44 protein-coding genes and 1 pseudogene (2 of these 45 running past the window's edge) are annotated in these 57,671 nt (G+C 66.7%); 19 read left to right on the top strand and 26 right to left on the bottom strand.

Features of this window, described 5'->3' with window-relative positions; translation table 11 throughout:
- Positions 1-364, bottom strand: partial view of an RNA 2'-phosphotransferase gene (locus tag K7G82_RS28585; protein ID WP_222993797.1) — the 5' portion only. The gene continues 182 nt to the left of window position 1, outside the view; the window shows 364 of its 546 coding nt (coding positions 1-364); its start codon is at positions 362-364; its stop codon lies beyond the left edge, outside the window.
- Between the two features lie 43 nt (positions 365-407).
- Complete coding sequence (locus K7G82_RS28580) at positions 408-2,651, bottom strand: TonB-dependent receptor (protein ID WP_222993796.1); 2,244 nt, start codon at positions 2,649-2,651, stop codon at positions 408-410.
- A 102-nt stretch (positions 2,652-2,753) separates the two neighbouring features.
- Between K7G82_RS28580 and K7G82_RS28575 the strand changes: the two genes are divergently transcribed.
- Complete coding sequence (locus tag K7G82_RS28575; protein WP_222993794.1) at positions 2,754-3,767, top strand: serine hydrolase domain-containing protein; 1,014 nt, start codon at positions 2,754-2,756, stop codon at positions 3,765-3,767.
- A gap of 55 nt (positions 3,768-3,822) precedes the next feature.
- Here the strand turns inward: K7G82_RS28575 and K7G82_RS28570 are convergent, their stop codons facing one another.
- Positions 3,823-4,437, bottom strand: a complete 615-nt coding sequence (locus K7G82_RS28570; RefSeq protein WP_246623956.1) for a TetR/AcrR family transcriptional regulator — start codon at positions 4,435-4,437, stop codon at positions 3,823-3,825.
- A gap of 120 nt (positions 4,438-4,557) precedes the next feature.
- On the opposite strand from K7G82_RS28570, the gene K7G82_RS28565 reads away from it, so the two are divergent.
- Positions 4,558-5,772, top strand: coding sequence for an MFS transporter (locus K7G82_RS28565; protein ID WP_222993792.1), 1,215 nt, complete (start codon positions 4,558-4,560; stop codon positions 5,770-5,772).
- Here K7G82_RS28565 and K7G82_RS28560 read toward each other — a convergent pair.
- The 5 genes from K7G82_RS28560 to K7G82_RS28540 all read right to left on the bottom strand — a co-directional run bounded on the left by K7G82_RS28560 (position 5,756) and on the right by K7G82_RS28540 (position 11,617).
- Positions 5,756-6,970 carry a serine hydrolase domain-containing protein gene (locus K7G82_RS28560; RefSeq protein WP_222993790.1) on the bottom strand — a complete coding sequence of 405 codons (1,215 nt, stop codon included), beginning with the start codon at positions 6,968-6,970 and terminating at the stop codon, positions 5,756-5,758. The two genes, K7G82_RS28565 and K7G82_RS28560, sit on opposite strands and share 17 nt — an antisense overlap.
- 82 nt (positions 6,971-7,052) lie before the next feature.
- A complete protein-coding gene (locus K7G82_RS28555; protein ID WP_222993788.1) occupies positions 7,053-7,817 on the bottom strand; it encodes an SDR family NAD(P)-dependent oxidoreductase in 765 nt (254 codons plus the stop codon).
- Positions 7,814-9,085, bottom strand: a complete 1,272-nt coding sequence (locus K7G82_RS28550; protein WP_222993786.1) for an MFS transporter — start codon at positions 9,083-9,085, stop codon at positions 7,814-7,816. Before K7G82_RS28550 ends, K7G82_RS28555 begins: the two co-directional genes overlap by 4 nt.
- Before the next feature lie 26 nt (positions 9,086-9,111).
- Positions 9,112-10,440, bottom strand: a complete 1,329-nt coding sequence (gene hisD, locus K7G82_RS28545) for a histidinol dehydrogenase (protein WP_222993784.1) — start codon at positions 10,438-10,440, stop codon at positions 9,112-9,114.
- Between the two features lie 19 nt (positions 10,441-10,459).
- The gene (locus K7G82_RS28540; protein ID WP_222993782.1) at positions 10,460-11,617 is read right to left on the bottom strand and encodes an ester cyclase; all 1,158 of its coding nucleotides are present in this window, start codon (positions 11,615-11,617) and stop codon (positions 10,460-10,462) included.
- A gap of 170 nt (positions 11,618-11,787) precedes the next feature.
- Here K7G82_RS28540 and K7G82_RS28535 point away from each other — a divergent pair, with 170 nt between their 5' ends.
- From K7G82_RS28535 to K7G82_RS28525, 3 genes are all read left to right on the top strand, one after another.
- The gene (locus K7G82_RS28535) at positions 11,788-12,813 is read left to right on the top strand and encodes a LacI family DNA-binding transcriptional regulator (protein ID WP_222993780.1); all 1,026 of its coding nucleotides are present in this window, start codon (positions 11,788-11,790) and stop codon (positions 12,811-12,813) included.
- A gap of 170 nt (positions 12,814-12,983) precedes the next feature.
- Positions 12,984-15,326, top strand: a complete 2,343-nt coding sequence (locus K7G82_RS28530; RefSeq protein ID WP_222993778.1) for a TonB-dependent receptor — start codon at positions 12,984-12,986, stop codon at positions 15,324-15,326.
- A 63-nt stretch (positions 15,327-15,389) separates the two neighbouring features.
- Positions 15,390-16,418: a cupin domain-containing protein gene (locus K7G82_RS28525; protein ID WP_222993777.1), complete on the top strand. Its 1,029-nt coding sequence runs from the start codon at positions 15,390-15,392 to the stop codon at positions 16,416-16,418.
- Positions 16,419-16,533: 115 nt separating this feature from the next.
- On the opposite strand, the gene K7G82_RS28520 is transcribed toward K7G82_RS28525, so the two are convergent.
- The 5 genes from K7G82_RS28520 to K7G82_RS28500 form a co-directional block, all read right to left on the bottom strand.
- Complete coding sequence (locus K7G82_RS28520; protein ID WP_222993776.1) at positions 16,534-16,941, bottom strand: hypothetical protein; 408 nt, start codon at positions 16,939-16,941, stop codon at positions 16,534-16,536.
- Positions 16,942-17,348: 407 nt separating this feature from the next.
- Positions 17,349-18,107: an HpcH/HpaI aldolase family protein gene (locus K7G82_RS28515; RefSeq protein WP_222993774.1), complete on the bottom strand. Its 759-nt coding sequence runs from the start codon at positions 18,105-18,107 to the stop codon at positions 17,349-17,351.
- The gene (locus tag K7G82_RS28510) at positions 18,100-18,831 is read right to left on the bottom strand and encodes an alpha/beta fold hydrolase (RefSeq protein WP_222993772.1); all 732 of its coding nucleotides are present in this window, start codon (positions 18,829-18,831) and stop codon (positions 18,100-18,102) included. Before K7G82_RS28510 ends, K7G82_RS28515 begins: the two co-directional genes overlap by 8 nt.
- Positions 18,828-19,865: a LacI family DNA-binding transcriptional regulator gene (locus K7G82_RS28505; RefSeq protein WP_222993770.1), complete on the bottom strand. Its 1,038-nt coding sequence runs from the start codon at positions 19,863-19,865 to the stop codon at positions 18,828-18,830. Before K7G82_RS28505 ends, K7G82_RS28510 begins: the two co-directional genes overlap by 4 nt.
- Positions 19,866-19,934: 69 nt before the next feature.
- Positions 19,935-20,309 (bottom strand): winged helix-turn-helix transcriptional regulator, encoded by a 375-nt coding sequence (locus K7G82_RS28500; protein WP_222993768.1) that lies wholly within the window; start codon positions 20,307-20,309, stop codon positions 19,935-19,937.
- 89 nt (positions 20,310-20,398) lie between these two features.
- Here K7G82_RS28500 and K7G82_RS28495 point away from each other — a divergent pair, with 89 nt between their 5' ends.
- From K7G82_RS28495 to K7G82_RS28480, 5 genes and pseudogenes are all read left to right on the top strand, one after another.
- Positions 20,399-20,974: an FMN-dependent NADH-azoreductase gene (locus K7G82_RS28495; protein WP_222993766.1), complete on the top strand. Its 576-nt coding sequence runs from the start codon at positions 20,399-20,401 to the stop codon at positions 20,972-20,974.
- A 454-nt stretch (positions 20,975-21,428) separates the two neighbouring features.
- Positions 21,429-21,692 (top strand): annotated as a pseudogene (locus K7G82_RS30350) (BapA prefix-like domain-containing protein); the annotation flags it as partial.
- 120 nt (positions 21,693-21,812) lie between these two features.
- Complete coding sequence (locus tag K7G82_RS28490) at positions 21,813-32,192, top strand: Ig-like domain-containing protein (protein ID WP_246623954.1); 10,380 nt, start codon at positions 21,813-21,815, stop codon at positions 32,190-32,192.
- Positions 32,193-32,367: 175 nt separating this feature from the next.
- Positions 32,368-33,432, top strand: a complete 1,065-nt coding sequence (locus K7G82_RS28485; RefSeq protein ID WP_222993762.1) for a bifunctional nicotinamide-nucleotide adenylyltransferase/Nudix hydroxylase — start codon at positions 32,368-32,370, stop codon at positions 33,430-33,432.
- Between the two features lie 53 nt (positions 33,433-33,485).
- Positions 33,486-34,874, top strand: a complete 1,389-nt coding sequence (locus K7G82_RS28480; protein ID WP_246623953.1) for a nicotinate phosphoribosyltransferase — start codon at positions 33,486-33,488, stop codon at positions 34,872-34,874.
- Positions 34,875-34,940: 66 nt separating this feature from the next.
- Here the strand turns inward: K7G82_RS28480 and K7G82_RS28475 are convergent, their stop codons facing one another.
- The 4 genes from K7G82_RS28475 to K7G82_RS28460 all read right to left on the bottom strand — a co-directional run bounded on the left by K7G82_RS28475 (position 34,941) and on the right by K7G82_RS28460 (position 39,334).
- Complete coding sequence (locus tag K7G82_RS28475; RefSeq protein ID WP_222993760.1) at positions 34,941-36,056, bottom strand: tetratricopeptide repeat protein; 1,116 nt, start codon at positions 36,054-36,056, stop codon at positions 34,941-34,943.
- A 146-nt stretch (positions 36,057-36,202) separates the two neighbouring features.
- Positions 36,203-37,942, bottom strand: coding sequence for a vWA domain-containing protein (locus K7G82_RS28470; RefSeq protein ID WP_246623952.1), 1,740 nt, complete (start codon positions 37,940-37,942; stop codon positions 36,203-36,205).
- A gap of 104 nt (positions 37,943-38,046) precedes the next feature.
- On the bottom strand, positions 38,047-38,592 hold the full coding sequence (locus tag K7G82_RS28465) for an RNA polymerase sigma factor (protein WP_222993755.1): 546 nt from the start codon (positions 38,590-38,592) through the stop codon (positions 38,047-38,049).
- A 208-nt stretch (positions 38,593-38,800) separates the two neighbouring features.
- Entirely contained in the window at positions 38,801-39,334 is a 534-nt protein-coding gene (locus tag K7G82_RS28460) for a Ros/MucR family transcriptional regulator (RefSeq protein ID WP_222993753.1), read from the bottom strand.
- A 465-nt stretch (positions 39,335-39,799) separates the two neighbouring features.
- Here K7G82_RS28460 and K7G82_RS28455 point away from each other — a divergent pair, with 465 nt between their 5' ends.
- Together K7G82_RS28455 and K7G82_RS28450 are read left to right on the top strand one after the other, a co-directional pair.
- Positions 39,800-40,561 carry a metallophosphoesterase gene (locus tag K7G82_RS28455; protein ID WP_222993751.1) on the top strand — a complete coding sequence of 254 codons (762 nt, stop codon included), beginning with the start codon at positions 39,800-39,802 and terminating at the stop codon, positions 40,559-40,561.
- Positions 40,562-40,641: 80 nt separating this feature from the next.
- The gene (locus K7G82_RS28450; protein WP_222993749.1) at positions 40,642-40,983 is read left to right on the top strand and encodes a PilZ domain-containing protein; all 342 of its coding nucleotides are present in this window, start codon (positions 40,642-40,644) and stop codon (positions 40,981-40,983) included.
- Positions 40,984-41,021: 38 nt separating this feature from the next.
- Here the strand turns inward: K7G82_RS28450 and K7G82_RS28445 are convergent, their stop codons facing one another.
- Both K7G82_RS28445 and K7G82_RS28440 read right to left on the bottom strand, forming a co-directional pair.
- Positions 41,022-41,282: a hypothetical protein gene (locus K7G82_RS28445; RefSeq protein ID WP_222993747.1), complete on the bottom strand. Its 261-nt coding sequence runs from the start codon at positions 41,280-41,282 to the stop codon at positions 41,022-41,024.
- A gap of 159 nt (positions 41,283-41,441) precedes the next feature.
- Positions 41,442-44,663 (bottom strand): amidohydrolase family protein, encoded by a 3,222-nt coding sequence (locus tag K7G82_RS28440; RefSeq protein ID WP_222993745.1) that lies wholly within the window; start codon positions 44,661-44,663, stop codon positions 41,442-41,444.
- A 159-nt stretch (positions 44,664-44,822) separates the two neighbouring features.
- On the opposite strand from K7G82_RS28440, the gene K7G82_RS28435 reads away from it, so the two are divergent.
- Together K7G82_RS28435 and K7G82_RS28430 are read left to right on the top strand one after the other, a co-directional pair.
- Positions 44,823-45,263 carry a MarR family winged helix-turn-helix transcriptional regulator gene (locus K7G82_RS28435; RefSeq protein ID WP_222993743.1) on the top strand — a complete coding sequence of 147 codons (441 nt, stop codon included), beginning with the start codon at positions 44,823-44,825 and terminating at the stop codon, positions 45,261-45,263.
- A 72-nt stretch (positions 45,264-45,335) separates the two neighbouring features.
- Positions 45,336-45,647, top strand: coding sequence for an EthD family reductase (locus K7G82_RS28430; protein WP_222993741.1), 312 nt, complete (start codon positions 45,336-45,338; stop codon positions 45,645-45,647).
- Between the two features lie 9 nt (positions 45,648-45,656).
- On the opposite strand, the gene K7G82_RS28425 is transcribed toward K7G82_RS28430, so the two are convergent.
- On the bottom strand, positions 45,657-46,424 hold the full coding sequence (locus tag K7G82_RS28425) for a hypothetical protein (protein WP_246623951.1): 768 nt from the start codon (positions 46,422-46,424) through the stop codon (positions 45,657-45,659).
- Between the two features lie 225 nt (positions 46,425-46,649).
- Between K7G82_RS28425 and K7G82_RS28420 the strand changes: the two genes are divergently transcribed.
- Together K7G82_RS28420 and K7G82_RS28415 are read left to right on the top strand one after the other, a co-directional pair.
- A complete protein-coding gene (locus K7G82_RS28420) occupies positions 46,650-47,696 on the top strand; it encodes a serine hydrolase (protein WP_222993736.1) in 1,047 nt (348 codons plus the stop codon).
- Positions 47,697-47,886: 190 nt separating this feature from the next.
- Positions 47,887-48,285: a nuclear transport factor 2 family protein gene (locus K7G82_RS28415; RefSeq protein ID WP_222993734.1), complete on the top strand. Its 399-nt coding sequence runs from the start codon at positions 47,887-47,889 to the stop codon at positions 48,283-48,285.
- Positions 48,286-48,288: 3 nt separating this feature from the next.
- On the opposite strand, the gene K7G82_RS28410 is transcribed toward K7G82_RS28415, so the two are convergent.
- Both K7G82_RS28410 and K7G82_RS30265 read right to left on the bottom strand, forming a co-directional pair.
- A complete protein-coding gene (locus K7G82_RS28410) occupies positions 48,289-49,959 on the bottom strand; it encodes a GMC family oxidoreductase (RefSeq protein ID WP_343228671.1) in 1,671 nt (556 codons plus the stop codon).
- Between the two features lie 2 nt (positions 49,960-49,961).
- Positions 49,962-50,900 carry an NAD(P)-dependent oxidoreductase gene (locus K7G82_RS30265; RefSeq protein ID WP_343228674.1) on the bottom strand — a complete coding sequence of 313 codons (939 nt, stop codon included), beginning with the start codon at positions 50,898-50,900 and terminating at the stop codon, positions 49,962-49,964.
- Between the two features lie 144 nt (positions 50,901-51,044).
- Between K7G82_RS30265 and K7G82_RS28400 the strand changes: the two genes are divergently transcribed.
- The 3 genes from K7G82_RS28400 to K7G82_RS28390 all read left to right on the top strand — a co-directional run bounded on the left by K7G82_RS28400 (position 51,045) and on the right by K7G82_RS28390 (position 53,968).
- Positions 51,045-52,280, top strand: coding sequence for an MFS transporter (locus tag K7G82_RS28400; RefSeq protein ID WP_222993730.1), 1,236 nt, complete (start codon positions 51,045-51,047; stop codon positions 52,278-52,280).
- A 79-nt stretch (positions 52,281-52,359) separates the two neighbouring features.
- On the top strand, positions 52,360-53,151 hold the full coding sequence (locus tag K7G82_RS28395) for a cupin domain-containing protein (RefSeq protein ID WP_222993728.1): 792 nt from the start codon (positions 52,360-52,362) through the stop codon (positions 53,149-53,151).
- Positions 53,152-53,182: 31 nt separating this feature from the next.
- Positions 53,183-53,968, top strand: a complete 786-nt coding sequence (locus K7G82_RS28390; protein WP_222993726.1) for a glutathione S-transferase family protein — start codon at positions 53,183-53,185, stop codon at positions 53,966-53,968.
- Between the two features lie 176 nt (positions 53,969-54,144).
- Here K7G82_RS28390 and K7G82_RS28385 read toward each other — a convergent pair whose 3' ends face one another.
- From K7G82_RS28385 to K7G82_RS28370, 4 genes are all read right to left on the bottom strand, one after another.
- Entirely contained in the window at positions 54,145-55,494 is a 1,350-nt protein-coding gene (locus K7G82_RS28385; protein WP_222993724.1) for an LLM class flavin-dependent oxidoreductase, read from the bottom strand.
- A 162-nt stretch (positions 55,495-55,656) separates the two neighbouring features.
- Positions 55,657-56,598, bottom strand: a complete 942-nt coding sequence (locus K7G82_RS28380; protein ID WP_222993722.1) for a LysR family transcriptional regulator — start codon at positions 56,596-56,598, stop codon at positions 55,657-55,659.
- A 71-nt stretch (positions 56,599-56,669) separates the two neighbouring features.
- On the bottom strand, positions 56,670-57,206 hold the full coding sequence (locus K7G82_RS28375; protein WP_222993720.1) for a carboxymuconolactone decarboxylase family protein: 537 nt from the start codon (positions 57,204-57,206) through the stop codon (positions 56,670-56,672).
- A gap of 101 nt (positions 57,207-57,307) precedes the next feature.
- A protein-coding gene (locus K7G82_RS28370; RefSeq protein ID WP_222993718.1) for a fumarylacetoacetate hydrolase family protein crosses the window boundary here: on the bottom strand, positions 57,308-57,671 show its 3' portion. The gene runs 599 nt beyond the window's last position; the window shows 364 of its 963 coding nt (coding positions 600-963); its start codon lies off the right edge, out of view; the stop codon is at positions 57,308-57,310.

Here is a 57,671-nt window from a genome sequence, read left to right as displayed (position 1 = left end):
CATGATGGCGACGCATCGGCTTCAGCCCATCGGTCAGGACGGCGGGCAGGGCGGACTCGACGGTGCCGTGATAGAGATATTCCGGCGGCGCGGTTTCGGGCCAGTCGAGTTCCACCTGCACCGAATGCCCCTGACGCGCACGGATCCGCGCGGCGTCCGCCGAGAGTTCGAAGCGCTGCTTGTCGCTTTCCTCCACGATCCGCAGCAGCCGCTGCCAGTCGCAGCCGGTACCGGCCTGCGCGAGCGCGCCGAGCACGGCGTCGACATCGGTCCAGCCCTGCGCGTCGAGCGTCAGGCCAGCCGCGTCGGGCTTGTGCCGCAGCCACAGCGACAGCATCTTCGATATGCGGACATCGTCGGTCATGGTGTCTGCCCGATACAGGGCGGGCGACGCCACGGGCAATGCCCTACCAGCGCAATCCCGCCTCGATCCCCAGCAGGCGCGGCTGGCTGTAGCGGCGGATCGTGGTGTCGCGCGCGAGATAATGGACCTCGTTGGTCACATTGTTGGCGATCGCCGCGATCGAGAAGCGATCGGTTTCGTAACCCAGCTTCAGGTTGAGCTGCTGGAAATCGTCGAGCGGCACCGAATTGACCCGCAGTTCCTGGAAGCCGCCCCATTGTGCGGTGTAGAAGGCGTTGGCGACGATCGCGCCCTTGCCGATAGGATACCGGTAATTGAGGCTGGCCGAGGCGAGATAATCGGGCACCTGGGGCAGATCGAGCCCGTCATAACGGCCGCTCGTCACCGTGCCGCCCTGCCATGATCCGCTCAATTGTGCGCGCAGCCTGCCCCCGCCCAGGTCGAAACTGGCGGTCAGCTCTCCCTCCACGCCATAGGATCTGGCGTTGCCGGCATTGGTGAGGAAGGTGACGGCCGCGACGGGGCAGGCGGGCAGGGTGATCGCGCAGCCATTGTCGAGCTGGGCGATGAGGTTGTCGAGCGTGTTGTAATAGCCGGCGATCGCGAAATAGAGATTGGACGCCGGATTGCCCTTGATGCCGGCTTCGTAGGACATCGCCTTTTCATTGCCATAGGCGGCGGGGATGACGACGGGCTGGCGCGGATCGCCGAGATTGGTGTTGAAGCCGCCTGCACGATAGCTGCTGCCGACCTTGGCATAGCCGAGCACGCCGAAACCCGTTTTGTAGGACAGGGTGGCGTTGTACGAGATGTTGTCGGGCTTGGTGCCGGCATCGACCATGCGCGCCGCGCCGCCGACATTGGCGCCGGTCACGCGATCGAGCAGCCGCGCCCAGAGCGAGCGGTCGTCCTTGGTGTAGCGGATCTCGCCCGTGGCGCTCAGCGCATCGGTGATGTCGAAACCGAGCGAACCATAGGCGGCATAGGACCGGTAATCGAGTTTGGCGGGCGCGCGCGTGCCGGTGGAGGCATTGGCGGGCGTCGGCGTGCGCGTGGTCGTCACCTGATAGTTGCTGTCGAGGATGACGATATCGGCGCCGGCCAGCCAGTGGAGTCGGCCGTTCGCGGCGGTGCCGTTCAGATAGAGATTCTGGTTGAAGGTCTTTGTGGTGTCGATGACATAGGATGCCGATCCGGTATCGGTATTGACGAGCGGGGAGACCAGGCCCGCCGCCTTGGCGCGTGCCAGTTCCTCCGCGCTGATCGCATCATTGTCGAGATCGTAGCGTGAATGGCGCGCGCGATAGAGCGACGCCCAGTTGAGCGATGTGCCGCCGCCCAGATCGAGCGATCCGAAGATCTGCAGACCCTCCACATTCTGTTCGGCGCGCGGGCGCGTGTTCCAGGGATAGCTGAATTTCTCCTGCGTATAGCCGCCGGGATAGCCCGGCGTGCCCGGCGCGATCGACACCTGATAATGGATGCTGGGGATGATCATCGCCTGGATCTCGGCGAGGAAGGTGACGTCGAGCGCGCCGCTGCGGATCCGCGCCTGGCCGCGCGCGGCGAAGCCGTTCGAACGGTCGAAATAGACGTCGTGATAGGGATTGTAGAAGAACCCCCCGGTCTGGTTGACCGCGTCGGCGGAGAAGCGCAGCGCGACGGTGTCGCTGACCGGGATGTTGGCGGCCGCCTGCAACTGGGTGCTGTCGTTCTCGAAGCTGTAGCGCGCCCGGGCATAGCCGCTGAAACCGAATTCGGGACGGGCGGAGACGATGTTGATCGCGCCGCCCACGGCGTTGCGGCCGTACAGCGCACCTTGGGTGCCGCGCAGCACTTCGACGCGGCCGATATCCATCATGTCCAGCCGCGTGAAATTGCGTCCGCCGATCGCGCCGCCGCCGATATAGCTGCCGTTGCGATAAAGGCCGACGCTGGGGTCGCCATTGGTCGCGCGCGCGGTGGAGGATGCGCGCATCGAGATTTCGGAGGTGACGGCGGAGTTGAGATTGTTGAAGCGGACGCTGGGTTGGTCGGCAAGCAGTTCGCCGCTCGAAAAGGCGCCACCGCGATCGACGAGCGACTGCGCGTCGATCACCGATGCGGCGGTGGGGACGTCGGCCAACCGCTCCTCGCGCCGTCGCGCGGTAACAACGATCTCGCCCTCATTGGCATATTGGCCTTGCGCGGATTCAGTACGTTCGGCGCCCGACTGGGCATGAGCGGGCAGGGTGAAGGCGAGCGCCCCGAACGCCGCGGATGTGAACAGACCCGTGCGGATCGCCATGATGCCCCTCCATATCTCTTTTGCCAATTATTGACATAATTATCGACAATCGGCGGCGGGTGCAATAGGGTCCGGATCGTCGGGTTCAAGGGATATGCCGCCATGGGTTCAACCGTCCTCGCCATATTGCTCGCCGCCGCCTCATCCGCGTCCGCGGAGGTACCCCAATCGGCCGATGCGGCCTGCAGCGCCGCCACCGCCTATTCAGATGCGCGGCGCGGTTTCGCCCTTCTCGTCATGCGCGACGGCAAGGCGATTTGCGATACGCGAACGACGCCGGCGGAGGCACCGCACGAACTCTGGTCGGGCACCAAGAGCTTTGTCGGGATCATGGCGGCGGCGGCGGTGCAGGATGGATTGCTTTCGCTCGACGAGCCGGTGGCGGCGACGATCACTGAATGGGCGGACGATCCGGTGCGGCGGACGATGACGATCCGGCAACTCTTGTCGATGACCAACGGGCAGGGCGGCACGATCGGCAAGCCGCCGACCTATGCCGAGGCGGTCGCCCAGAAACTGTCGGCGACGCCGGGCGAGAAATTCCAGTACGGGCCGGCGCCGATGCAATTGTTCGGCGAGGTGATGCGGCGCAAACTGGCCAAGGCCGGGCAGGACGCCGATTCCTATGCCTATCTCAAACGCCGCATCCTCGATCCGCTGGGCATTCGCGTGGCGGCATGGCGGCGCGGCGCCGACGGTTATGCGCTGCTGCCGCAAGGCGCGGTGCTGACCGCCGCCCAATGGGCGAAATTCGGCCGCTTCATCCTGGACGGCGGCAGGCATCAGGGCCGGATGCTCGTCGATCCCGTCGCCTTCGCCGAACAGTTCAGGGGTAGCACGGCGCATCCCGGCTATGGGCTCACCTGGTGGCTGCCGCATCCATCGGCCACGCCCGATCCGGTGACGGCGGGCAGCGATATCGGCCGCCGTGCGGCCGAATTGCCCAAGGATCTGGTGGTCGCGGCGGGCGCGGGCGACCAGCGGCTCTATGTGATCCCGTCGCGGCGCATGGTCATCGTCCGCCAGGCGCGGCTCGATCTGGCGTCGTTCGGCCCCAATGCCGATCCGGCCCGGCGCTGGTCCGATGCCGATTTCCTGAAGCTGCTGCTCGATTGAGACATGATGATCAGGCTACCGCTGACCGGAGGTTCGGGCCGATGCTTCGAAACCCTCAGGCCGAACGGTGCGGATGCGCGTCCGTCGCCAATAGCCCGTCGAGCAGTGCCCTGAACGCCTGCACCGCCCGTTTCGAGGTGGCAGCCGGATCGTCGGCATTGGCGATCCATTGGGCGGCGTACAGGCCGGCGCCCGTCAGCAGCCGCGCGATGCCTTCGGGATCGATATCGGTCACATAGCCTTCGTGGCGCAGCCGCTGGAGGCTGGCGGTCATCGAACGGACGCACTCGGTCTGCGACGGCCAGGTCGACGGATCGCCGAGCACCGCCGGGCCGTCACGCATGACGATGCGGCGGATCTCGGGCTCCACCGCCATTTCGATATAGGCGATATTCTCGTCGACGAAGCTCTGCCAGGGATCGCTCGCGGCGGCGGCGATCACGCTCAGCCGCGCCGACATTTCGGCGTCGATCTGCGCGATCACCGCCTGGAGCAACCCCTTCTTGTCGCCGAAATGATGATAGAGCGCGCCGCGCGTCAGCCCCGCCTCCGCGGTGAAATCGTCCATCGACGCATCGGCATAACCAACGGTGCCGAACGCGCGGCGCGCCGCGTCGATCAGCTTTGCCCTTGTTTCCGCGATCATTTCGCTGCGCGGCCTGCGCGCCATAGACCTTCCTCCGTCACATACGCGCCGTATATATATTGACATACGCGGCGTATGTCACTAGCTCGCATTTGCATACGCTGCGTATGTAAATGAGTCGGCGCGGCGTGAAGGAGTGTTCCAATGCCCAATCCGTACAGTACGATCTTCGCGGCGCCGGGCGCCAAGGGCTTCGCGGCTGCGGGTTTCGTCGCCCGTCTTCCCTTCGCCATGGCGACGATCGGCATCGTCGCGATGCTGTCGCAGGCGCGCGGCGCCTATGGGCTGGCCGGCGCTGTCGCCGCCACGTTCGCGCTCACCAACGCGCTTGTCGCGCCGCAGGTCTCGCGCCTGGTCGATCGATTGGGGCAGAGCCGCGTGCTGACCCCGGCGGCGGCGCTGTCGGTCGCGGGCTTCACCGGCCTGATCGCGGCGACGCGGTTCGGCGGGGCGGACTGGATGTTGTTCGCATTCGCGCTGCTCGCGGCCGCGATGCCGAGCATCCCGGCGATGGTGCGCGCGCGCTGGACCGCGCTGTATCGCGGCACGCCGAAGCTCCGCACGGCCTTCGCCTTCGAATCGGTCGCGGACGAACTCGTCTATATCTCGGGATCGGCGCTGGCCGTCGGCCTCAGCGTTTCCCTGTTTCCGGAAGCCGGGCCGCTCGCTTCCACGCTGTTCCTGGCCGTCGGCTCCGCCGCCTTCATCCTGCAGAAGCGCACCGAGCCGCCGGTGCAGCCCGTGGCAAGGGACGGTGGCGCGCCCGCGATCGCGCTGCGCCCCGTCCAGATCCTGGCCTTCGCGCTGGTCGCGGTCGGCGCGATCTTCGGCACGGCGGAGGTGACGGTGATCGCGCTCACCGCCGAGTTCGGCGATGCGGCGGCGGCCACGCTGGTGCTGGGCGGCTATGCCGTCGGCTCGCTGTTCGTCGGGCTGGTCTATGGCGCGCTCAGGATCGAGATGCCGCTTTCGCGCCAGTTCGCGATCGCCGTCGCGATCGCGGCGGCGACGACGGTGCCGCTGCTGTTCGTCGGCAATGTCCCGATGCTGGCGCTGGCGTTGTTCGCCAGCGGCGCGGCGGTTTCGCCCACCTTCATCACCGCTTTCGGCCTGGTCGAGCGGCTGGTGCCCGCCGCCAGGCTTACCGAGGGCATCACCTGGGTGACGGCAGGGATCGGCATCGGCATGGCCGTCGGTTCCTTCGCCTCGGGCTGGGTCATCGATGCCTTCGGCGCCGGCAGCGGTTTCTGGGTGTCGGTCGCGGCCGGTGCGGTCGCCGTGCTGACCGCGCTTGTCGGCCAGTGCAGCCTTTCGGCTGCGCGCAGGGCGCCGACGGAGGAGGTTACGGCTTGCGCGTGACCGTTACCAGCGCCTCGCACAGGGCATCGGTCGCCAGGGCGATGCGCGATTCCGCGGTGTCGCGATTGGCGGGGCTGTTCTGGACGCCGCGCGTTTCGGTGTTGAACGCCAGCAGGCTGCCGGCGCGCTGCTCGGGGCAGAAGCTCAGATAGGCGCGAAAGCCGTTCTGGTCGCCATTATGGCCGATCAGGCGCACGCCCTTGCCGCGATCGACGAAGAAGGAGAGCGCGCTCTCGGTGGTCGCCGCCATGCGGCCCTGCGTGAAATCCTCGCTCGCGGAAATCTGCGGCCGCCACATCTCCTCGAGCGAGGATCGCTTGAGGATCAGGTCGTAATCCGCCGTCCGGCGCGGATCGCCGATCAGGAAGGCCAGATATTTCGCCATGTCGGGCATCGGCGCGTTGAGCCCGCCATTGGAGACGGTCACGCCGGTATCGACATCGAAGGGCGCGGCGGCGCGCTTGCCGTCGCGGATGTAATAGCTGTGCGAACGGTGCGGCAGCAGATGGGGCGGGGTGCGATCGAAATAGCTGGCGAACATGCCCAGCGGCTTCAGGATGTTCTTGTCGACATAGACCTCGAAATCCTCGCCCGAAAGCCGCTCGATCACCTGGCCCAGATAGACGATGCCGGGATTGGAATAGCTGAAGCGCGTACCGGGGCGGAAGCCGACCCGGGTATAGGGCATCATCGCCACAAGCTGCGCCCAGCCCCGGGGTTCGAAGGGCTGCCAGTCATGATCGCGCCACGGCCAGGTGGCGCCGCCGAAACCGGCGCTGTGGCTCATCAACTGGCGCAGCGTGATCCTGTCGGTGTCGCCGAAGGGATTATGCACCGCCGCCAGTTCGGGCACGTAGCGGACGATCGGATCGTCGAGCGAGAGCAAGCCGCGATCGCGCAACTGCATGATCGCGATCCCCGTCATCGTCTTGGTGATCGATGCCCAGTGATAGATGGTCTGTGCATCGACGGGCACATGCGCGTCGGCATCCTGTTCGCCCAGATGATCGGCGACCACGGTCGCGCCGTCACGCACGACATAGACGCTGCTGCCCGCGATCCCCGCGCGTTGCACCTCGGTGCGGTGGAGCTTGCGGAAATCGGCGAGCGCCGCATCGAAATCGCCCGGCGTGGCCAGAGCCGGGCCGGCAGCCTGTGAGGCGGCAAGCAGGAGGCTGGCGACAATCCGGCGCGACATGGCGATCCTTTCCCGTATTTGTCCACGGGCTTAAGCGGAGTCGCCTCCTCCAGGCAATGCACCCGTTGGGTGACGATCCCGCCTATTCGGCGGTCCAGCCGCCGTCGACGACCAGGCTGGTGCCGGTGACGAGCGATGCGGCGTCGGAGGCGAGATAGAGCAGGGCGCCCATCAGGTCTTCGACCCGGCCGATGCGGCCGAGCTTGATCTTGCCGAGCACGCTTTGCCTGAACGCCGCATCCTCGAAGAATGGTCGCGTCAGCGGCGTCTCGATAAAGGTGGGGGCGATCACGTTAGAGCGGATGCCATGGGGGGCGAGGTCGAGCGCGAAGGCCTTGGACATGCCCTCCATGCCCCATTTGGACGCGCAGTAGAGCGACCGGTTGGGGCCGCCGACATGGCCCATCTGCGATCCGATATGGACGAGGCTGCCGGGAATGCCTTCCGCGATCATCCGCCGCGCGCAGGCCTGGGCGACGAAGAAGGCGCTGCGCAGGTTGAGGCCCAGCACCGCGTCGAAATCCTCTGGCTCGGCCTGCTGCATCGGCATCGGCCGGTTGGTGCCGGCATTGTTGACGAGGACGTGGAAGGTGTCGCGATCGTCGAAGAAGCCCCGCACCGCATCCACATCGGTCACGTCGAGCGCGACGCCGGTCGCATCACCCCCGGCGTCGCGGATGGCGTTGGCGGCGGCCGCGACCTCGTCGGCGGAGCGCGCGACCAGCACCGTTTGGGCTCCGGCCTCTGCAAGCGCGGCGGCCAGCGCCAGGCCGATGCCGCGCCCGGCGCCCGTGACGAGCGCGCGGCGGCCGTCGAGCCGGAAGCTGGGCGTGCGCGGCAGCGTCATGCCTGCACCGGCACGGCGGCATCGCCGCCATGACCATGGCCGGCCACCGCGCGCGCGGACCGGCGGATCGGGCCGCGCAGCGCGAACAGCAGCGCCGCGCCCGCCAGATAGCAGGGGGCAGAGATGGCGAGCGCGGTATCGTAGCTGCCATGCGCATCGAAGCTGCGGCCGAACCAGGCGACGCCGAACGCACCGGACAGGCCGAGGAAAACGACGCATACGCCGTAGGCGCTGGCATAATTCTTCATGCCGAACAGCCGGGCGAGCAGATAGCCGACGAGATCGATCTCCGCGCCCTGCTGGACGCCGATCAGGATCAATGCGACCGCCGCGAGCGCGACATTGGCCTGGCCCGCCAGCAGCAGCGCGCAGCCGATCGCGGGAACCGCCGCGACGCCCGCCGCGACGAGGTGCGGCGGAAACCGGTCGATCAGCCAGCCGCCGCCCAGACGCGAGGCGATCACCGAGATCGCGAACATCGAGACCAGCCCGGCGGCAAGCGCGGGGGACATGCCGCCATCGGTGAGGATCGGGGCCATCGCGCTCATGATGCCGGTGCCGGCCGCATTGATCGGCAGCAGCGCGAGCGCGAGCAGCCAGAAGCCGCTGCTGCGCCCGATCTCGCTCCAGTTCGCGCCGTCCTGTGCCGGGGGCGGGCCTTCTCCGGGGCCGGCGGTCTGGACATGGTCGCGTTCGCGCACGAGCAGGAAGACGCAGGGTATGCCGATGACGAGCGACAGCGCGGAAAGAAAGATGAAGCCGCTCTGCCAGCCCCAGCCGGCGATGACGAGATGGAGCGCCGGCGTGATGAGCGCGGCGGCGAGCGGCACGCCCGTCATGGTGAGCCCCAGCGCCAGCCCCCGGCTGCGATCGAACCAGCCGGCGACCGCGCGCGAGAAGATCGCGCCGCCGCACGCGATGCCGATCATCGTGTGCAGCATGATGATGACGGTATAGGCGGCGAGCGTGCCCGGCTGGAAGGCGAGCGCCAGGAACGCCCCGGCATAGCCGAGCAGCCCCAGCATCAGCACGCGCCGCGCGCCGAAGATATCGGCGACCTTGCCGATCACCGGCGCCGCGAGCGACCCGAAAAAGGCGGATGCGGATGCGCTGGCGAGCTGCCCGCGCGTCCACCCGAATTCGGCGGTCATCGGCGCCACGAACAGGCTGGAGACATAGTTCCAGACCGGCAGCGCGGTGCCGAGCGCGAGCGCCGCGCCGAACACGACCGGCCAGCCACTGCGCCATTCACTTGCGGTCGTGCTCATCGGCCCCTCCCTTCAGCGTGTTGCGGTCATACGGCGGCTTCGGCGGGGGCCGCGACGCCGGCATAGGGCACGTTGCGCCCGCCATAGCGGCGGACGCGGATATTGGCCTGTTCGCCATGGCCGGCAAAGCCCTCCAGCGCGCACAGCCGGCTGCAATATTCGCCGACCAGAGCGGAGGCTTCGTCGGTCAGCACGCGCTGATAAGTGCAGGTCTTGATGAACTTGCCGACCCACAGGCCGCCGGTATAGCGCGCTGCCTTCTTCGTCGGCAGCGTGTGATTGGTGCCGATCACCTTGTCGCCGAAGCTGACATTGGTGCGCGCGCCCAGGAACAGCGCGCCGTAATTGGTCATATGGGCCAGGAAATAGTCGGGATCGGCGGTCATCACCTGGACATGCTCGGACGCGATCTCGTCGGCGATGCGCACCATCTCCGCATCGTCCTCGGCAACGATCACCTCGCCGAATGCGTCCCAGGCGCGGCGCGCGATGTCGCGCGTCGGCAGGATCTCCAGCAGCCGATCGACCTCCGCCATGGTTTCGCGCGCCAGCTTCTCCGATGTGGTGAGCAGCACCGCCGGGCTGTCCGGTCCATGTTCGGCCTGGCCGAGCAGGTCGGTCGCGGCGAGTTCGGCGTCGCAGCCGATCTCGTCGGCGATCACCAGCGTCTCGGTGGGGCCCGCGAACAGGTCGATGCCGACGCGGCCGAACAACTGGCGCTTGGCCTCCGCGACAAAGGCGTTGCCGGGGCCGACCAATATGTCGACAGGGGCGATCGATCGGGTGCCGATGCCCATCGCCGCCACCGCCTGGATGCCGCCCAGGCAATAGATCTCGTCGGCGCCGGCCATCGCCTGCGCCGCGACGATCACGGGGGCGGGCTTGCCCTGGAAGGGCGGGGCGCAGGTGACGACGCGCGGCACGCCCGCCACCTTGGCGGTGATCACGGACATATGGGCGGAGGCGAGCAGCGGATATTTGCCGCCGGGCACGTAGCAGCCCGCCGCGTTCAGCGGCAGATGCTTGTGGCCGAGCACGACGCCGGGCAGCGTCTCCACCTCGACATCCTTCATGCTCTCGCGCTGGATCCGCGCGAAATTGCGCACCTGCGTCTGGGCGAATTCGATGTCGCGGATATCCTGCGGGTTCAGCGTGTCGATGCACGCCTGGATCTCGTCATCGGTCAGGCGATAGCTGTCGCGATCCCATCGATCGAAGCGGATCGAAAGCTCGCGCACAGCATCGTCGCCGCGCGCCTCGATATCGGCCAGGATCTGTTCGACGGTGTCGCGCACCTGCCGGTCGGCGCCGGCTTTCGCGTCCGCGGTCGCGCCGCGCTTCAGATAGAGTGCCATGGTTCGTCTCCGCTCCGGCTCAGTCGGCCGCGACCATCAGGGAATTGTGCGGCGAATGGATCTGCATCAGCACCGCGATCTCGTCCCACACCGTCCATTCCTGGGCGATCTTGCCGTTCTTGAAGCGGAAATGGCTCATGCCGAGGATGCTGACCGGCTTGCCGGAGGGCGGGCCGAACTGGCCATTGCCCAGATGCGTGCCGTTGAGGCTCCAGCGCACCGCGGCGATATAACCGTCGGTTTCGTGCGTGTCGCAGAAATGATCGAAATGCATCACCGCGTCGGGGAAGGCGGCGAGCATGCTGATCACCGTCCACATGATGCCCTGCACGCCATGCACCTCGCGGCCGGGCGCGGTCTGCACATTCACGTCGGCGGCGAAATAATCCTTGATCCGGTCGAAGCGGCGGCGGTTCCAGACATCGTGGAACATGTGGCGCAGATTGTCCTCCATCGAGGCCTGCGGGCCGGAGGGGAGGTCGAGCGGTTCGGGATGCTTCTGTCCGCTGCCGCGCTCCGGCAGGCCGGACACGATCGGCGGCACGCCCGATCGCGCGGCGGCGGCGGCCAGCTTCGTCGCGACCTCGACGGGATCGAGACCCAGTTGACGCACCAGCGCGCCATTGTCGCGCACCAGCCATTCGCGATAGATCAGGTTGCGGCGGATCATGCAGTCCGCGATGTGGCGGATGCGCACCTTCTTGCCCGTCGCGGGGCCATAGATGGAGGGGCCGAGATTGGTCATGCGGCTGGTGCCGAGATGCGAGGTGTAGAAGCCCTGCTTGTCGTCGCCCGTCCAGGCGACATTGCCCAGCCGGCTTTCGCGGTCGGGAAAGGCCTGCATCATCTGGATCGTGCCGGCCACCACTTCCTCGACCGAGGTCTGCGTGCCGTACGGCGTGTGGACGACGACGGCGTCGTCATAATGGCTGTAGATCAGTCCGACGCCCTTTTCGGCCCAGATCCGGTGCGTGCAATAGGCGATATAATGGACGATGTCGGAATAGACGTCCTCGAACCCGTCGAGCGACTGGGTACGTACGCTGCGCGGCGACAGCAGATCGTTGACCGGGCGCTGACGCACGCGGCTGACGGTTTCGCGCGGATCGGGCGTGGCGGGAATGCGCAGCGCGGTGACGTCCGCGCTTTCGGATTTGGCTTCGCCTGGCTTGCTCATCAACTGCTCCCTGACTGCGATGGGCGACGTCGAACAATGCCTTGGTGGATCATACCGGACAAAGGCGGATGCCTTTGCCCGGTATGATCCACTATGCGCAGGACGGCGCTCGATTCGGTCATGAGCGTAGAGTTGTTTGAATACGTATGCAACAACCGGAGGAAAATGGCGTGGCGGGACGCAAGGCTAGAGGTGCGGGCAGCGGGGCGGGGATCACCTCGCGCGATGTCGCGAAGGCGCTGAATATCTCGCAATCCACGGTGTCGCGCGCCTTCACGCCGGGGGCCTCGATCTCCCCCGCGTTGCGCGACCGGATCTTCGCGGCGGCGGAAAAGGTCGGGTATCGGCCCAATCTGCTCGCGCGCGGGCTGATCGCGGGCAAATCCAACCTGATCGGCGTCGTCCTGGCGCGGCAGACCAATCTTCTCTACCCCGAACTCCTCTACGAGCTGAGCGGCCGGCTGGCGGAGCGCGGCTATCAGGTGCTGCTGTTCCCGATCGGCGATGCCGCTTCGGTGCAGGATGCGATCAACCGCATCTGGTCGTTCCGCGTCGATGCGGTGCTTGCGACCGGCGTGCTCGACGAGGCGGCGGTTTCCGCCTTCGAGCAGCATGGCCTGCCACTGGTGATGTTCAACCGCGTGTTCGATCTGCCGATTTCGAGCGTGAGCTGCGATTTCGCGGCGGGTGCGCGCGATCTGGCGACGCGGCTGCTGAAGGCCGGCCATCGCGATATCGGCCTGGTCGGCGGGCCGGAAGGGTCGTTCGTCGGCGCCGAGGTGGAGCGCGGCGTGCGCGCGGCGCTGGCCGGATGGGCCGATGCGCGGCTGAGCGTGGCGCATGTCGATTATCGCTACGAAAGTGCGGCGGAGGCGTTGAAGCTGCTGCGCCGCGAGGATGGCGGGCTGCCGGGCGCGCTGCTGTGCGTCAACGATACCGTGGCGGCGGGCTGTCTCGATCAGTTGCGCGGCACGCTCGGGCGTACGGTGCCCGGCGATGTCTCGGTGGTTACATTCGGCGGTTTCGGGCCGGCGCGCTGGCAGAGCTACCGGCTGACCGGCATGCAGCAGCCCATGGACCAGATGACCGACGCGGCGATCGAACTGCTCGTCGGCCGCATCGCCGACTCGCAATCGGGCGTCGAGCGGCGGAGCTTCCTGCCCGTGTTCATGGAAGGCGATACGGCGGCGATCTGAGCATGTTTGTGCAATCGGAACCGATGGAGACTTCTGAATAAATATAATATGAATCAATGAATTATATTTGAATCCACCCCAAGAAATCACCGCATGATGGCAAATTTGTTGCATGCGTATGCAAATCGGATTAACTCTTGGTGCATAACAACGGCACAGGGAGACCCGTCATGCGTAAATCAGGCACGCGTAAATCAGGGCTGGCAATCGTCACCGCGCTCGCCACCGGCGTGATCCTCGCGATCGCGCCCGCCCATGCGCAGGATGCGGCTCCGGCTCCGGCGGAGGACGCCGCGACGGAGGAGCAGGGCGTCGCCGATATCGTCGTCACCGCGCAACGCCGCGACGAGCGTGTGCAGAATGTGCCGATCTCGATCACCGCGCTGTCCGGCGCCGATCTCGAGCGTGCCGGCGTCAGCGACGTCAGCCGCCTGGAACAGGTGACGCCGGGCTTCACCTTCGGCCGTTCCGGTTCGGACGCGCGCCCGTCGATCCGCGGCGTGCGCACCGAAACGGTGAACGCCACCAACGATCCCTCGATCGGCTTCTATCTCGACGGTGTGTATCAGAGCCGCGCGCAGCAGGCGCTGATCCCGCTTGTCGATATCGCGCGCGTCGAGGTGCAGCGCGGGCCGCAGGGCACGCTTTACGGGCGCAACACCTTTGGCGGCAATGTCAGCGTCGTCACCAACCTGCCGACCACCGATCGCGTGCTGGGCGGTGCTTCGATCCGCGCCTCCAATTTCGATACCCAGCAATATGAAGCCTATCTCAACCTGCCGGCGAGCGACACATTGGCCTTCCGCTTCGCGGGCGCGCGCAACCGGTCCGACGGGTTCGTGAAAAGCACCGCCAACCCCAGGATCAGCCTGTTCGATCGCAACGAATGGCTCGGCCGCGCGTCGGCGCGCTGGACGCCCACCGAGGATCTGGAGATCGTGCTGCGCGCCGGTTACTGGAAGAATAGCGGGCAGGGCGGCGGCGCCTATGGCTATCGCGTCAGCGGCACGCTGGTGAACACCGCGACCGGCCAGCGCTCGATCAACGGCACCCCCGTCCTCTATAACCCTACGGTGCGCGACGGCATCGCCGATATCGCGGGCGTCGATGTCGGCGTGCCCGTGGTCGGCGGCAAATACACCAACAACTGGGATTATGCGCCCTTCGAGCGGACGCACGAATATCTGACGAGCGCGCAGATCAGCTACACGCTCGGCAATGTCCTGCTGCGTTCGATCACCGGCTGGCAGAAATTCCGCACCGATCGCACCGCCGATCTCGACCAGACCGCCGTCGTCTTTCCCGCGCCGGGCGTGGCCGCCGGCTTCGCCGCCAGCGGCTATCAGGAGAACGACACCAATGCGAAGACGTTCAGCCAGGAATTCCAGGTGGCGTCGGTCGCGACCAATCCGCTGCAATGGATCGTCGGTTTCTACGGGCTGAAGGACAAGCTCGACGAGCGCTACAGCCAGTTCTACACCGCGCCGGCCGCGACGGCGGCCGATACGCGCGGCGTCACCAAGCTCGATATCACCGCCTATGCCGCCTATGCTCAGGCGTCCTATTACGTCCTTCCCGATACGCTGCGCGTGACCGGTGGCATCCGCTACACGCACGAGAAGAAGGAATTCGGGATCGTCAATTACAGCTACCCGCGCACGGGCGGCGAAGTGATCGGCACCTCCACCTCGGGCGGGCCGACCTATAACAAGACGATCTGGAAGGCCGGGCTCGATTATTTCGTGACGCCGCGCAACATGCTCTATGTCAGCGCGTCGACGGGTTTCCGCTCGGGCGGCATCAACAACAACACCGCCAACGCCGCGATCCCCGAATCCTTCGGCCCCGAAAACGTCATGGCGTGGGAAATCGGTTCGAAGAACCGCTTCGCCGGCGGCAAGGTGCAGCTCAATTTCTCGGCGTTCGATTATCGCTTCAAGGATCTCCAGATCACGATCCTCAACCAGGCGACCAATCTCAGCTACATCCAGAATGCGGGCAAGGCGCACAGCCGGGGCTTCGACGTGACGCTGGACCTGGCGCCGTCGCGCGGGCTGCATGTCAACGGCAGCGCCACCTATCTGGAGGCCGAGTTCGACGATTATACCCGGCCGAACGATTTCTACACCGCCACCAACGGCGATCCGCGCCTGCTGAGCTTCGCGGGCAAGCGCATCCCGATGTCGCCCAAATGGAAGTTCACCGGCAACATCTATTACGACGCAGAATTGCCGGACATCGGCACGCTGACGCCCTATCTGAGCTGGCTGCATTCGAGCAGCTATTTCACGCTCGACTACAACACCGTGCTCGACCGGCAGAAGCCGTACGACAAGTTCGACGCGCGGCTGATGTGGCGTTCGACCGACGAGCGGTTCGGGCTGGAGGCGTTCGTCGAGAACATCACCAATGTCGCGGTGCTCAACCGCAGCGTGCTCGGCAACAGCCAGCGCATCCAGCAGAGCTTCCAGCCGCCGCGCACATACGGCGTGAAGCTGTCGGTCGATTTCTGATCCTCCCCTGGCGGACGGCCTGCCCTGCGCCGTCCGCCTTTCTTTTCAGGTGTATGTTTTCCGATGGCGTCTTCCCCCCAGTCCCTTGCCGACCGGCTCGTCCGCTACGACGCGCTCGTGCCCTGCCTGAACGCGTTCATCGACACGCGCTCGCCGGGATCGGAGGCGAAGGAGAATTTCACGATCATCGGCCCCGGCGTTTCGGAAAATCCCGACCAGCATATCCACATCGCCGAACCGCACGGGTTCAATATCGGCGGCGCGCGCCAGCCGCCGCATTGCGTGAATTCGCAGCATAGCCACGAGACCGCCGAGGTATTCGTGGTGCTGAGCGGCATCTGGTCGTTCAAGCTGGGCGAAACCGGCGACGACGCGCGGATCGAGCTGCGCCCGGGCGACATCATCTCCCTGCCGACCAACTTGTTTCGCGGTTTCGAGAATATCGGCACCGATCCCGGCTTCATCTGGTCGGTGCTCGGTGGCGACGATCCGGGCCGGGTGCTCTGGGCGCCCTATGTGTTCGAGATGGCGAGCCGTTTCGGGCTGGTGCTGATGGAGAATGGCAGCCTGATCGACACCGTCAGGGGCGATGTGCCCCCGCCGGGGCTGAAGCCGATGCCGCCCACCGACGCCGCCGCCGTGGCGCGCGTCCAGCGCTTCGATGCCGCGGCGATCGCGGCCTGCGTCGTCCGCGCCGATGCGTTCGATGCCTTGCCCGCCGGCCCCTTGTCGCGCTTCGACGGCGTCGCCGAAGTCGCGGTGATCGGCCCCGCCAATGACGCCGAGCGGATCGAGGCGGGGCAGATGGCCTGGCCGCACGGCTTTCATGTGCGCCGCATCGCCTTCGATGCCGGTGGACATGTGCCCGATCACCGCCGCGCCGAGCCCGAAGTGCTGTTCGTGCAGCAGGGCGAACTGACGGTGCGGTCGGGCGACGATGTCGTGACGATGGCGCCGGGCGACACGCTCACCGTCCCCATCGGCCGGACCCGCAGCTTCGCGGCCGGGGAGGGGGCGGTGGTCTTCGCCGTGCATGGCGGCGACACGCCGGCCGCGCCCGAATGGATCGATCAGGCGGCGGTTGTCGCCTGATTTTCCGGGCGGCTATCTGGGGCGTTGGCCTCTGAGACCTGTCATTTCGTTCGCGCTTCGGTCGTAGATGCGCGCCGGTCCGTCAGGATAGGTATGGGGGATGCGCATCTAGCGGCTAGGCCCTGTTCCAGCGCTCCCGTTCTATCTCATGCGCTCGTTCCGCAACGGCCCAAATGGCATTGGCAAACTGACGCATCGAGGCTGCATCGGCGGACTCAGCCGGCGATGCTGGAGAAAAATCGTCGATGCCTTTAACCAACTCGCCGTACCAGGCCTGCAATCGCGCCCTGAGTGTTTCCGGCTCGTCAACGCCTTTAAAATACTGGTCGTCGCGAGAATATACGTAGGCGCATCCGCCATTCTCCACGACGCTGTAGATCGGGCCTGCTAGCCGGTCTTGCAGATCCTCCAAGTCAACCCATTTGGCTCGACCTCGCTTCGTTCGCCAATCATGGGTGGTGAACGGATAGTGGAACGCCGCTTCAAACTGCTCGTTCAGGTTGGGATGAAGACCTTTGCCCATGTCGAGGCGTTAGCCGTCAGGAGATCAGGCAACAAGTTGCGTCTGATCGTGTAGGCATCCCCGCCGGCGGACATTCAATTCCATCCGTTAAAAGCCACTTCGCCGATGCGCTTGGGCTTCCAGTAGGCAAGTTCGCTCCGTTCAGAATGGGTGAGATCTGTCAGCAGCTTGAACCGCCCCGGGATTGTCGGAGGCCCTAACTCCTGAGAGTGAGGGTCTACGATGAGCAAGACGACGAACAAGTTTGCGCCTGAGGTTCGCACCCTGGCAACAATGGTTATGCGGTCATCTAAAAGGACGGGCCGTCTTCGAATTTCGAGGTCGCAGGTTATCATCCGGTTGCCGCCGGCATTTGCACAGCTGCTGCCAAACCGGGGGTATGACCCTTGTTCTCCGGTTGACTTGACTCAGGCCGGCGAGCCAACCGCCTCGCGCATCAGTGCGGCGGCGCCCGACAGCAGGAATCCGTGATCGGACCCCAGCAGGAACAGGCTTGCACCGTGGGCTGCCCATGTCTCCGCATCGGCGGCGCGGGCGAGGAACATGCCGGTCGTGCGGCCATGCTCGCGCCCGGCGCGGCAGACGCGTTCGACCGCCGCGAGCACGCGCGGATCGTCCTGGCTGTCGGCACCGAGTGCGACCGTCAGGTCGACGCGGCCGATGAACAGGGCGTCCACGCCCTCGACCGCCGCGATCTCGTCGATCGCCTCGACCGCCTCGGGATCCTCGATCTGGAGGATGACGATCGTGTTCGCGCTGCGCGCGCGATGATCGGCCATCGCGCGGGTGGTGTAGCCGGCGGCGCGCGACGAACCGGCATAGCCGCGTCCGCCATGGCCGTAATGGCTCGCGCGCACCGCCGTGCGCGCGTCCTCGGCTGAACGGATATGGGGAATGACGACGCCGTCGGCGCCGCAATCGAGTGCGTTCAAGATGTGCTCGGGCGCGGCGCTGGGCGTGCGCACCAGCACCGGCTTGCCCGCCGCGCGGGCGGTGAACAGGCAGGCGTCGAGCGTCAGCCGGTCGAATGGCGCATGTTCGGCATCGAGGCACAGGCAATCGAGCCCGGTCATCGCCAGCACCTCGACGACGATCTGCGAGGGCGTCTTCACCCAGGTGCCGACGATCCGCTCGCCCCGCGCCAGCCGTGCCTTCAGGTCATGCATCGCGGTTGTTCCCCAGCCTGTGCGTGTCGAGCCAGTCGCGGATCAGCCCGGCCATGATGTCACTGCGCTCGATCAGCGCCATATGGCCGGCATCGGCGATGATATGGAGTTCGGCGTTCGGAATGGCGGCGGCGGTCTGGCGGTGCCAGTCGGGCGGGCAAAGGCGATCCTCCTCCGCGCCGATCACCAAAGCGGGGCAGGCGATGGCGGCAAGGCCGGGGCGTCCGTCCGGGCGCAGCCGCAGCGCCTCGCTCTGGCGGACGAACGCGTCCGCCCCGACGACTTCGGCCATCTCGACGCAGAGATCGCCGAGCGCGTCGGCATTGGCGGTGCCCCTGGCGAAATAATGCGGCACCAGCCCATCGCGCGCGATGCGGGTGAGGGCGCCGTCGCGCACCGCCTGTTGCTGTTCGCGCCGCATCGCCGACCGCTCGGGCAGGTCGGGCCCGGCATTGATGCCGACCAGGCAGAGCCCGTCGATCCGGTCCGCCGCCGCGCGGTGAAGCGCCAGCGCGGCGATCGCGCCCATCGAAAAGCCGATCGGCACCAGCCGGCCGGGATGGTCGGCCAGCACGCGCGCCGCCATCGCGTCGATGCTGTCGTCGCGGTCGAGCCGGGCGTGCGCGATGGCGTGGCCGTCGGCCGCCAGCATGCTAGCCACGGGCGCCCAGGCGCGCGCATCGCACATATGGCCTGGCAGGAAGAGCAGGGTCGCGTCGGTCATCGATAATCCTGTGCCGCCGGAATCCGGGCCGAGGCGCCGAGGATCAGTTCGCCCGAGAAGACGCGGCGTTCGGCGATCAGATCGGGATTGTCGATCCGTTCGGCGAGCATCGCGATCGCCGCGCGCGTCATGCGCCGCACGGGCTGGCGGATGGTGGTCAGCCGATAGCTTGCCCAGCGCGCGGGAGCGACGCCGTCGAAGCCGACGATCGAGATCTGTTCGGGAACGCGCAGGTCATGCGCGCGGGCGGCGTCCATCGCGCCGATCGCCATCACGTCATTGGCGCAGATCACCGCATCGGGCGCGGGGCCCTGGCGCAGCAGCTCGCGCATACAGGCTTCGCCGCTTTCATAGCTGTAGCGGCCGCGCGCCAGCGGGACGTCCGGATGGCCGGCGCGTTCGAGCAAGGCGCGCGCGGCGGCTACGCGTTCCTCGCCCACCGTCGAATCCTCCGGCCCCGCGACGATCGCGAAGCGGGCATGGCCGACATCGAGCAGCCGCGTGACCAGCTCGCGTTCTCCGCCCGCTGAATCGCAGCTCACACTGGCGCAGGGCACCGTCTCCGCAGCGCGGTTGTAAAGCACCAGCGGCACGCCGCGTTCGCCGAACTGGCGGATCTGTGCGTCGGTCAGCCGCGCGGCGGAGATCACGCCGTCGACGCGGTAGCGCCAGATCTGGTCGAGCACCCTGTCCACCTCGCTCTCGTTCGCCAGCGAGAAGAGCAGCACGCGCATGTCGCGGGCGGAGAGTTCCTGCGACAGTTCGGCCAGCACTTCGGGATAATAGAGATTGGTGAGGTTGGAGATCAGGATCGCGACGATGCCCGATCGCTTCGTGATCAGGCCGCGTGCGATCGCGTCGGGCTGATAGCCGAGCCGCGTCGCCGCAGCCATCACGCGGTCGCGCGTTTCGGGCGCGATGCTGGCGCCGGGCTTGAAGCTGCGCGACACCGCCGATTGCGAGACGCCGGCGAGCCTGGCGACGTCATACGACGTCGCGCGCCTCTTCCTGTTCTGGATTGGCCCGTTGCCCATCATCGCTGCATAGCAGTTGTGACTACGTATGCAATATCCGGTGGAGGGCGATGCAATCGCCCTGTCGCGTCAGTTCGCCGTGCGATTGTCGAAGGCGGCGCGATGTCCGTCGATCTCGGCAAGATGCGTCTGCATCCATCGGCCCAGTCGTGCTGCTTCTTCGGCAAGCGAAAGGCCGAGCGGCGTCAGCGCATATTCGACCTGCGGGGGAACCGACGGATGCACCGTGCGGCTGACCATGCCGTCGCGTTCGAGTGCCCGCAGCGTTCGCGTGAGCATCTGCTGCGAAATGCCCGTGATGGCGCGGCGGATCGCATTGAAGCGCAGCGGACCTCCGTTCAGCGTCACCACCACCGGCAGCGTCCAGCGGTCTCCGATCCGGCCAAGCAACTCGCTCACGCGCATGCAATTGCGACTGCCATGGTCGATCTTGGTCATCTGCATATGACTAGGCCCTATAAATATGCGTTCTTGGCGGGGGTATGCGCCGCCCATAGCTAGTTGGGGTCTTCATCTCGTTTGGAAAGCACCCCATGAAACTTCTTCACATCGATTCCTCAGTTCAGGGCGACGCTTCGGTCAGCCGCACGGTCTCGGCGGCGGTGGTGGCCCGGCTGCGCACCGCTGATCCGGCGATCGAGTTGCGGTATCGCGATCTCTCGGCCGATCCGTTGCCGCACCTCACGCTCGATCGCCTCGCCGGCGTCGAGTCCGATGCGGCGATCGAGGAATTCCTGGCTGCCGATATCGTCGTGATCGGTGTTCCGATGTATAATTTCGGCATTCCGACGCAGCTCAAAAGCTGGTTCGACCATATCCTCGTGGCCGGGCGGACGTTCCGCTATGGCGCGGACGGCGGCGTCGGCCTGGCGGCCGGCAAGCGCGTGATCGTCGCGCTGTCGCGCGGCGGGATCTATTCGGGCGATGGCGTTGCGAGCGAACATGCCGAACGCCATGTTCGCGCGATGCTGGGCTTTGCCGGCATCGCGGATCCCGAATTCGTGGTGGCGGAGGGCGTGGCGCTGGGGACGGAATTGCGCGAGGCCGCGATGGCCGCCGCGCTCGCGCAAGCCGCCGCGCTCGACAATGCGGCGATCGCGATGGCGTGACGGGCTGGCGGATCGAGGCGCATGGTCGGCCTGATCGTCGGTTGAAGCCGAGAATCCGTTTGAGGCAGTGCGGAAGAGCGCATTGCCGCACTATTTCAGACGGAAATCATCTTCGATCTCTCCGAAATGCTTCGAAGTGTCGATCGGCCGACTGGTGGAGATCCGCCTGGTTCTTGTTGTCCCGCCGCGATCGACTTCATGGCATTTCGAGGCCGAGTCGAATAATCCGGATATTTATTGCATATGTTATTGCGACTGAATGTGAAAAGATCTTTTAACTTCAATCGGTGGATTCGGAAAATGGTCGCCAAGAACACCGTGGCTCGAAATTGGTTCCATATACCCAAAATGGGTGCAATATACCCGAGTTAACACTGAATTAACTATAATAAGCAATATATCGTTTGCTAGACAAGTTCTCCCCTTGCAGCTCGTTTCAAGTAAGGGGTGTGTTATGGCTAAGCGTATCGAGGTAAAGAGCCGCGCTACTGGTGCTTCCGAAAGCCATGTTGTCCAGCAGAAGAATGCGGTTCTTAAAGCAAAAGGCCCTGTCTCTGTAAAAGTCGAAGCGTCGAAGGGTGACGTCGCTGCGATGGAACGCGAAGGAGACGATCTGATCCTGCGTTTCGATGACGGAACAGTTGTGCGATTGGAAGGTTATTTCGATTGTACAGGCCAGGATAATTCCAACCTCGAATTCGCGGATCCAAGCGGCAATGCTGCCTGGACCGTATCGCTTGAAGGCATGACCTGTCAGGCCGGGGCTGCTGGTGCGGCCTCCGGACCGACTTCAGGGCCGATCGCCTATTCTTTCGAGCCTGTCGGCGAACGTGGCGGCATGGGAGTCGCGCCTTTGCTCGGCCTTGGCGCGCTTGTGCTCGGCGGCGCGGCGGCTGCCGCGGGCGGCGGCGGTGGTGGTGGCGGCGGCAATAATCCCCCGACCGAGCCGGTCGACCGGACGCCGCCCGCCGCGCCGACCATCTCGCCGACCAATGGGAAGCTGATCAAGGGTACGGCGGAGGCCAATGCCAAGATCAACCTGGATCTCGACGGCAATGGCAGCACCGATGCGACGGTGCAGGTCGACGCGTCGGGCAACTGGACCTATACGCCGGCGACGCCCATCGCCAACGGCACCAAGGTGACCGCGACGGCGACCGATGCGGCGGGCAATACCTCCGGCCCGACCAGCGTGACCGTCGACGCGGCGGCGCCGCCCGTGCCCGCGATCGGATCCGTCACCGACGATGTCGCACCGGTCACCGGCGCGGTCGCCAATGGGGGCGCGACCAACGACACGCGTCCCACCTTGTCCGGCACCGGCTCAGAGGCGGGCGCGACGATCACGATCTATGACAATGGCACCCAGATCGGCACGACCACCGCCGATGCCAACGGGGCCTGGAGCTTCACGCCGGCGACAGCGCTGGGGCAGGGCGCTCACAGCTTCACGGCGACCGCGACCGATGCGCTCGGCAATGTCAGTGCGCCTTCGCCCGCTTATGCGGTGACCGTCGATACCGCGACGCCGGCGGTGCCCGCCATCGGCGCGGTGACCGACGATGTCGGCGCGGTGATGGGTGCCGTCGCCAATGGCGGCAGCACCGACGACACGCGCCCCACGATATCCGGCAGTGGAGTGGAAGCGGGAGCAACCATTTCCGTGTTCGATAACGGCACGCTGCTCGGCACGGCCACGGCCGGCGCCAATGGCGACTGGAGCTTCACGCCGGCAACCGCGCTGGGCCAGGGCGGACACAGCTTCACCGCCACCGCCACCGACGGTGCCGGCAATGCCAGCGCGCCATCGGCGGCCCATGCCGTCACCATCGATACGGCCGCGCCCACGGCGCCGACGATCGGCGCGGTGACCGACGATGTGGCGCCGGTCACCGGCCCGGTCGCCAATGGCGGATCCACCAACGATACGCGGCCGGCGATCTCGGGCACGGGCGCCGAGGCGAACGCGACAATCTCGGTCTATGACAATGGCACGTTGCTCGGCACCACCAGCGCCGACGCCAATGGCGCCTGGAGCTTCACGCCGGCGACGGCGCTGGGCCAGGGCGCCCACAGCTTCACGGTGACCGCCACCGACGGCGCGGGCAATGCCAGCGCGCCATCGGCCGCCCATATGGTCACGATCGATACCGCGCCGCCCACGACACCGGTGATCAATCCCACCGATGGCGGGGCGGTGACCGGCACCGCCGAACCCGGCGCGACCATCAATCTGGACACCGACGGCAATGGCACACCCGATGTGACCGTGCCCGTCGACGAGTCCGGCAACTGGAGCTACACGCCCCCCACGCCGATCCCGGACGGCACGACGATCACCGCGACCGCGACGGATCCGGCAGGCAACAGTTCCGGCCCCGCGACCGTGACGGTCGATGACGATGCGGCGCCCGCCGCGCCGGTGATCGCCGCGGTCACCGACGATATCGGTGCGGTGACGGGCGTGGTCGCCAATGGCGGCGCCACCGACGACAGCCGGCCCGCGATTTCGGGCACCGGTGCGCAGGGCGGTGCGACCGTTTCGGTTTATGACAATGGCACCTTGCTGGGCACGACGACCGCCGATGGCGCGGGCGCCTGGAGCTTCACGCCGGCGACGGCGCTGGGCCAGGGCGGGCACAGCTTCACCGCGACCGCCACCGTGGACGGCGATGTCAGCGCGCCTTCATCGGCCTATGCGGTCACCGTCGATACCGCGGCGCCGGGGCTGCTGACGATCGGCGCCGTGACCGACGATGTCGGCGCGGTGACCGGCGTCGTGGCCAATGGCGGCGTGACCGACGATACCCGCCCGGCGATCTCGGGCAGCGGTGCTGAGGCGAATGCGACCATTTCGGTCTATGACAATGGCGCCTTGCTGGGCACGGCGACTGCCGATGCGGCCGGTGCGTGGAGCTTCACGCCGGCAACCGCGCTGGGCCAGGGCGCGCACAGTTTCACCGCGATCGCGACCGACGCGGCGGGCAACAGCAGCGCGCCATCGGCGGCCTATGCGGTCACCATCGACACGGCCGCGCCCGGCGTTCCGGTGATCGGATCGGTGACCGACGATGTCGGCGCGGTGACGGGCGTCGTCGCCAATGGCGGCACCACCGACGATAACCGTCCGGCGATCGCGGGCACGGGCGCGGAGGCCAATGCCACCATCTCGGTCTATGACAACGGCACGCTGCTGGGCACGACGACGGCGAACGGAGCGGGGGCCTGGAGCTTCACGCCCGCGTCCGCGCTGGGCCAGGGCGTCCACAGCTTCACCGTCACCGCCACCGATGCGGCCGGCAATGTCAGCGGACCGTCCGCCGCCTATGCGGTGACCGTCGATACTGCCGCGCCGGGCGTTCTGACGATCGCATCGGTGACCGACGATGTCGGCGCGGTGACAGGCGTCGTCGCCAATGGCGGCGTGACCGACGACACCCGCCCGGCGATCGCCGGCACGGGTGCGGAGGCCGGCTCCACCATCTCCGTCTACGACAATGGCACATTGCTGGGGACGACGACCGCCGATGGTTCGGGCGGGTGGAGCTTCACGCCGACGACGGCGCTGGGCCAGGGCGCCCATAGCTTCACGGCGACGGAAACCGACACGTCCGGGAATATCAGCGCGCCGTCCGCCGCCTATGCGGTGACGATCGACACGGCCGCACCGGGCGCTCCGGTGATCGGATCGGTGACCGACGATGTCGGTGCGATCACCGGCGTCGTCGCCAATGGCGGCGTGACCGACGATACGCGTCCGGCGATCGCCGGCAGCGGCGTGGAAGCCAATGCGACCATCTCGGTCTACGACAATGGCGTGCTCATCGGCACGACCACGGCCAATGGTTCGGGCGCGTGGAGCTTCACGCCGGCGACGGCGCTTGGACAGGGCGCACACAGCTTCACCGTCACCGCCACCGACAGCGCCGGCAATGCCAGCGCACCATCGGCCGCCTATGCCGTCACCATCGACACGGCGGCGCCCGGCGTTCTGACGATCGGATCGGTGACCGACGATGTCGGCGCGATCACGGGCGTGGTCGCCAATGGCGGCACCACCGACGACACGCGTCCGGCGATCGCCGGGGCGGGTGCGGAGGCAAACGCGACGATCTCCATCTACGACAACGGCACATTGCTGGGCACGACCACGGCCAATGGTTCGGGCGCGTGGAGCTTCACGCCGGCGACGGCGCTGGGCCAGGGCGCCCATAGCTTCACGGCGACCGCGACCGATGCGGCCGGCAATGTGAGCGCCCCCTCTGCCGCCTATGCGGTCACCGTCGATACGGCGGTGCCCGGTGCGCTGGTGATCGGATCGGTGACCGACGATGTCGGCCCCGTTACCGGCATCGTCGCCAATGGCGGCGCCACCGACGACACCCGCCCGACGATCGCCGGCACGGGTGCGGAAGCAGGCTCGACCATCTCCGTCTATGACAATGGCGTATTGCTGGGAACGGCGACCGCCAACGGTTCGGGCGCGTGGAGCTTCACCCCGGCGACGGCGCTGGGCCAGGGCGGTCACAGCTTCACCGTGACCGAAACCGACACGATCGGCAATATCAGCCCTCCCTCCGCCGCCTATGCGATCACGATCGATACGACAGCGCCCGCGCTTCTGACGATCGGCGCCGTTACCGACGATGTCGGTGCGGTGACGGGCGTGGTCGCCAATGGCGGCACGACCGACGACACGCTCCCGGCGATCTCGGGCACGGGCGCGGAGGCCAATGCGACCATCTCGGTCTATGACAATGGCACGCTGCTGGGCACGACGACGGCGAACGGTTCGGGCGTATGGAGCTTCACGCCCGCTTCAGCTCTCGGCCAGGGCGGTCACAGCTTCACCGTGACCGCGACGGACGCCGCGGGCAATGTCAGCGGGCCCTCCGCCGCCTATGCGGTGACCATCGATATCGCCGCGCCGACCGTGCCGGTGATCGGCGCGGTGACCGACGATGTCGGCGCGGTGACCGGCATCGTCGCCAATGGCGGGGCGACAGACGACACGCGTCCGGCGATTTCCGGTACGGGCGCCGAGACGAATGCGACGATCTCCGTCTACGACAATGGCACGCTGCTGGGCACCACCAGCGCCGACGGTTCGGGAAGCTGGTCGTTCACGCCGGCATCCGCGCTGGGCCAGGGTGGGCACAGCTTCACGGTGACCGCGACCGATCCGGCCGGCAATGTCAGCGGACCGTCCGCCGCCTATCTGGTCACGATCGATACGGCGGCGCCGGGCGTTCCGGCGATCGGTGCGGTGACCGACGATGTCGGCGCCATCACGGGTACCGTCGCCAATGGCGGCACCACCGATGATGCGCGGCCGACGGTCACCGGCACCGGCGCGGAAGCCAATGCGACGATCTCGGTCTATGACAATGGCACGCTGATCGGCACGACGACCGCGAACGGCGCGGGGGCATGGAGCTTCACCCCGGCGACGGCGCTGGGCCAGGGGGCTCACAGCTTCACCGCGACCGCGACCGATGCGGCCGGCAATGTGAGTGGCCCGTCCGCCGCCTATGCGGTGACCATCGACACGACTGCGCCCGGCGTTCCGGTGATCGGCTCGATCACCGATGATGTGGGCACGGTAACCGGCACCGTGGCCAATGGCGGGTTCACCGACGATACGCGTCCGGCGATCGCGGGCACCGGTGTCGAGGCCAATGCCACCGTCTCCATCTATGACAATGGCACGTTGATCGGCACGACGACCGCGAACGGCGCGGGCGGCTGGAGCTTCACGCCGGCGACGGCGCTGGGCCAGGGCGTCCACAGCTTCACTGTCACCGCGACCGACGCCGTGGGCAATGTGAGTGCGCCTTCCGCTGCCTATGCGGTGACGGTCGACACGGTGGCTCCGGCCGCGCCCGTGATCAATCCCACCAATGGCGGCGCCGTCACCGGCACCGCCGAACCCGGAACCACGCTGAATCTGGATGTCGACGGCAATGGCAGCTTCGACGTGACCGTGCCGGTCGATGCGTCGGGCAACTGGACCTATACGCCGCCCGCGACGATCCCGGACGGCACGACGGTGACCGCGACCGCGACCGACGCGGCGGGCAACACCTCGGGTCCGGCGAGCACGATCGTCGATGACGGAGCACCGCCGGCAGCGCCGGTGATCACATCGGTCACCGATGATGTCGCGCCGGTCGTCGGAGCGATCGCCAATGGCGGTTCGACCAACGATACGATCCCGGTGATCGTCGGGGCGGGCGCGGTCGCCGGTGCCACGATATCGGTCTATGACAACGGGGTGCTGCTCGGCACGACCACGGCCAATGCGGGTGGGGCATGGAGCTTCACGCCATCGTCCGCGCTGGGCCAGGGCGGACACAGCTTCACGGCGACAGCCACGGTCGGCGGTGCCGCCAGCGCGCCATCGGCGGCCTATGCGGTCACCATCGACACGGCCGCGCCCGGCGTTCCGGTGATCGGATCGGTGACCGACGATGTCGGCGCGGTGACGGGCGTGGTCGCCAATGGCGGCACCACCGACGATAACCGTCCGGCGATCGCGGGCACGGGCGCGGAGGCCAATGCCACCATCTCGATCTACGACAACGGCACGCTGCTGGGCACGACGACGGCGAACGGAGCGGGGGCATGGAGCTTCACGCCCGCGTCCGCGCTGGGCCAGGGCGTCCACAGCTTCACCGTCACCGCCACCGATGCGGCCGGCAATGTCAGCGGACCGTCCGCCGCCTATGCGGTGACCGTCGATACTGCCGCGCCGGGCGTTCCGGCGATCGGATCGGTGACCGACGATGTCGGCGCGGTGACCGGCGTCGTCGCCAATGGCGGCGTGACCGACGACACGCGCCCGGCAATCGCCGGCAGCGGCGCTGAGGCCAATGCGACCATCTCCATCTATGACAATGGGGTATTGCTCGGCACGACCACGGCCAATGGCGCGGGCGTGTGGAGCTTCACGCCGGCGACGGCGCTGGGCCAGGGCGGTCACAGCTTCACCGTCACCGCGACCGATGGCGCGGGCAATGTCAGCGGACCGTCCGCCGCCTATGCGGTGACGATCGACACGGCCGCGCCGGGCGTTCCGGTGATCGGATCGGTGACCGACGATGTCGGCGCGATCACCGGCGTCGTCGCCAATGGCGGCGTGACCGACGATACGCGTCCGGCGATCGCCGGCAGCGGCGTGGAAGCCAATGCGACCATCTCGGTCTATGACAATGGCGTGCTGATCGGCACGACCACGGCCAATGGTTCGGGCGCGTGGAGTTTCACGCCGGCGACGGCGCTTGGACAGGGCGCGCACAGCTTCACCGTCACCGCCACCGACAGCGCCGGCAATGCCAGCGCACCATCGGCCGCCTATGCCGTCACCATCGACACGGCGGCGCCCGCGCTGCCGATCATCGATTCCGTCGTCGACGATATCGGCACCGTCACCGGCATCGTCGCGAAGGGAGGCGTCACCGACGATACCAGGCCCGCGATCACGGGCATGGGGGTTGAACCGGGCGCCATCATCTCGGTCTATGACAACGGCACCTTGCTCGGCACGACGACGGCGAACGGCGCTGGCGCATGGAGCTTCACGCCGGCAACGGCGCTGGGCCAGGGTGCACACAGCTTCACCGTGACCGCCACCGATGGTGCCGGCAATGTGAGTGGCGTTTCCGCGCCCTATGCGCTCACCATCGACACGGCGGCACCAACGGCCCTGACGATCGCGTCCGTCACCGACGATGTCGGCGCGATCACCGGTGTCGTCGCCAATGGCGGCACGACCGACGATACGCGTCCGGCGATCGCGGGCACGGGTGCGGAGGCCAATGCCACCATCTCGATCTACGACAACGGCACGCTGCTGGGCACGACCACCGCGAATGGCGCCGGCGCCTGGAGCTTCACGCCGGTTACGGCGCTGGGCCAGGGCGGACACAGCTTCACCGTGACCGCGACGGATGCGGCGGGCAATGTGAGCGCCCCCTCCGCCGCCTATGCAGTGACGATCGACACCGCTGTTCCGACCGTGCCGGCGATCGGATCGGTGACCGACGATGTCGGTGCGATCACGGGCGTTGTCGCCAATGGTGGCACGACCGACGATACGTTGCCGGCGATCGCGGGTACCGGTGCAGAACCCAATGCGACCATCTCGGTCTATGACAATGGCACGCTGCTGGGCACCGCCACGGCCAATGGATCGGGGGCGTGGAGCTTCACGCCGGCCTCCGCTCTCGGCCAGGGCGGACACAGCTTCACGGTGACCGCCACGGACGCCGCGGGCAATGTCAGCGCGCCCTCCGCAGCTTATGCCATCACCATCGACACGGCCGCGCCGGGCGTGCCGGTGATCGCATCGGTGACCGATGATGTCGGACTGATAACCGGGGTGGTCGCCAATGGCGGCGTGACAGACGATACGCTGCCGGTGATCGCGGGCACGGGCGCCGAAGCCAATGCGACGATCTCGGTCTACGACAATGGCACGTTGCTGGGCACCACCACGGCCAATGGATCGGGAGCGTGGAGCTTCACGCCCGCTTCCGCGCTCGGCCAGGGCGGTCACAGCTTCACGGTGACCGCCACCGACAGCGCCGGCAATGCCAGCGCGCCGTCGGCCGCCTATGCGATCACGATCGACACGGCCGCGCCCACGGTGCTGACGATCGCGACCGTGACCGACGATATCGGCGCGATCACCGGCGTCGTCGCCGATGGCGGGGTCACCGACGATACGCGCCCGGCGATCGCCGGTACGGGCGCCGAGGCGAATGCGACGATCTCGATCTACGACAATGGCGTGCTGCTGGGCACCACGACCGCGAATGGCGCGGGGGGCTGGAGTTTCACCCCGGCTTCCGCACTGGGCCAGGGTGGGCACAGCTTCACCGCGACCGCGACCGACGCGGCGGGCAATGTCAGCGCGCCATCGGCCGCCTATGCGATCACGATCGATACGGCCGCGCCCGCATTCCCGACGATCGGCTCGGTCACCGACGATGTCGGCTCGGTCACCGGGCTGGTGGCCAATGGCGGGGTGACCGACGATACCCGGCCTTTGATCGCCGGCACGGGTGCGGAGGCCAATGCGACCATCACCGTTTATGACAATGGGGTGGCGCTGGGCACCACGACCGCGAACGGCGCCGGTGCCTGGAGCTTCACGCCGGCCACCGCGCTGGCGACCGGCGGGCACAGCTTCCGCGTCACCGCGACCGACGCTGCGGGCAATGTCAGTCCGCAATCGACGGCCTATACGATCACCATCGATACGGCTGCGCCGGGTGTTCCAAGCATCGGTTCGGTGACCGACGATGTCGGGCTGATCACCGGCACGATCGCCAATGGCGGCCTGACCGACGACACGCGTCCGGCGATCGCCGGTACGGGCGCCGAGGCGAATGCGACGATCTCGGTCTATGACAATGGCACGTTGCTCGGTACGACCACGGCGAACGGATCGGGGGCGTGGAGCTTCACGCCGGCCACGGCGCTCGGCAACGGTGCGCACAGCTTCACCGTCACCGCGACGGATGCGGCCGGCAATGTCAGCGGGCCTTCGGCGGCTTATGCGATCACCATCGATGCGACCGCGCCGGCCGCACCGGTGATCACGTCGGTCACCGATGATATCGGCGCCGTCACCGGCCTTGTCGCCAATGGCGGGTTCACCGACGATACCCGCCCGGCGATCGCGGGCACCGGCGCGGAAGCCAATTCGGTCGTTTCCGTCTACGACAACGGCACGCTGCTCGGCACCACCACGGCGAACGGCGCCGGCGGCTGGAGCTTCACGCCGGCAACGGCGCTGGGCCAGGGCGCCCACAGCTTCACCGCGACGTCGCGGGATGCCGCGGGCAATGTGAGTGCGCCGTCCGCCGGCTATGCGGTGACGATCGACACCGCCGCGCCGACGCAGACGATCGCGATCACCGCGCTGGCGGACGATACCGGCACGATCGGCGACTGGAGCACGGAGGATCGGTCTCCCACGATCTTCGGCACGCTCAGCCAGCCGCTGGCCGCGAGCGAACGCGTCGAAATCAGGATCGACGGCGGCGCCTGGGTGGAGGCGACGGACAATGGCACCACCTGGTTCTATGGCTATGGCACGCTGTCCGTGGGCAATCACACCATCGATGCCCGCGTGGTCGATGCGGCGGGCAATGTCGGCACCAGCGACAACCAGCCGATCGTCATCACCAACACCAACCAGGCGCCGATCGTCCAGGCGAACGAAACCGCGCTGCTTGGGCTGATCAGCGCCGAAACCCTGGGGCTGATCGACATCAACCAGCAATCACTGGTGGCGTTCGATCCCGACAACAACATCAAATCAGTCCAGATCCGTTACAATCCGCTGATCAATCTCAATCTGGAAGCCTATGAACTGACGGCATCCGAATTGCTGGCGACGGAGCTTGGATTGAAGTTCACCGTCAAGAACGAGGATGGCATCCTGGGCATTATCGGCCCACTCTCGCAGCTCACCATCACGGCCATCGACGGTGGTACGATCGACAATCGCGCGATCAACGAACTGCTGGCGACGGTGCATTTCGAACAGGATCTGACGCTGCTCGGATTGCAGGTGCTGAACGAGACGAAGATCACCGCCAGCGACGGCACGAAAAGCGACAGCGATTTCTCCGGAACGCTGCTCGACCTGAGCCTGCTCAACGCCAACGGCAATTCGAACATCCAGCTTGGAACGACGGGCGGCGAGACGCTGACCGGTGGCGACGCCAACGAACGCCTCTACGGCTTCGCCGGCGACGATACGCTGCTGGGCGGCAAGGGCAACGACCTGCTGCGCGGCGGGGATGGCGTGGACAGCCTGAACGGCGGCGAGGGCAATGACGTGCTCGTCTACGACGCGCTCGACGTGAAGATCGACGGCGGCACCGGCTTCGACACGTTGCTGATCGACAAGGGCACCGGCACCGTGCTGACGCTCAACGGCGGGGCGACCAACATCGCCAATATCGAGCGCATCGATCTGGGCGTCGGCGATCCCGGACGCGGCATCACACTGACCGAGGCGGGGGTGATCCAGGTCACCGACAGCGATCGGGACCTCTATGTGACCGGCGACATGGGCGATACGGTGACGATGACCGGCGCTATCTACGAAGGCCAGATCCTCGTGAACAACCATGCCTATAATCAATATGGGCTGGGGACGACGACGATCTTCGTCGAAGCTTCGGTGGCCGTGATCGCCTGATCGGGGGCGCGACCGGCCATCCCCCGACCGAAGGCCCGCCTCCACCCTGGGCGGGCCTTCGGCTAGTGGGGAAGCCGGCAGCGGCGGAATTGACGATTGCCGGCCGGCATCGTCTGTGCGATAAGATCGGCGTGGCGAGGAGTTCGCCACGGACATGATTTCGAGGGAGCCTCGAATGCACGGACAGGACTTCGGCGTCTTCATCGGACGCTTTCAGCCTTTGCACATCGGCCACGAGCATGTGGTCCGCGAAGCGCTTTCCAGGACAGATCATCTCATCGTCCTGATCGGATCGGCCAATGTGGCGCGCGATCCGCGCAATCCCTTCACCTATGAGGAACGGCTGGCGATGTTCCGCAAGGCCTTCGCCTATGAGATGGCGAACGGCCGGCTGATCGTCGCCCCGCTCGACGACCATCTCTATTCCGATACGGCGTGGTGTGGAGAGGTGCAGCAGCGCGTGAAACGGATCGTGCTGGAGGCGGGCAATCGCGGTGGCTTCGCCGTCAATGGCCTGGCCGATTTCAACATCAGCCTGACCGGTTACGGCAAGGATGCCTCCAGCTATTATCTCAAGATGTTCCCCGAATGGGCGAACATCCAGATCGACAGCCAATATGGCACCTTCAGTTCCACCGATATCCGCAAGCAATATTTCCAGCGGATCCCGGCGGTTCCCGCGTCGATCCTGTCCCCCGGCATCGCCGAATGGCTGGAGCAGTTCAAGCTGGGCGAGACGTTCCGTACCCTGCTCGCCGAGCGCGAATATCTCGACGATTATCCGAAACAATGGGGCAGGGGCCCGTTCGTCACCGCCGATGCCGTCGTCGTCCAGTCCGGCCATATCCTGCTGGTCGAGCGCGGCCGGCTGCCGGGCAAGGGGCTGCTGGCGCTGCCGGGCGGCTTCGTCGACCCCGCCGAGCGCGTGCGCGATGCCGCAATCCGCGAGCTGCGTGAGGAAACCGGCATCTCCGACGGCAAGGGGCAGATCCCGCCGGCGATGCTCGCATCCTTCATCGATGACGGCCGCACGCGGATATTCGATGCGCCGACGCGTTCGCTGCGTGGGCGGATCATCACCCATGCCTATCTCTTCCGCCTGCCCGAACGGCGCAAGCTGTTCGCGGTGAAGGGCGGCGACGATGCCGCGCACGCGCGCTGGTACCGGATCGGCGATCTTTCCGCCGAGCAGTTTTTCGAGGATCACTGGTCGATCATCAACCTGATGGCCGACCTTTGAAATCCATGCGCCGGGGAGGCCGGCGCATGGCAGACATGTGAGGAGTTCACATCATGACCAATCTGATCCTGGCGACCGACAGCTACAAGCAGAGCCACTTCCTGCAATATCCGCCCGAGGCGCGGACGATCTCCGCCTATGTCGAGGCGCGGCCCAATCCGTTCAGCGAGGACCTGATCTTCTTCGGGCTCCAGGCCTTTCTGATCGATCATCTCTCCACGCCGATCAGCGCGGCGGATATCGACGAGGCCGATGCCGTCTGCGCGGCGCATGGCGTGCCGTTCAACCGGCCCGGCTGGGAAGCGGTGCTGGCCGATCATGGCGGGCTGCTGCCGCTGGAGATCAGCGCGCTGCCCGAAGGGACGATCGTGCCGACCGGCGTGCCGCTGATCCAGGTCGAGAATATCGATCCGCGCATGCCCTGGCTGACGACCTTCATCGAAACCGCGCTGCTGCGCGCGATCTGGTATCCGACGACGGTCGCCACCTTGAGCGGCAAGGCCAAGCGCATCATCCATGCCGGGCTGGTCGGGAGCTCCGACGATCCGATGGGGCAATTGCCCTTCAAGCTGCACGATTTCGGCGCGCGCGGCGTTTCCTCCGGCGAAAGCGCGGCGCTGGGCGGTCTGGCGCACCTCGTCAATTTCCAGGGCACCGACACGATGGAGGCGCTGATCGCCGCGCGCCGCTTCTACGGCGAAGAGATGGCGGGTTTCTCCATTCCCGCCGCCGAACACAGCACGATGACGAGCTGGGGCGAGGATCGCGAGGAAGCGGCCTATGCCAATATGCTCGACCGGTTCAAAAGCGAGGGGCGGACCGTCGCGGTCGTTTCCGACAGCTATGACCTGGACAATGCGATCGAGAATATCTGGGGCGGCAGCCTGCGCGATCGTGTGCTGGCGGAGGGCGGCACCCTGGTGATCCGGCCCGACAGCGGCGATCCGGTGGGCACGCCCGTCCGCGCGCTCCAGACCTTGTGGGAGAAATTCGGCGGCAGCGTGAACGGCAAGGGCTATCGCCTGCTCGATCCGCATGTGCGGCTGATCCAGGGTGACGGGATGAACCTGCGGAGCATCGCGGAACTGATCGATCGCACGATCGAAGCCGGTTTCGCGATCGACAATCTCGCCTTCGGCATGGGGGGCGGGCTGCTCCAGCAGCTCAACCGCGACACGCTGCGCTTCGCGATGAAGGCCAATGCGATGCGCGACGATGCCGGGACCTGGCACGACGTCCACAAGGCGCCGCGCAACGATCCAGGCAAGGAGTCCAAGGCCGGTCGCCAGGCAGTGGTGATCGAGGACGGCCGGCTGGTCGGGCGGCGGATCGAGGATGCGGGCGCGAGCCTGCTCGAACCGGTGTGGCGCGGCGGCGAATTGTTGAAGCGTGTCAGCTTCGCCGAAGTGCGGGCGCGGGCGGAGCGGCAGTTGCTGGGGTGAGCTCTATGCTTCTCCCCTCCCGCTTACGGGAGGGGGATTGCATCGAGGTGCATTCAACGTCAGCGTCTACCGTACCAGATCGGCATAGCGCGGATCGATATCGACGGCATGTTCGGCATCGATCCGCGCGCGTCGCGTGTCGCCGCGCTGGCGGTGGAGCTGGCTGCGGACATAATAGTTGCGCGCGGCGCCGGGATCGTGGCGGATGGCCTGATCGAGATCGGCGATCGCGCGGTCGAGCTCGCCCTGCCGCTGATGGGCGAGGCCGCGATTGAGATAGGCGAAGCCGTTGCGCGGCGCGGCCGCGATCGCCTTGTCGAAGGCCGTGACGGCGGCCTCGTCATCGCCTTCCCAGGCGCTGTTCAGCCCGTCGGCGATATGCGCGCCGGCGCGGCCGGCCTTGCCCTTTGCGTCCGGATCGAAGAAGCGCTTGCAGCCGCTCAGGTTGCGTGCCGGATCGTCGACGGTGCAGGCGTTCCAGTCGCCGCGCCGGTCGGAACGGCGTTGGATGCGCGCGCCCGTCACCACGATCCCCGCGTCTTCGGTATCTGCCCGGGCTTCGGCTGCCAGCCTGGGTGCGGCGGCCTTGTCCTGAAATGCCGATGGCGGCGCAGGCGGGGTTTCGCTGCGCCTGCTTGCCGAGACCGTGATATCCTGCACGGCCATGTCCGCCTGTGCGGGGGGGGCAAGCTCGGAGGGGGGCGGTGGCGGTGGAGCCGGCGCTGGGATGCCCGCTTCGGCCAGGGCGATCGCTGGTTGCGGCAACGGGGCGGTTGCGGGCGCCTGGGGCGGCGCTGGATGTCCCGCATCGGGGGCGGCGGTCGATGACGCGGCGCTTTCGGGCTGGGGCGCGGTTTGAGTCTGGCCGGGGCCGGGGCGGGCGGTCCGGTCGGCCGGGGCGCCCGGTGTGTAGGCGATCTGCCGATTTTCGATCGACATCCAGACGGCCGGCACGCCGACCAGCGCGACGAGTGCTGCGCTGACCATCGCGCCGATCTGGGGCCGGCCAAGCTGCCGCCACCAGGGCAGGGATCGGGGCGCTGCATCGCGGGATGGCGATGCGTCTTTCGCATCGGCACCGTCGAAGCGCCGCAGCGCGGCCTCGATCGCGGCCTCGCGCCGCGCGGGGGCGGGCGGGGGCGGATCGGGCAGTGCCGCGGCGATATCCCCGTCGTTCACCATTCACCCTTTCCGGCCGCGCATGGCGCGACCAAGGCCGGACGGACGGCGGCGGAGGGAAGGAACGGCATCGGCGCGCCTTATACCCGAAACGACGGGCCGGTCGAACGCATCCTCGATGCGAGATGCCGTTCCCTCCCCATGCCGGGTCAGCCCGGCATCGATCGCGCCGCTTTCGCCGCGCGGACGAGCTGGATGAATTCGGCGCGATAGCCGAAAGCGTCCTCCCCGCGCGCGCCGGCGACCAGCCGCAATATATCGTCATAAGTCATCGATCCGCTGTGACGGCCGCCGCGCAGCAGTTCGGCAAAGGCCGCGACCGCCGTCGCGAAGCGGGCATCCATCGGCGCCGCATCGAAGCTCGCGCTTTCCGCGCGGCGGTCGATCGGTGTCGAGATCAGCCGGCTCGTGTCCGATTTGGGCAGTTTGTAGCGGATCTTCACGAAGCCGTATTCGCTGGCGATGTCCGGCTGCACGACGCGTCGTTGCGCCGCGTTCGCCGAATAGCGCAGATCTCCGATCGCGCGCGGGCCGCCCACGGGCACGATCTCGTACAGGGCGGTCACGCTCTGGCCCGATCCGACATCGCCGGCATCCACCTTGTCATTGTCGAAATCGTCGCGGTTGAGCAGCCGCGTTTCATAACCCACCAGCCGATATTCGGCGACCGTCGCCGGATTGAACTCGACCTGGATCTTCACGTCCTTCGCGATCGGGAACAGCGTGGAGGTGGCCTCGTCCACCAGCGCTTTCCGCGCTTCGCCGACGGTGTCGATATAGGCAGCGGCGCCATTGCCGTTCTGCGCCAGCGTCTGCATCAGCGCATCATTGTAATTGCCCATGCCGAAGCCGAGCACGGAAAGGAATATGCCCTTGCTGCGCTCGCGCTCGATATAGCCCTTCAATTCGCCCTGATCGGTGATGCCGACGTTGAAATCGCCATCGGTCGCCAGCATGACGCGGTTGACGCCTCGGGGGTCGAAATTGCGCGCGGCCAGCGCATAGGCCTGGCGGATGCCTTCGGCCCCGGCGGTGCTGCCGCCCGCGCCCAGATTGTCGATCACCGCGCGGATCCGTTCGCGCTGGCGAACCGGCGTCGGTTCCAGCGCGGTGCCCGCGGTTCCGGCATAGGTGACGATGGCGACGCTGTCATTCTCGCCGAGCTGGTCGAGCAGCATGCTCAGCGACTGTTTGACCAGCGGCAGCTTGTTCGCCGCATTCATCGATCCCGACGTGTCGATCAGGAAGACCAGATTGGCGCGCGGACGCGTCGCCTGATGGATCGCATAGCCCTTGATGCCGATCCGCACGAGCTTGCGCCCTTGCGTCCAGGGGCTGGGAAACACCGCGACATTGCTGGCGAAGGGCTGATCGGCGCTGCGCGGCGCGGCATAGTCGTAGGGGAAGTAATTGACCATCTCCTCGGTCCTGACGGCCGCCGGTTGCGGCAGGACATTGCGATTGAGCGAGGCGCGGACAAAGGCGTAGGAGGCGGTGTCGACATCGATGGAGAAGGTCGAGACCGGTTCCTCGCGCGCGACCTTGAAGGGGTTTTCCGAGATGGCGGTGAAGCGGTCACGGCCGATTGGCGGCGGCATCGGGAAGTGCCGGTCCGCATAGGCCTGCATCGGCGCGATGGCCGATCCGGTGACGATCACCTCCGATGGCGCGGGCGGCGGCGGCGGCGGGGCGATGCGCCTTGCATCGTCGTGCCGCGACTTGGGCCTGCTTTCCGTCGACCTGTCCAGCCGCTGCGCCGTGACGACGATCGACTCATTCGCGGCGGCCTGATCGGTCAGTTCGGGCCTTTGATTTCCGCCCGACCCCGCACAGGCGGCAAGGGCCGTGCTGGTCAGGCCGGCGGCGATGATGGCGTGCAAACGGGGCATGACATTCTCCCTCAGGACAGCGGCGACAATCGTCCGCATGTCCCTGGGACGCGGCCCGACGGGAAAAGCTTGGGAGCGGTGCGAAATTTTTCTGCGGGGGGTGTTTACGCCGTGGGCGTGCGATCCTCCGCGATCAGCCGGCGGACCTCATGCATCCGCCATGATATCGTCGCTTCGGCGACGCCCAATATTCCGGCCGCCTCGCCATGGGTCAGTTGCTGGCCGACGACGAGGATCGCGGTATCGCGATAGGCGGGCTTCAGCCGCATGATCGCGCTTTTCAGCCAGATCGCGTCGTAGAGATCGCGTCCGTCGGGTGCGCGCGCCAGCCCGGCGAGCACCGCAAGCCGTGCCGTGAAGCCGCCGAAGCTGCGTTTGCGCCGATGCAGATCGCGGCAGGCATTATAGACGATGCCGCACAGCCAGGTGCTGAACTTGGCCTCGCGGCGAAAGCCGGCGATCTTCTCGACCAGCGCGCAGCAGACATCCTGCGCGACATCGTCGGCATCGGCACGCGAACCGGTCAACTGCCAGGCCAGGCCGTGAATGCGATCATAATGACGGCGAAGGAGCGCCGCGAATGCATCGCGGTCTCCGGCGACGGCGGCGGAAAGCAGATCGGCGTCGGGGTCGCTGCCCGGATCGAACATGCGTCAGTGCCGGCGGCGTGGCGGCATTCGATCAGCCGCGGCCGCGCGGCATCGCATCGTCATCGGTCAGCCCGCCGCCCCAGATCCGTACACATTCCCCTTGTGCACCATTCGGCGCAGGGATGCCATTGCCGGAATCTTCGCCGGGCGGGGCGATGCCGATGAGCGGTGAAGCAAGCTTACCGCTCATCGGCGTGAAACATCCGGATTACTTGGCGGCCGGCTTGCGTCCGCGCGGTGCCTTCGCCTTGGCCGGGGCGGGTGCGGCCGCCGCGGGCGCCGCCGTGGCAGCAGCCTTGGGTGTCGCCTTCTGGCCGGGCTTGCGGCCCAGGCCGATCTTCTTGGCCATGGCGCGGCGCGCCTCCGAATAGGTTTCGGCGACCATCGGATAATCGGCCTTCAGGCCGTAACGCTCGCGATATTGTTCGGGGCTGAGGCCATGGGTGGAAAGATGGCGGCGCAGCGTGCGGTAGGGCTTGCCGTCGATCATCGAGATGATGTGATCCTTCGACGCGAGCGACTTGCGCACGGTGACGGCCGCGGTGAATTCGGATGCGGGCGCGGCCTCTGCTGCGGCCGGGGCATCCGCGCCGGTCAGATCATTGACGGCGCCGTGCATGGCCTTGAGGAAAGTCGGCACGTCCTCCGCGCTGGCGCGCGTATTGGGATTGGACAGCCACGCCACCGTCAGGTCTGCGGCGAGTTCGACGGCATTGATGCCGGTATCTTGATTATCGGTCACGTCAGGGACTCCGTGAAATTGCGGAAATCCGCCTGCAACGGCTTGCCGATACTTGCAAGCCAAAATGGACCTAATTGCGACGAATCTCCTCAATAATCGTCATTCAGTCGCTCCAGTATCGGCAATCCTGCATCATTCCGGGTCAGAAGGTGAAAGCATCCATTCCTGTCGGTGTGCGACAATGCCTTAAATGGTTATGGTGATATCGATCGATTTGAGGCGGGAATTCTGGTGAAGAATCGACCAGTTGGAAGGCGATATAGAAATATGATGAGTTGAGGCGGTCAGGTGATTTGACCGGAAGGCAATATAGGGGGCGCGGCTGCTTGTCCTGATGGGTTCGGTGCGAGGTTATCTTTCATGTCGCGATGGACGCCGCTTGCGCGGTGTTGCGGACCGGCGCCGCGCCGCCGGGCCGGCGACTATGACATTGCGGCAACCGGCGATTCATGGAAGCGCAGGGCGATGAGCACGCCCGAATTGATCGATGCCAGCCGTTATCCGAGCCCCGAAGCCGCGGATGCCACCGCGATCTATGCCGTGGGGGATGTTCATGGCCGTCTCGACCTGCTCGAGGAGATCGAGGCCGCGATCGCCACCGATATCGTCGCGAGCAGGCCGTTGCGACCGGTCATCTGCTATCTTGGCGACTATGTCGATCGCGGTCCGGCTTCGGCGCAGGTGATCGATCGTCTGGCAACGCCCTTCGGGGATGGCGTCGCGCGTGTTTTCCTGAAGGGAAATCACGAGGATCGGATGCTCGAATTTCTTGAGGCACCGGCCGCCGCCGGGCCCGCATGGCTGCAATATGGTGGTCGCGAAGCCCTCGAAAGCTATGGCGTATCGGTGCCGGACCGGCCCGACGGCCCCGACTGGACGGATTTGCGCGACGCTCTCTCGTCGGCGCTGCCGCCCACCCATATCCTGTTTCTCCGGGCGCTGCGGCTGGCCTTTGCGTGGCGCGGCCATCTGTTCGTCCATGCCGGGCTGGATCCGGCGCGGCCGGTGCATGCCCAGCATGCCCGCGATCTGATGTGGATCCGCGAACCGTTTCTGAGTGCGGACCGGGATTGGGGGGTGCGTGTGGTGCACGGTCATGTGATCGTTGATGAACCCGTATTCCGGCCGAATCGGATCGGGATCGATACCGGTGCCTATCACAGCGGTCGCCTGACCTGCCTGGTAGTGTCCGATGATGGGACGCGGCTGATCCAGACCGGTCGCTGATCGTTCGGCGCGCCTGCTTGCGCTTCGGCCATCCGGGCGGCAAAGCGTGACGCGGCCAAGCGACGCTAAGGGGGATTCTGGTGCAGGGCGGCAGGAACGGGGCTCCGTCACGGCGGGCGACGCCCAGGCTGAAGGTATTCCAGCCTGCGCATATGGTGCTTGGCGGCATATCCGTGCGGATCCATTTGCTCGACATCTCGATCGGCGGGGCGCTTGTGCACGTCGCCGACCCGCCGGAGCAAGGCGCCGGCGTCGCGCTGGATTGCGCAGGGATCGTCCGGTCGGCAACGGTGCGCTGGGTGGTCGGCAGCCGGTTCGGCATCGCCTTCGACGAGCCGCTCAGCGATGCGGAACTGGAGGCGGTGATCGCGACTCAGTCATCCGGCCCGCTGCGGCCGCGGGGCGAGGTGGCGGCGCGGTAACGGATGCGCGGGATCGGCCGGCTCTTGCCGGATCCCGTTCAGCGATCGAATTGCCGCGTGCCGCGGGTGGCTTCGGTGGCCGCCGAATCGTCGGCGCGCCTGCGCGACTGCCCGTTGTCGGGCCCCGTGCGCCGATCGGCGGCGCTGGCATTGGGATCGGGATTTCTGCGCCGGTCGATACCGAAACCGCCGCTGTCCTGAAAACCGCGCGGCGCGCGCAGGAAAAGTCCGGCCAGCCATGCCAGCGCGGCGACGAACGCAATTGCGATCACTGTGGCGAAAACGGCCAGTCCCGACATATCCTCAACGCCTATCTCGCTCCTTCTGAAGGAGCGTTCTTCATGCGGGGCCTTATCGCACAGTCTTGGTCTATCATTCCTTAAGATTGCGCGGCCATTGCGACGAACCGTTGACGATCCATCCCGAATATGGCGCGTCGGGCCGGCCCGGGTTCGGGGTCATTGCCCGTCGGCGGGCTTCCGGAACCATTGCGCGGGCAAGGCCCGCACGCGCGGCCAGACCTCGTCCAGCGTCTCCGCATCGTAGATCCGGCCGTTTTTCATCACCTGTCCGATCGCGCGCGCGTTGCGGATATCGGCAAGCGGATCGGCGTCGAGCACCAGCAGGTCGGCCAGTTTCCCGGCCTCGATGCTGCCGATATCGGCGGCATGGCCGATGATCTCGGCCGATCCGATGGTGGCGGCGCGCAGCACCTCATGCGGGGTGGCGCCGCCCGCGGCATAAGCCTGCATCTCGTAATGATAGCCCAGGCCCTGAAGCTCGCCATGGCTGCCGATGCCGACCAGCCCGCCGGCGCGCTGGATGCGCAGCGCATCGGTGGCGAAGGCGGGATAGAGGCTGTCGTCGGGCGAGGACCATTCCCGTCCGCGCATCTTCGCATCGACCACGCCGCCCGGCATGAAGCGGCGCAGCTTCGCGTCGCGGCTGGGATCGTCGCGGATGATCAGATTGTCGAGCGAGGGCATGCCCCCGTACATGACGTTGAAGGTGGGCGAATAGCCGATGCGGGTGCGGGCATAGAGCTGGACGATATCGTCGCGCAGCGGCGTGACCGGCAGGCTGTGCTCGTTGCCGGCGAAACCGTCGATCGCATGGGTCAGGTTGAGCGTCAGGTCGCTCGCGCCCTCCGTGGTCGGCATCATGCCGAGTTCGGCCGCCGCCTCGGTCATGAACTGGCGCTGGCGGCGATTGCCGATCATGTAGGACTTGATGTTGCGCGTGCGATAATGGTCGCGATAGCGGGTGAGGACGTCGACGGCGTCGGCCTTGGAATTGACCTCCGCATTGACGAAGATGCCGGGGCCGGTGGTGAAGGCGCGGGGGCCGGGCATCATGCCGGCGTCGATCATGTCCTGATATCCGAACATGTCGACGGTGAAGGGCTGCACGTCCAGGCCGGCGGTGACGCCATAGGCGAGATTGGCGAGGAAATCCCAATGGCCGCGATCGAGCAGGCCGCGGCGGATCTCGAACCAGTGCGCATGGGTATCGACAAGACCGGGTATGATGAACTTGCCGGCGACGTCGCGGATCGCGGCGCCCGCCGGCACCGCGACATCACCGGTCCGGCCGATCGCGGCGATGCGGTTGCCGGTGACCACGATATCGGCGTTCGTGATCACCTCGTCCCCGCGCATCGTCACCACCGTCGCGCCGCGCAGCACGACGCTGCCGTTCGGCATGTCACGCGGCAGCGAGACCGGGGTGGGGAAGCTTTCCGCCCGGCTTTCGGCGGTGCCGGGCGGCGTGCCCGCGATGCCGGCCAAGGCGACGGTGCGGATCGTCGATCCGACCGACCAAAGGATCGACGCACCGTCCCGGCTCCACGCCAGATGATCGGCGCCCACGCGCGTCAGCCGCGTCAGTGCGACCGGAGGCGCTGAAAGCTGGATCGTCGCGCCGCCGGGCGCATTGGCCGGGGGCAGATCGACCAGATAGAGCTGCGACGCCGCCTTGACGAGCGCGTGGTCACCCCTGGGGCTGACACGGACATCCTCGGGCGGCACCGGCATGCCGGCGAAATACTGATTGCCGTTGCGCGCCTTGAAGGCGACGTCGCGGCGCAGATCCTCGCCATCGAGCCCGATCGAACTCGTTCCTTCGGGCGCGGTGAAGCGCAGTCGGCCGGCATCGCCGAACTGGAGCGCGCGAATGCCCAGGCCGCTCGTCACCAGCCGGCCCGACCCACCGCCCGCCGGCAGCAGCACGATATCGGTCTGCCGGTTCTGCGAGAGCTCGTCGCTGGTTTCGAGCCGGTCGTGATGATTGGCGCGCAGCACCGCGATGCTCCGTCCATCGGGCGCGAATTGCGGTTCGCTATACATGGCGGGTGACTGGGCCAGCCGGCGCGGGCGTCCACCGTGCGCGGGGATCGTCCAGAGCTGGCCACCCTCGTTCGCGGTCCAGGTGACATAGGCGATCGTGCGTCCATCGGGCGACCAGCTCGGCTGGAAGGCCATGCCCTCGACGCCCGGCACCGCGCGTGCGACGCCGTCGCGGGTCAATGGCCGGGTGTAGAGTCCGCCCAACGCGGTGAAGGCGACATTGCGGCCATCGGGGGAAGGGGCGGGCGACTGGAGCACGCGCACCGTGACCGGACCGTCGTCGAGTTTTTGCGCGATGCGTGTCGATCGTCCGACATCGAGCGCGACCGATGCGGTGAAGGGGATCGCTGTCGTGGTGCCGCTCGCCAGATCGATGCGCGTGAGCCCGCCATCTGTGCTCGTCAGGATCGATCGGCCATCGGCGGAGAAGCTGAAGCGCGGGACCAGATCGACATAATAGCCGCCCTCGCGGCTGTCATGGTCGATCGCCGCGATCCAGCGGTCCTCGCCGGTGTCCAGGTCACGCAGGCGCAGGCCGGTGCGCGTGCCGGTGCGGCTGGCATAAGCGAGGCGGCGGCCGTCGCGCGAGAGCATCGGCCGCATCGCGCCGCCGGGCGAGGCGAGGATCGTCGCTTCCGCGCCGTTGCGCAGGTCGCGCCGGACGATCGACCAATGCGGCAGATAGCGGTCATGCCAGAGCGTGCCCGTCTTCTGCGCATAATAGAGATAGCGCCCGTCCGGCGAGGGCGCCGCGCCGAGTGCGTTGATGCGTGTGTCGAACCCTTCGGTGCCGTTGGGCCTGGCCCTGGTGATCTGGACGCCCGCGCCGCCGTCGCGATCGTACATGACAATCTCGAACGCCAGATCGGCATGGATCGAGCGCGAGACATAGATGAAGCGCCCATCGGGCGACCAGGCGGGCGAGGAATAGATCGCCGCGCTCTCGTCGCGCGAAATCTGTTTCAGCCCGGTGCCGTCACGATTGGCGATCCACAGGTTCGCTGCGCCCGATCGGTCGCTGATGAACGCGAACTGGCTGCCGTCGGGCGAAAAGACCGGCTGGGTTTCATAGGCCAGGCCATGCAGCAATGGCCGCGCCGTGCCGCCCCCGACGTCGATCGCATGGATATCGCCCAATATGTCGAACAGGATCGTCCGCCCGTCGGGCGACAGGTCGGGCGCCATCCAGGTGGCTTCGTCGACCTGGAAATCGAACTGACGGTGGGGCGTGAGCGGCAGCGCGGGCGCGGTCTCGCCGGCCGAGGCCGCATTGCCCGCCATGAGCGCGCAGACCGCGAGAAGCCATCCCGTCAGGCGCGTGCGCGATCTGGTCATCATTGTCCCCCCTGGCAAAACACATTCGTCATTTGCCGCATTTGCTGCAACCTTATGGGGAAGACGAATATACAGAAGAAAACCGACATGGCGCCGCGATCCGCGTCGCGCGCAAAGCGATCCGTTGACCGATAGGTTGTTCTCAACCTAAATTCCGGCATGACCGATGAGGACGGCCTGTCGTTCGAAACCACGCATCATGTGCGCGACCATTGCCTGTGCCTGGCCGCGCAACGGGCCGCGCGTGCTCTCTCCCGGCGCTTCGACGATGCATTGCGGCCGGTGGGGCTGACCAGCGGGCAATTCTCGCTGCTGATGGCGCTCAACCGGCCGGAGCCGCCGAAGATGGGGGCGGTGGCGCAGGTGCTGGCGATGGACCGGACGACGCTCACCGCCAATCTCAAGCCGCTCGAACGGCGCGGGCTGCTGATATCCGTGGTCGATCCCGCCGACCGGCGCGGCCGGCTGCTGTCGCTGACCGATGCCGGGCGTGCGCTGCTGCGGCGCGCACTGCCGATCTGGGAGCACACTCATGCGGAGGCCGAACGGGCGCTCGCCGATCCCGATGCGCTGCGTGCCGGCCTCTGGGCGATGGCCTGAAGAGCGCGACACCGCAATTGACATGATCGGGCCAGGATGGGCTCATGCCCGTCTTCATCAAGGGAGTCGGCCATGGCGACGGTCAGCGTCATCTATCCGCGTGCGGCGGGCGCGCAATTCGATTTCGACTATTATATCCAGACCCATGTGCCACTTGTCGAAGCACGCTGGGGTGATGCGGGGCTACAGGGCGTCCAGGCGTTTCGCGGCGTCGCCGGCCCCGATGGCGCGGAGCCGCCCTATTTCCTGATCGCGCTGGTCGGCTTCGTTTCGGACGAGGCGCTGGCGGGCGCGCTCGGCGGGCCGCACGCCGCCGAGATCATGGGGGACATCCCCAATTTCACCGGCGTTCAGCCCGTCATCCAGGTGAACGAGGCGCTTTGAGCCGAGGCGTCAGAAGCGCCGATGATCGCGGCCGTCGATGCGGTCGCAGCTTCCCCGGAAGGCATAGGTGCCGGTCCCCCGGATCGAGATACGGCCGCTGCGGCGATCGATCGTGACGCGTGGCTTGTTGAGCCCGTTCAGCCGATAGGTGGCGGTGATCTGGTTGCGGCCATTGGCGACATTGGCCAGATCCCACCAGCCATTGCTGCCGCGCGAGTTGATCGGCGGCACCAGCGTGCGGGGCAGGCGGATGCGGCCGCCGCCGTTCCAGATCTGGACCGTCACCGACGCATCGAAATCCTGCGACGACAGCTCGGTGCGGTTGCCGTAATCATAGCGGTCGCTGCGCTCGTTCCAGCTCCAGCCATAGCGGGTCGCGAGTGCCGGTCGTCGGCCTTCGCCGAAGCAGACCAGTCCCATGTCGATCTGGCGCCCGCCTGCCCAGCCAAAGCCGTCATCCCCTGGCCGGCCCGGACGATCGGGGCGGTATCCCGGATCGGGGCGCTGGCCGGGGCCGGGCCGATAGCCAGGGTCGGGTCGATAGCCCGGATTGCGATCGCCGCCGCCCCGACGGCAGTCCGCTTCGGGCGTGTTCACGATCGAGTCGTAACGGCCGTTGACGGTCGCGACCATGATGCAGGATCGCCGCTGCGGGTGCCACCAGGTCGTCCATTTGCGATCGTCGCCGGTCTGCGTGCCGACATATTCATAGCCGCGCGCGGCGAACTGCCCTTCGGCCTGGCCAGCCCGCGCCCCGACCAGATCGCGCATGTCCATCGGGGTATCCTGAGCGATTGCGGCCGCGCCGGAGGTTAGTGCCGATCCAGCCAGAGCGAGCAAGGCCATGGTGCGCATGAGGGTTCTCCCGTTGACTGGATCCAAGCGTACGCCTGAACGGAAGATGCTGCAATCATGTGACATTGCCGGATCGGGTGCATTGGCTATCATGAAGCGATGGGCGATCGCGGTCAGGCATCGCGGCGCAGGATAGGGGGAATTGTGGTGAAGCGTCTTTTCGGAACGGCTCTGCTCGTCTCGGCTCTGGTCCTTCCGGCGATGCAGGCGACGGCCCAGCCCGCCGCCGGCGCGCAATCGTCCGGCCTCACCCGGCTGCTCGCCGCCGAGCTTGCTCGCTTTCCGTCCAAGTCAGGCTTCTATGCGAAGAATCTCGCGACCGGCGAAGAGGCCGCGGTCGATCCCGATGGCCATTATGAAAGCGCGAGCACGATCAAGGTGGCGATCATGGTCCTCGCCTATCAACTCGCGGACCAGAAGAGGTTGAATCTGGACGAGCGCCACGAGATCAAGGCTGCCGATTTCCGTGGCGGTTCGGGTGTTTTCCGCTTCAACGATTTCGGGCTGAAGCCGACGCTGCGCGACATCATCACCCAGATGATCATCACCAGCGACAACAGCGCGACCGACATCATGATCGCGCGCGTCGGCGGCGTCGACGCGGTCAATGATTTCCTGCGCCGTTCGGGATATCCGACGCTTCGGCTCAACTACACGACGCTCGATTATTTCCGTGGCTTCTATGCGGTGCTCGATCCGAAATATCGCGCGCTGGGGCCGGAGGATATCTTCGCGCTGGGCACCGACATTCCCTATTTCACGCAGCCCCGCGCGAGGCTGATCGCGGAGGTGCAGGCTGCGAACGCCGATGGGCGGCTGGTGGAGCTTGTCCGCAAGCGCTCCGCCGACGAACGCCAATGGTTCGGCATCATGACTCCGCGCGAAGGCGGGCGGCTGATGGAATCGATCGAGCGCGGCACCGCCGCCTCCACGGCCGCTTGCGACGAGATGAAGCGCATCCTGCGCGCGCAGCAGGCGGGCACGCGCAAGATCCCGCACTGGCTGACCGCGCCCGTCGGTCACAAGACCGGCGAGACGATCGGTGTCACCAACGATATCGGCATCGTCTATGCGAAATCGGGGCCGATCGTGATCACGTCTTTCAACATGGACATGGCGGGCCTGGACGCAGATGGCGACGACCGCATCGGTGCGGTTTCCCGCATGGTCGTCGAGTATTTCGACGGCAAATAAGCTTGAAAAGACCGGCGAGCCGGAAAAGACAGGGGCCGGCGCCTGGCGAGGCGCCGGCCCCGAGTTGGGGAATAACCGAACGTGATTGCCGAACGCGAAGGCGTGGAAAAGGGTTCAACGCCCTGGCGCGATGCGGCCCCGTCCTGGCGGAAAATGGCGCGCGGTACATCGTGATAGCGAGAGGTGGACCATGTTCGACGCGCTTCTGATCACCCTTGCCCTGGCAGGTTCCGCGCCGGCCGCGGCCCAGGCCGCTACGTCCCCGGAAACGGTCGTCCAGCGCCAGCTCGATGCCTATAATCGTCATGACGAGGCCGCGTTCGTAGCGACCTATGCCCAGGATATCGAAATCTTCGATCTGGGCGCCGAGCCCAAACCGAGGCTCACGGGAAAACCGGCGCTCTCCGCGCTGTATGCCGGGCTGTTCGCGCGCGCGAAGCCCAGGGCGGACATCGTCTCTCGCGCCGTCACCGGCGCGTTCGTCACCGATCATGAACGCGTCACGCTCGCAAGCGGCCGCAGTTTCGATGCGGTCGCGGTCTATCAGGTGGAAAACGGGCTGATCCGCAGGGTCTGGTTCGCGCAATAACGGCTATCTGTCGCCAAGGATCGCGCGCGATGCGCGCTCGGCGATCATCAGGGTCGGCAGATGCGTGTTGGCGGTGGTGATCGACGGCATGATCGACGCGTCGACGACGCGCAGCCCGTCGACGCCCCGTACCCGGCAGGCGGGATCGAGCACGGCCTGGCGGTCGTCCGCCCGGCCGATCCGGCAGGTGCCGGAGACATGGCCCATGGGAAAGGCATTGGCTTCGACCAGCGCCCTCAGCGCGCCCGGATCGGCGAGCAGCGCGGCGGGATCGATCGTGTCGTCGGCCAGCAGACGCCGGCGCAGCGCGGCGGGGCCGTCGAGCAGCGCCGCGATCATCCGCGCCGCGACCGCGCTCGACAGGCGCGGCCGGGCGAGACGCTGCGCCATATAGCCCTTGGCGATAAAGGCTTCGTGCCGGTGCCGGGCGACCCCGGGATCGACAAGCAGTTCGAGCGCGAAGCGCACGCCGGCGATCAGCCGTTCGCGGTCGCGGCTGTCCGAAAGCAGGCGGAAATCCACGTCGGGCGTCATGTCCGGATCGGCGGCCCGCACCGAGACCGTCCCGCGCGAAAAGGATTGATAGACCGCGACATTGACCGATCCGACGGCCCTGCCGAGCGCGTGCCAGCTTGTCCGCGCAAAGGCGAACATCAGCATGTCGCCGGGCGGGCAGCCGGGATGCGCGGAACTGTATCGCAGGCTGTTCTGGCTCCAGGCCCGTTGCGCCGGATCCTGGCGCGCGCTTCGGTCGAGATGCGTCGCGACATAGAGGGCGGGGTGGTTGAGCAGATTGGCGCCGACGCCCGGCCGGTCTGCAATCACCGGGATGCCCGCCGCGCGCAGGGCATCCGCCGGGCCGATGCCGCTGCGCAGCAGCATGGCGGGCGAATGGATCGCGCCCATCGCCAATATGGTCTCGCGCGCGGCAACATAGGCAAGAGCGCCGTCACAGCGGATACGGGCGCCGGCGATGCGGCTCCCTTGCGCAAGCAGCGCGGTCGCCTGGGCGCCGCTCATGATTTCCAGATTGGGCCGGCGCCGGATCTCCGCCGGGAGATAGGCCATCGCCGAGGAGATCCGCCCGGTCGCGAGATTGGTCATCGGCGTGGGGAACACGCCGTCGCGGAAATCGCCATTGGCATCGTCCACCAGCGGATAGCCGCGTTCGCCCATCGCCAGCGCCACCGCCTTGCAGAAGCCCGGCCAGCCCTGCGACGCGTGACGGCGAACCGGCATCGGCCCGTCCGCGCCGTGCATCGGGCCGTCAAAGTCGAGATCGCGTTCCAGCCGCACGAAATCGGGCAGTACATCGTCCCAGCCCCAGCCGATCGCTCCGGCGTCGCGCCACGCGTCGTAATCGGCGGGCAGGCCGCGCAGCGCGATCATGCCCATGATGCTCGATCCGCCGCCCATCACGCGCGCCTGCTGATAGGGGCGGATATCGCCCGCGCGCAGCGTCACCTGCGCGCGCATGCCGGGCCAGAAGAAACCGGGTTCGGCGACCGAGCTGGGAAAGGCGTCGCGGATGCTCGCCGGCTCCGCGCCGGGCACATGGTCCGCGCCCGCCTCCACCAGCAGGACGCGGCGGCGGGGATCGGCACTGAGGCGGTTGGCGAGCACGCAGCCCGCCGTGCCGGCGCCGATGATCAGATGATCGAAAACGCCGTCCACGATCAGGGCCGCCGCCGCTCCACGCCCGATCGTTCCTCCATCACCGCGCAGAGCGAGGCGGGATCGGTGTTCGCCCAGCGCGTCGACAGCGCCCCGACATGCGCCTGCAGCGCGGGCGCGAACATCGGCAGCGGGTGACGCAGCGTGCGCGCCATCTCCGCGATCACCAGCGCGTCCTTGTCGACGATCAGCTGGTACATGGTTTCCGGGGGATAGCGTTCCTCGGCCATCATCCGGCCGCGTACTTCGAAGATCCGCGAATTGCCCGCGCTGGCGGTGATGGTGCGATAGACGGTCTCGGCATCCAGACCCGCCTTCAGCGCCAGGCTCATCGCCTCGGCGGCGACGACATTGTGGCAGACGACCATATGGTTGATCACCAGCTTGATGATCGCGGCATTGCCGAATTCGCCCATGTCGAACGGCGCATCGACGATGTCCGCGATCAGCGGGGCGACGGCCTGCGCGGCCCCGGCGTCGCCGCTGACATAGAATCCGTGCAGATCGCGCGCGACCATCTCGGGCGTGCCCGATATCGTGCAGTCGAGCATCCGCCAGCCGGCGCCGGCCAGCCGGTCGCGCGCGGCGCGCTTGTCGTCCGGCGACAGGGTGTTGATGTCGATCACGACGCCGCCGTCGCCCGGTGCGGCGACGATCTCGTCGATCACGCGCTGGAACGCGCCGAAGCTGGAAAGCGCGAGCAGCAGTGCCGGCGCGTGCGCCGTCAGTTCGGCGATCGACGCCGCCCCATGGCCACCCGCCGCGACGAAATCGCGCATCGCATCCGGGCTGGGATCGAAACCGGCAACCCTGTGGTTGCGCGCCAGCAGCCGGCGGGCGAGGCACGATCCCATCGATCCGAGCCCGATAAATCCGATTTCCGATTCCTGCGCCGTCTCGACCATGTCCGCTCTCCAGCCGCCATCGTTGCTGCCTTTGATGCGGGGCTATCCGCAAATGCGGGCCGGCCGATCATCAAAAGATCGCATGGCGGATGCCCAATTTCATCATGCGCCGGCTGGAGGGGGGCGCTGTAGGCTCCGATAGGATGGTGGGCGCAGGCCTGCCGCATCGCGGGAGGATGGATGAACGGCACGTCGCCGGGATCGGCGCTGGGGGAATTGCGGTCGCGCTGGCTGCTGATCCTGGCCGTCATGCTCGGCAGCGGGGTCGGGCCGACCGTGCTGGTGCCCTATACCGCCGGCGTCTTCATGCCCGCGCTGCAGGACGCATTCGGCTGGACGCGCGGCAGGATCTCGTTCGGCATCACGCTGTACCTGGCGGTGACCGCGCTCGTCGCGCCCTTTGCGGGCATGGTCGCGGATCGGCGCGGCGTGGCGCTGATGGTGCCCGTGTCGCTTGCCGCCACCGCGATCGCCTTCGCTCTCCTCGCCATGCTCGACGGCAGCTATGCGGCGTTCCTCGCGATCCTTGCCGCATTGGGCGTCGCGGGCGCGGGGGCGACGACATTGATCATGTCGCGCATCGTTGCCACCGGCTTCGATCGCGCGCGCGGCACCGCGCTGGGCCTTGGGCTGCTCGGCATCGGCGTCACCAGCATGATCGCGCCGAGCCTGTTGAGCGGCGTGGTCGCGAGCGAGGGCTGGCGCAGCGCCTATCTGGCGATCGCCCTGCTCAGCCTCGTCACCCTGCCGCTGGTTTCCTGGCCGGTCTGGCGCCATCGCCGCGCGGAACCCGTCGACGCGCCGGAGGTGGCGACGGAGGCACGGCAATCGCTCGGCGCCATGCTGGCGCAGCCGATCTTCCGTACGCTCGCGATCGGCTTCTTCCTGATCCAGGTCTCCGTCACCGGCATCCTCGTCCATTTCATCCCCCTGCTGATCGATCATGGCGTCGGCCCCGCGCGGGCGGCGTTGTTCGCGGGCATGATCGGCGCGGTGATGATCGTATCGCGCCTGGCCGTCGGCATCGTCATCGACCGGATATTCGCGCCGTTCGTCGCCACGGCGGTCACGCTGGCCGCCGCGCTCGGCGTGGGCATGCTCGCCTTTGGCGGCGCATCGGCGGCGGCGCTGGGCGCCTGCGCCGTCGGGCTGGTGATCGGCGCGGAGTTCGATCTCGCCGCCTATCTCGTCTCGCGCTATTTCCCCGCGCATTTCTTCGGCCGGATCTACGGCCTGTTGTTCACCGTGATGGTCGTCGGCACGATGACGTCGACCTCGCTTTACGGCTTCTGGTCCGATTGGGCGGGCGGGTATGATCAGGTGCTGATCGCCGCCACCGCCGCCCTGTGCTGCGCGGCCGGCCTGTTCCTGACCCTGCCGCGCTTCGCGGCGCCGGCGCATCAGAACATCGCATGAGGGAACAGCGATTTCGTGATTGGGCGCGAGACGGGCGGAGCTGTTAACATGACCTGCAAAGCTGGACGGAGGATCGACCATGGCCACTGACTTCAACGGGGATCGCCGCGCGGAGGCCGGCGTGCTCGTGCGCAAGGCGGCGGATCATCGCATCCAGATGGCACACCAGCCGGGCCAGGCGCATCGCTCGGCCGCCGGCTGGACGATCGATTACCGGCTGCAGGAGATCACCGGCGACGCCGCGCGCGCCATTTCCACGGTGCCAGGCCATTTCGTCGACAAGCCGGCCTTCGGCAGCCCCTGGCATTATCACGACTGCGCGCTCCAGGTGGCCTTCGTCCTCGAAGGGTCGATCGAGCTCGGTTATCGCGGCGAAACCTATGCACGCGCGGGCAAGGGCGACATATTGTTCATCCCCGGCCAGGTGATGCACGACGTCAGCAATCCCTCGGCCGATTATCAGGTCGCGGAAATCACCTTTCCGGGCAGTTTCGGCACGACCGAGGCGGCGATGCCGCCGCGCGACATCGACACCCCGGCGCGCACCTGGGGCAGCAGCGACGCGGTGCGCAGCGGATCGGCGCGCGGCATCATCGATTACGGCTATCCCGTCGCCGCGCCCTATGATGCGCAATTCGATATCCGCCGCCATGTCCGCTCGCGCACCGAGCCGTTCGAGGCGGGCGCCGGCCGGCATGACGATCGCTTTCGCTTCATCTTCGTGATGCAGGGCTGGCGCGAGGCGCAGGTGGACGGGGCCGGGCTGCGCGCGGGCGTCGGTGACCTGATCGTCATTCCGGGCGGTGCCGACTGGCGCGACAGCGCGGTTTCCGACGATTATGAAGCGGTCGAGGTCAGGCTGCGCGCCTGAGCGACGGACGAAAAGAAGAAGGGGAGGGGCGATGGCCGAACTCTATGTGATGCATCACGCGACCTGCGCGCGAAAGGCGCTGATGGCGCTGCTCGAAAAGGGCGCGCCCGTCGGCACGCGCGAGCTCGATCGCCTCTATCTTCGCACGCCCGAATATCGCGCGCTCAATCCCGATGGCGTGGTGCCGACATTGGTGCTCGACGACGGCAGCCCGCTCGTCGAATCCTCGATCATCATGCGCTATCTCGACAAGGCCTATGACGGGCCTGCGCTCCAGCCCGCAGATCCCTGGCGGCGCGCGCAGTGCGATCTGTGGCTGAAGCTGATCGACGAGAAATATTTCCCGGCGCTGGGCGCGATCACCGCGGCAACCTTCATCCGATCGATGTTCGGCGATCCGATCGATACCGTGCGGCTGAAGGTGATGCTCGATGCGATGACCGATCATGCCGGCCGGCTGATGCGCGAGGATTGCGTGCTGCGCGGCCTGGACTCCCCGTTCGTGCCGGCCGGGCTCGCCTCGCTGCGCAAGATGCTCGACCGGATCGAGGCGGCGCTCGCCGATCACGACTGGCTGGCCGACGATCGCATCACCCTGGCCGATTGCGCGATGATGCCGATCATGCTGCGGCTGGACGAATTCGGCATGTCGGCCGCCTGGACGACGCGGCTGCCGCGCACCACGGGCTGGTGGAACCGCCTGTCCGCGCGCCCGTCGGTGACGCGGATCGTCGCCATGGCCAATCGCGGATTGCTCGACGAGGTGATCGTGTCCGTCGAGGGCGCGCGCGCGGCGTATCTGGAGGCCCTGGCTTAAAGATACTTTGCCCGTTTGCTTCGAGCAGCGTCGAGCGAAGTCGAGACGCGGCAGTCGAGAAGCTGCGGTGCCGGGCTTCTCGACTTCGGTTCTCGGCAAGCTCGAACCTGCGCTCGAAGCAAACGGAAAAGGGGGAGGCGGACCCGGCCACCTCCGCAAATCCGGACCGATCTCGCCTATCGGCTGAAGCTGCCCGCCAGATGGTCGCTCGCGATGCGATTGTGGCCGAACAGCTTCTCGCGGAAGGTGCCGGGGCGGTATTCGGTCTTGTAGAGGCCGCGCTTCTGCAGTTCGGGCACGACCATGTCGACGAAATTCTCCAGCGTCTCGTGCGCGACGATGCGCGCGACGTTGAAGCCGTCGATGTCGCAGACCTCCATCCAGTGCGCCATTTCCTCGGCCACCTGCTCGGCGGTGCCGATCAGCGCGACATTGGTGCCGCACAGCGCCTTTTCGTCGAGCACTTGGCGCAGCGTCCATTGGTTGTTGCGGGTGAACATCTCCAGCGCGGACTGGTTGGCGTCGTTCTTCTCATAGGTGATCGGCTGGTCGAGCGGATAGTTGGACAGGTCGATGCCCATCACGCCCGACATCATCGCGATCAGCCCCTCGAAGCTGCTATATTTCTTGTAATCGGCGTAGCGCGCCTTCGCGAGCGCCTCGGTCTCGTCGACGAAGACCGAAATGCCGGTGAAGAATTTGAGCGACTGGGGATCGCGGCCCTGCTCGGCGGCGGCGCCGCGGATGCGCGCCACCTGCGCGGCGACCAGTTCCGGCTTGGTGCCGTTCAGATAGACGCCTTCGGCATGGGTGGCGGCGAAACGGCGGCCGCGTTCGGACCCGCCGGCCTGGAACAGCACGGGCGTGCGCTGCGGCGAGGGCTCGACCGCGCTGATCGCCTTGAACTGATGATATTCGCCGTTGAACTCGATCGGATCGATCAGCGAGGGTTCCGCATAGATGCGGCTCTGCTTGTCCTTGACCAGCGCGCCTTCGGCCCAGCTTTGCTCCCACAGGCGATAGACGCCCTCCAGGAACTCGTCGGCCATTTCATAGCGCAGGTCGTGTTCGGTCAGCTTGGTGCGGCCCATGGCGAGCGCGCCGCTGCGCAGATAGCTGGTGACGATGTTCCAGCCCAGCCGCCCGCCGGTGATATGGTCGAGCGTCGAGATCCGCCGCGCGAAGCTGTAGGGCGATTCATAGGATGCGCTGCCCGTCATGGTGAAGCAGAGATTCTTCGTGGCGGTGGCCATCACCGCCACGATCACCGACGGATCGAGGCTGGGCGCCTGGGATCCGTTGCGCAGCGCGCCGGCGGCGCTTCCTTCATAGACGTCGGGAAAGCCGTAGACGTCCGCCAGGAAGAAATTGTCGAACAGTCCGCGTTCGGCCAGCCGGGCATAGTCCAGCCAATAATCCATCTTCAGATAATCGACCGCCTTGTCGCGCGGATGCGCCCACAGCCCGAACGCCTGGAAACTCGGATTTCCCTGTTCGAGCACATTGAGCCTGATTTCCTTGGCCATCCGATCCTCTCATCTGTCGCGGCTTGATTGATATCCGCCATATCAGCGCCGTCGGCGGAGCGCGCATTATGATTCTGGGGCAGGATCATGCCCCGATCTGATGGAGCAGGGGCGGGCGCAATTTCCGGGCTGTCGACCGTGAACGGCCAAGCCGAAAATGCCCTACATCAGCCCCAGGTCGCGGAAACGGGCGATCCAGTCCTCGGTGCCGCGCCGCGCCTCTTCCGTGAAGATTTCGACGAACAGTTCGGCTTCGGGCGTCAGCACGGTGCTGGTGCGTTCCAGCAGCATGATCTCGAAATTCACGTCGGGATCGCGCAGCGGCCGGATCGTGAAGCGCTGCGCGTCGGCGATCGGATCGATCATCAGGCAGGGCGTCACCGTCTTCCAGTCCGATCGCCCGACCAGATCGAGCATCGCCAGCGCCGAATCGATTTCGAGCTCGGCATCGATGCCGGTGCCGTGTGCGGCCAGGCAGGCGCTGATCGCGGCGCGGCGCCCTTCCATGCGGCTGGCCCAGGCCATGTTGACCGGCGTCGCCGGCATGGCGGTGGTGACGGGCGGTTCGTCGGCGCGGTTGACGCGCGAGACCAGGCATTCGGGTGTCGAGAGCAGCGGCCGGGCATGGATGCCGGTCTCGCCGCCGTGCAGCGTGCTGATCGCGAAATCGACATCGCCCGACGCCACCATCTGCGGCAGCAGCGATCCGAAGCTTTCGACGATGCGGACCTTCACATTGGGGTGGAGCGCGGTGAAGCGCAGCAGCGCCGGCGCCACGATCCGGTGCGTCAGCGCCGGAATGATGCCGACGGTGAAGCTGCCCTGGAACCCCTTGGCGAAATGCGCGACCTGATTGGCGGCCTCGTCGATTCCGCGCAGCATCTCGATGCAGCGGCGATACAGGATGTCGGCGGCGGGCGTCGCGGTGACGCCCACCTTCTCGCGGACGAACAATTTGACGTCGAGCAGCATCTCAAGCTGCCGGATATGGTGCGATACCCCGGATTGCGTGCTGTTCTCGCGCGTCGCGGCGGCGGTGAAGGATCCTTCCTCATAGGCCGCGACGAACAGGCGGACATCCTGCAACGAACCACGAAACGGCAATCATGCTCTCCCGGAGCCGCACGGCCAGAATGCCGCGGGTGCCGCAAATTACGAGGATTCGCGCGGCAGCGTCAATCTGCGGGCACGTCGATGCTGTTGGTGAAGTGCGCAAGGCCCAGATAGAGCGCGAGCGTCAGCCCGAGCTCGACGCGCTGGCGGCTGTCGAGATGGGCGGAGAGCGCTTCGCCCGCCGCCGCGTCGACGCCGGCGCCGGCGGCGAACCGATCCGCGAAATCGAGGATCGCGCGCTGGCGGTCGTTGTAGATCGGGTTCGGTTCGCCCGGATCGCCGACATGGTCGACTTCGGCCTCGCTCAGTCCGGCCGCCAGACCCATGCGGCGGTGATGCACGATCTCGTAATGGCCGTCGCAGCGTTCCAGCACGCGCAGGATCGCCAGTTCGCGCTCGGCGGGGTCCAGTTCGGTCTTGAAGCGGAGCGCATGGGCGAAATCGATGAAGCGCGCGAACACCGTCGGGCTGTTGGCGATGGTGCGGTGGATGTTGACGATGCCGACGCTGCCGGCGGCGAGCTTCTCGAAGGTGGCGCGCGCCTCGGGATGTTCGCATTCGCGGACCAGGTCGATCGCCACGCGCGGCTTGTCGGTCATTGCTCGTCTCCCTGCTCAGGGTCTGTTTCGGAAATGTGCGGAAGAGCACATTTCCAAGGCCGGTGCGGTCATGCGCCAAAGGCGCATTTCAAAACAAACGCTCAGGCGATCCGCGTGCGCAGCACGCCGATGCCTTCGGCTTCGATCTCCACGGTATCGCCGCGTTTGACGCTGCGCATCAACTCCATCGAACAGCCGTCGGGCGTGCAGCCGGTCGAGAAGAGTTCGGCGGGATGCAGCGTCTGCGACTGGCTCGCATAGGCGATGCAGTCGGTGAAGGACCATTGGGGGGTGATACCCTGGACGTGCGACCATTGCTCGCCGTTGATCCGCGTGCGCAGCGCCAGGGCATAGGGATCGGGGATCTCGTCGGCGGTGACGATGCAGGGGCCGAGCGGATTGGAGCCGTCGAAATCCTTGCCCTTGGCGAAGCCCAGACCGGTCGACATCGCCATGAACTGCGCG

It is taken from the genome of Sphingomonas colocasiae (genome assembly GCF_019880585.1).
In the GTDB taxonomy this organism is placed as follows: domain Bacteria; phylum Pseudomonadota; class Alphaproteobacteria; order Sphingomonadales; family Sphingomonadaceae; genus Sphingobium_A; species Sphingobium_A colocasiae.
The sequence above is the reverse complement of the archived record's forward strand: the minus strand, read 5'-3'. Positions and strand labels throughout refer to the sequence as shown.

Excerpts from the sequence above, each read along its gene's own strand:
- K7G82_RS28525 (WP_222993777.1), top strand. The coding sequence starts at position 15,390 with ATGGCGTCTTCCCCCCAGTCCCTTGCCGACCGGCTCGTCCGCTACGAC.
- K7G82_RS28430 (WP_222993741.1), top strand. The coding sequence starts at position 45,336 with ATGGCGACGGTCAGCGTCATCTATCCGCGTGCGGCGGGCGCGCAATTC.
- K7G82_RS28400 (WP_222993730.1), top strand. The coding sequence starts at position 51,045 with ATGAACGGCACGTCGCCGGGATCGGCGCTGGGGGAATTGCGGTCGCGC.
- K7G82_RS28485 (WP_222993762.1), top strand. The coding sequence starts at position 32,368 with ATGCACGGACAGGACTTCGGCGTCTTCATCGGACGCTTTCAGCCTTTG.
- K7G82_RS28530 (WP_222993778.1), top strand. The coding sequence starts at position 12,984 with ATGCGTAAATCAGGCACGCGTAAATCAGGGCTGGCAATCGTCACCGCG.
- K7G82_RS28470 (WP_246623952.1), bottom strand. The coding sequence starts at position 37,942 with ATGCCCCGTTTGCACGCCATCATCGCCGCCGGCCTGACCAGCACGGCC.
- K7G82_RS28515 (WP_222993774.1), bottom strand. The coding sequence starts at position 18,107 with ATGCATGACCTGAAGGCACGGCTGGCGCGGGGCGAGCGGATCGTCGGC.
- K7G82_RS28415 (WP_222993734.1), top strand. The coding sequence starts at position 47,887 with ATGTTCGACGCGCTTCTGATCACCCTTGCCCTGGCAGGTTCCGCGCCG.
- K7G82_RS28505 (WP_222993770.1), bottom strand. The coding sequence starts at position 19,865 with ATGGGCAACGGGCCAATCCAGAACAGGAAGAGGCGCGCGACGTCGTAT.
- K7G82_RS28540 (WP_222993782.1), bottom strand. The coding sequence starts at position 11,617 with ATGAGCAAGCCAGGCGAAGCCAAATCCGAAAGCGCGGACGTCACCGCG.
- K7G82_RS28475 (WP_222993760.1), bottom strand. The coding sequence starts at position 36,056 with ATGGTGAACGACGGGGATATCGCCGCGGCACTGCCCGATCCGCCCCCG.
- K7G82_RS28550 (WP_222993786.1), bottom strand. The coding sequence starts at position 9,085 with ATGAGCACGACCGCAAGTGAATGGCGCAGTGGCTGGCCGGTCGTGTTC.
- K7G82_RS28395 (WP_222993728.1), top strand. The coding sequence starts at position 52,360 with ATGGCCACTGACTTCAACGGGGATCGCCGCGCGGAGGCCGGCGTGCTC.
- K7G82_RS28580 (WP_222993796.1), bottom strand. The coding sequence starts at position 2,651 with ATGGCGATCCGCACGGGTCTGTTCACATCCGCGGCGTTCGGGGCGCTC.
- K7G82_RS28555 (WP_222993788.1), bottom strand. The coding sequence starts at position 7,817 with ATGACGCTGCCGCGCACGCCCAGCTTCCGGCTCGACGGCCGCCGCGCG.
- K7G82_RS28435 (WP_222993743.1), top strand. The coding sequence starts at position 44,823 with ATGACCGATGAGGACGGCCTGTCGTTCGAAACCACGCATCATGTGCGC.
- K7G82_RS28510 (WP_222993772.1), bottom strand. The coding sequence starts at position 18,831 with ATGACCGACGCGACCCTGCTCTTCCTGCCAGGCCATATGTGCGATGCG.
- hisD (WP_222993784.1), bottom strand. The coding sequence starts at position 10,440 with ATGGCACTCTATCTGAAGCGCGGCGCGACCGCGGACGCGAAAGCCGGC.
- K7G82_RS28490 (WP_246623954.1), top strand. The coding sequence starts at position 21,813 with ATGGGAGTCGCGCCTTTGCTCGGCCTTGGCGCGCTTGTGCTCGGCGGC.
- K7G82_RS28560 (WP_222993790.1), bottom strand. The coding sequence starts at position 6,970 with ATGTCGCGCCGGATTGTCGCCAGCCTCCTGCTTGCCGCCTCACAGGCT.
- K7G82_RS28425 (WP_246623951.1), bottom strand. The coding sequence starts at position 46,424 with ATGGACATGCGCGATCTGGTCGGGGCGCGGGCTGGCCAGGCCGAAGGG.
- K7G82_RS28480 (WP_246623953.1), top strand. The coding sequence starts at position 33,486 with ATGACCAATCTGATCCTGGCGACCGACAGCTACAAGCAGAGCCACTTC.
- K7G82_RS28375 (WP_222993720.1), bottom strand. The coding sequence starts at position 57,206 with ATGACCGACAAGCCGCGCGTGGCGATCGACCTGGTCCGCGAATGCGAA.
- K7G82_RS28440 (WP_222993745.1), bottom strand. The coding sequence starts at position 44,663 with ATGACCAGATCGCGCACGCGCCTGACGGGATGGCTTCTCGCGGTCTGC.
- K7G82_RS28565 (WP_222993792.1), top strand. The coding sequence starts at position 4,558 with ATGCCCAATCCGTACAGTACGATCTTCGCGGCGCCGGGCGCCAAGGGC.
- K7G82_RS28500 (WP_222993768.1), bottom strand. The coding sequence starts at position 20,309 with ATGCAGATGACCAAGATCGACCATGGCAGTCGCAATTGCATGCGCGTG.
- K7G82_RS28570 (WP_246623956.1), bottom strand. The coding sequence starts at position 4,437 with ATGGCGCGCAGGCCGCGCAGCGAAATGATCGCGGAAACAAGGGCAAAG.
- K7G82_RS28495 (WP_222993766.1), top strand. The coding sequence starts at position 20,399 with ATGAAACTTCTTCACATCGATTCCTCAGTTCAGGGCGACGCTTCGGTC.
- K7G82_RS28390 (WP_222993726.1), top strand. The coding sequence starts at position 53,183 with ATGGCCGAACTCTATGTGATGCATCACGCGACCTGCGCGCGAAAGGCG.
- K7G82_RS28465 (WP_222993755.1), bottom strand. The coding sequence starts at position 38,592 with ATGTTCGATCCGGGCAGCGACCCCGACGCCGATCTGCTTTCCGCCGCC.
- K7G82_RS28520 (WP_222993776.1), bottom strand. The coding sequence starts at position 16,941 with ATGGGCAAAGGTCTTCATCCCAACCTGAACGAGCAGTTTGAAGCGGCG.
- K7G82_RS28455 (WP_222993751.1), top strand. The coding sequence starts at position 39,800 with ATGAGCACGCCCGAATTGATCGATGCCAGCCGTTATCCGAGCCCCGAA.
- K7G82_RS28445 (WP_222993747.1), bottom strand. The coding sequence starts at position 41,282 with ATGTCGGGACTGGCCGTTTTCGCCACAGTGATCGCAATTGCGTTCGTC.
- K7G82_RS28575 (WP_222993794.1), top strand. The coding sequence starts at position 2,754 with ATGGGTTCAACCGTCCTCGCCATATTGCTCGCCGCCGCCTCATCCGCG.
- K7G82_RS28385 (WP_222993724.1), bottom strand. The coding sequence starts at position 55,494 with ATGGCCAAGGAAATCAGGCTCAATGTGCTCGAACAGGGAAATCCGAGT.